We start from the raw sequence: 54,312 nt of genomic DNA, 5'->3' as shown, positions 1-54,312 counted from the left end.
AGTCGCCGCCTACCTCGACCGGCTGCGGAGCATCGGGGCGTCCCCGAGGATGGTGGAGGCCGAACGGGACGGATGGATCCTGGTCGCGGCGCGCTGGCCCGGTCGCGTCGTCGAGTGGATGCCCGGCAAGATCGCCTCTATTGGGTGCTCTCGGAGATCTTCGACGGGGACGAGGAGGACGATCCGCGGCTGGCGGAGGCCGCCGACGTCATGGCCTGCCTGGCAGAGCAGGCACACGCCGCCGGCGAGGTAGTTCCCGGCGAGGAGGTCGACGACGATCCGCCGCACGACCTGATCGACGCGCTCGCCGTCGAGTCCGACCGGCGGGTACGGCGGCTTCGGGAGTTGCTGCGCGACCACGGAGCGCCGGTCGAAGTCACCGTGCCCATCGCCGCGACCAACAAGTGGCTGTGACCGACTTCGCCGCAGACGCTAGCGGGCCAGGCGGTCCAGCAGCTCGCCGAGCAGCGCGTGTTCGCCAGGGGTGAGGTCGCCCGGGTCGTCGCCGACCAGCGCGCGCAGCGTCAGTGCGGCGCTCGCGCGGGTCGCGGGAGCGTCGGTGGGGGGCAAGCGCAGGACTCCGGCCAGCGCGGCCTCGCGGACGCGTCCGGACAGTCCGAAATCCGGCTCCGGCTGGCTGATCAAGGTGAGCGTGATGCCGACGTTGGCGGCCAATACCTGTTCGGCGGCATCGGCCGCCGGCACCTTGAGCCGGCCCCGGGCGGCGGTCAACCGATCGCGCAACGCGGCGTGCGCGGGAGCGGTGACGGCGCAGGGCTTTCCCGGCTCGGCGCGGCCGTACAGCAGCCCGTAGAACGACGGGTGCTCCAGCCCGAACTGCACATGCCTGTCCCAGCCCTCGCGCAGGTCGTCCAGCGGGTCGTCAGAGCTCTCGACCGCCGTGTACTGGGTGAAGCCGTGGCTCGCCACGGCGTCGATCAGGCCCTGCTTGCTGCCGAAGTGGTGGTACAGCGTCGGGGCCTGCACCCCGGCGCGATCGCACACCGCCCTCGTGGACACCGCGCCGCCGCTCTGCAGCAACTCCGCCGCGGCGAGCAGGAGTCGATCCCGTGCGTTCTGCATGCTTGCTACATTACCTCATGTAGCGCTACATTGCTTTCTATAGCGAGGGGAGAAGTTCATGAAGACCTGGTTCATCACCGGTGGGACTCCCGGAGGGTTCGGTCTGGTCTACGCCGAGGCTGCCCTGGAGCAGGGCGATCAGGTGGTGGTGACCGCGCGTCGGCCGTCTGAACTGCGAGAGTGGGCTGAACCGCACGGCGACCGCGTGCTGGTTCTCCAGCTCGACGTCACCGATGTCGACCAGGTGCGTGCGGCGGTCACAGCGGCCGAGGCGCGGTTCGGCGGAATCGACGTGCTCGTCAACAGCGCGGGCCGTGGCTGGTACGGCTCCATCGAGGGTGCCCCTGAGGAGACGATCCGCCGCACGTTCGACCTCAACCTGTTCGCCGTGGTCGAGGTGATGCGAGCGGTCCTGCCCGGTATGCGGGCACGCGGCGGCGGCTGGATCGTGAACATGTCGTCGGTGGCAGGCCTCGTCGGCGCACAGGGATTCGGCTACTACGCGGCGGCGAAGTTCGCGATCGAAGGACTGTCGGAGACACTGCGCCAGGAAGTTGAGCCGTTCGGTGTGCGCGTGCTCGTCGTAGAGCCGGGGGCGTTCCGCACCAAGGCCTTCACCTACTTCCAGGACGAGGACGTCAACGAGATCGTGGACGCCTACGTGCCGATGGTCGAGGGCGTCAAGGCGGCGTTCGTGGACCACAACGGCAAGCAGGCAGGAGACCCTGTTCGTGGAGTGCAGGCCGTGATCAGCGCGATGAACGCGCTCGCTCCGCCGAAACGAATCGTGCTGGGCAACTCCGGCTACGACGTCGCTGTCGCGATGCACGAGAACGCACTCGCCGAGTTGCGCGCGAACGAGAAGCTCTCCCGCGGAGCGGACTTCTGAGCCTGTTTCCAGAAGTTGTGTCTGCATCTCGCGGAAGTCGACAGTGCCGCGAAGCCCTCATCAGGATGTGCCCGGCGCATGACGCGCCCGCGTCCCGGCGCCCGAGAGAACTGGAGAGCAGAAATGAACGACATCACTCTGCCGAAGGCCGTCGATAACTTCATCACGGCCGTGAACACGCACGACGCGTTCGCGCTGGCCGCTGTCTTCGGCGACGGAGCCACAGTGCGCGATGACGGGAAAACCTGGGCCGGCGAGGTCGAGATCCGCGAGTGGATCCAGGGGCACCTGATCGACCCCAAGGTCGTGCTCACGCCGACCTCGTTCGCGGACGACCGGCTGGTGGCCGCCGGGGACGGTGATTTCCCTGGCGGGCCTCTGTCATTCGCATTTGTGTTCGACATCAAGAACGACCAGGTCGCCGACCTCGCGATCGAGCCCGTCTGATTCGTCACCGGCCGGGGCTGGCTGCTGGCCGCTCCGGCCGGTGAGCAGTTGACGGAACAGCCGGGGGAACCATCAACGACCACCTGGCCGACGCAGCGTGACGGGGCCCGAACACTGGTCTACTACTGTTGCCGGCCCTTGCCGACGGCGTCGCGCGCGGTCCTGGGTGCAGGCAAGATACATCGGTGGCGACGATAAGACGGTTCGACAGCGTCGATGCCCCCGCCGTGGCGGGCCTCATCCAACGATGCCTGCGTGAGATCAACAGTCGCGACTATCCGAGCGAGGTCATCGAGCGGATGTGCGACCACTTCACCGAAAACCGCATCCGGGAACTCGCCGTGCAACGACAGATGTTCGTCGCAGAGGTAGACGGCGTCGTCGGCACGGTCTCCCGCGACGGCAACAAGGTCTACACCATGTTCGTGCACCCACGGGCCGCCGGTCGCGGCATCGGACGGCTCCTCATGCGCCACATCGAGACGCTGGCGGTGATCGACGGCTACGACCACATGGAAACCGGGGCGAGCATCACCGCTCATGACTTCTACCGTCGGCTCGGCTACGTCGACGTCCGCTCCACGGAGACAGATTTCGGATTCAACTACATCCTGCGCCGCGATCTGCCCTGAGTAAGCAGCCACCGACGCTAGACGCACGGTGCGCCCTCATGCGGCTGACATGACGGGGGGCTCACTCAACCTGGAATGCCCGGCGGCCAGCGGCGGGTACGGTCAACGGTTGTCGTCTGGTCCCAGCGCGCCGCGGTGCCAGGCGTACCAGCCACGGCAGAGCACATAGCCGACGATGGTGGTCGGCGACACGAGTCCGTCAGGGTGAGTACCGCCTGGTGAGGCCGCTCGGCGCTACCGGAGCGGCTGGACGTCTGTCGGCGCGGTGATCGCAACCGCGTTCGTAGCTGAGGGTCGCACGATGCGCGTTCGGCTAGTCGAGCAGCGTCGCCGCCGCGGCCAGGGTGGCCAGGGACAGGGTCGTGGTCACCACCACCGCCCGGTTGGCGACCGTTTCGCCGACGCCGTACTCCTGGCTGTAGATGAATGTGTTCTGCGCTGTCGGCAGGCCCGCGCACACCACCACGGCGAGCAACTGCGGCGCGGACAGGTGCAGGGCCAGCCCGGCCGCGTACGCGATGACCGGCTGTGCGACGAGCTTCAGCGCGGTGATCACGGCCAGCTCGGCTGGCGGGGTCGGCTCGGCCCGCGACGGCGCGGTGCGGTGCAGTGACGCCCCGAGCGCGACGAGGGCGGCTGGTGCCGCGGCGTCCGACAGCAGGGTGAGCGGCGCGCCGGCCGCCGACGGCAGGTGCAGGCCAGCAATGGAGCATGCGACGCCGAGCAGCGACGCCAGGATCACCGGGTTGCGTGCCGGCAGGGAGGCGATACGGCGGACCCGTACCCGCCCGGTCGGGTCGCTGTGCCGGTCCAGGGCGACCAGGATCACGGGCGTCACCACCAGCACCTGCAGCAGCACCACCTCCGCCAGGAACGACACGTTGCCGAGGACCTGCGTGGCGATCGGGATGCCGAGGTTCGCCGAGTTGACGTACCCGGCGGCCATGCCCCAGATCGGCCGTTCGCCGGGCGTGCGGGCGAACAGCCAGCTCGCGCCGACCCACCCGAACCCGACGACCGCGGCGGTGCTCAGTCCGAAGGCGAGCAGCGGGCGGCCGGCGAACCCGGACAGCGGCATTCGGGACAGGGCGAGGAACAGCGCGGACGGCATCGCGAGGTGGAACACGAACCGGCCGAGCACCGCCGCCGCCGCCTCGCCCAGCAGGCCCCAGCGACAGGCCGCGTAGCCGAGCGCGGTGAGGATCCAGATCGGTACGAACGCCGCCACCAAGCTCATCCGAGCATCACATGTTCGTCGATCGGAAAGCCACGCGTTCAGCCTCGCATCCCGTTCGGACCGCACAAACATCCCGCCATCGCACCGTGACGGGTTCAGCCATCAGGCGCGGCGGATCGGCACCCGCTGCCACCAGGTGAGGCATCGCCAGAGCCATTCGAGCGGGCGACCCGGGAGTGATCATCGATGACGGTGTGCACGAACGCGGTGCCTATCTGAGGTTCGTAGACGCTGTTGCGTGCCCGGTGCGCCCAGCGGTGGCCTGGCGGTTGCGCTTGCCTTGCTGGCGGCCGACGAAACGCCAGCCGCCGCCGTCGGGGATGTTGCCGTACTTGGTGACATCCACGTGCAGCATCGCGCCCGGATGCGGGTGCTCATAGCGGTCGACCGGTTCCCCGGTGATCCGGTCGATGTGTGACAGCCGATGCAGCCGGCAGCGGGTCAGCACCGCGTGCACGGTTGAGGCCGGCATGCCCAGGAGCCCGCCAATCTGCACGGGTCCGAGACGTTGTTTCCACCGCAGTGCACAATCTTGCGCACATCACGCGAGAGAGCACCGATTCGCCCCTCTCGAGTGATACAGGCATTGGGCCTTGAAGCGGTGGGTGGCTAGGTCGAGGAACGACTCACCGTGGGATCGTTCGTGCATGCTGGTGCCGCCGTAGCCATCGACGGCACCAAGGCGGTCGATCTCGGTGGCGACGTTGTAGAACGATTCTGGGGCCGCGACCCTCGCGGGACGCTGGAGAGGCGCCGTCCTCACCGTCATGGCTGGATGAACGCCAAGTCCTTCGGGCATTCCCCGGCTAGCGATCCAGGATGGGAGGAAGGTCTCTAGAGGACCCGGCGTTCTGCCCATATGCCAATCTGGCCCCCTGACGATCGTCACCTTGCGACGACCGCTCGAAAACGCCCCGGAACCCGCTCGGACCACCGGGTCAGTCTTCACGCGGCGTCGACAGGCGGCGAATGCCTCAGCGAGTGCGGTCGGCACGGGCAGGTTTGATGGGTCAGGGATCGCTTGAGCAAGCCAAGCGCGTCGAGCCGGGGTCGCCGTCCCGCAGCAGGTGCACCAGCTCGACAGCTTCGGCGGCCCGTCACGGGTGGTCTTCTGTCTGGTCACCGCGACTGGTGCCGCTGCACACGGATGGTCGCGGAGGTGCGGCCGCCGTCGGTCGAGTGCCGCCTCGTCGGGCAGGGTGCGTAATGATCTTCGGTAACCGCGACAACGGCGCGTGGAGGCTCCGGCTCGGCCAGGCGAAGATCGTTCGGCACAGTCTGTGGTTGTTCGAGCCGCGCACTGGACGTGAGGTCTCATGCTGCCGCTATACCGGCCACGAGCATCTTCAGGCCGCGGGTGAAATCGGCTTCCGGGCTGGATCTCCGGCTGACGTGCGAGAGCGCCTCGATGTGGGGGAAGTCTTGTCCGGCGAGTGTGCCGATGCGAGCGGCGGTGTCTTTCGCTGTTGCCTCGGCTGGGGTGAGAGGGCCTGCGAGTTCGGCCTGGGCGCTGCCCATGATGAGGCCGAGGACGGCGCGGAAGGCGGCGAGCAGGTCCCGGTCGCCGAGCGCCGAGCGGCGCAGCGCGGCGATGAGAGCCTCGGCCGGGGCGAAGCCGGCCGCGGAGGTGGACCGGCGGGTGAGTACGAGTGGGATGGCGGCCGGGTGTGCGCGTACCGCCCGCCAGGTCGCGGTGGCGATCTGGATGGTGTCGCGCCGCCAGTCGGACGTGGGTTGCGGTAGGTCGACGGCGGAGATCACGGCGTCCACGACCAGTTCCTCCAAGCCTTCACGGTCTCGGACGTAGTTGTAGAGCGTCATCGGTCCGGTGCCCAGCGCCGTCGCCAATGACCGCATGTTGAGGGCTGCCAGACCTTCGCGATCGACGAGGCGTAACGCCTCCGACCGGATGTCGTCGAGTGTGTAGCGCGCGCGGACCATCACACCTCCTTGACACGTACGTTGTACGTATGTAAGCCTACCCTACACGTACAACGTACGTGTAAAGGAGGAGTCAATGACCGCCACCCCTAAGACCTCGCTGACTGGGTTCACCGTCGACGGGACCCGCTGCGCCGCCTGGATCACGCTGCCCGACCGGCCCGGACCGCATTCGGCTGTCGTGCTCGTGCACGGCCTCGGCGCCACCCACGACATGATGCTCAACCAGTACGAACACCACTTCGCCGCCGCGGGAATCGCCACCCTCGCCTTCGACTACCGGCACACCGGTGCCTCTGGCGGATCACCCCGGCAGCGCATCAGCATGCGCCGCCACCGCGCCGACGTGCACGCCGCGCTCGACTATCTGCGTGCACGCGACGACATCGACGCCAACCGAATCGGCCTGTGGGGGACCAGCCTCGGGGCGATGCACGCGCTACGCGTCGCCGCCGCCTGCCACGACCTGGCCGCGGTGGTCGTGCAGTGCCCCATCGTGTACGGGCCGGCCGCCGCCCGATCCGGACCGCGCGCCGTGGCCCGGCTCAGCCCAGCCGTCATCGCCGACGCGGCGCGGATCCTGCTCCGCCGGAAACGCAGATACGTGCCGATCGTCGCCGCACCCGGAGCCACTGCGGTTGTCACCGTGCCTGGCGCACTCGACGGCTGGAACTCGACCACCCCGCCAGGTGCCGTCTTCGACAACCGTATCGCCGCCGCGAACGCGATCGGCCTGGCCACGGTGACCGCGACCCGTCATGCCCGACGCATCACCGCGCCGTTACTCGTCTGCGTCTCGGACAACGAAACTCTGATGGACCCGCGCCACGCCGCCCTCGTCGCCGCACGGGCACCCCGCGGCACCGCCCGCCACTACGCCGCCGACCACTTCGAGGTCTACCACCCGCCGATGCTCGCCACCGTGCTGGCCGACCAGACCCACTTCCTGACGGAGCACCTACATGTCAACCAGTGACCTACGCCGCCACAACGACGAACGCTTCACCGACCTCGCCGCCGGCCTCACCGACCGCGAATGGGCCCAGCCCAGCCGCTGCGACGGATGGACGAACCAGGACGTCCTCGCCCACCTCGTGATCGGCCTGACCATCCCTCTACACCAAGTGTTCAGGGCACTGGTCCGCCACGGCGGGTCCTTCGACCAGGCCAACGCCACGCTCGCCCGCGACCTGGCCGCACGCACCACACCGGCCGACCTGCTGGCCGAGTTCACCCGAGCCAGCCGCAAGCCCCGTGGCATCGGTCGCCTCTTCCCGCCCCGGCTCCTGCTCGGCGACCACGTCATCCACGAACTCGACATCACCACCGCGCTGCACCGCGAACCGGCCATCCCGCCCGACGTCCTCGCCGCCGTACTCAACACCGAGGTACACATCCCAAACCCATTCATCCCGGCCCGCGCCCGCGCCGCCGGCCTGCACCTACACGCCGACGACATGCCCTGGGAACACACCCGAGGGCCAGGCCGGCTACCCACCGTTACCGCCTCCGCCGCTGACCTCGCCTCAGCCCTGGCAGGACGGCAGGAGGCACTCCTGCGCTGCCACGGCGACGGACTCGCCGTCCTACGCCAGCGAATGCCACACCGCCGCCCGGCCCCACCAAAGTCCCGTCACTGACCAAGTGGCCAGCCCTTGACCGGTGCGCCGCGCTACCAGCCGTATCGCCGGTCGCCCAAACGGCAGTGGTGGTCACCAAGGCGAAAGACAGCACTCCCACGTGTCCCCCCGAAGGTCAACTCGCCACGGAGTGACCATCGTTGCGGTGTACAGGTACGGCGGACAACCCGAGTACGCCGCCCGCGCCGCTTCGACGCCTTCCACCGGTTGCCCGGGAAGAGCAGGTTCGTCTGCCGCTGATCGCCGGGAGGTGCCGGCGGCGGTCCTCGATGGCGTCGGTCAGCGGGTCTTCTTCGACGCGCGTTTGCGGGGTGGGGTCAGTAGGTCGGCGATCGTGGCGATGGCGGACGGTACGAGACGGTAGTAGGCCCAGACGCCGCGCTTGTCGCGCTCCAGCTGTCGCCGCCGCCGACCACGGCGATGTCCTGGTCTCGGAAGAAGAACCCGTCGCAGGTGGCGCAGGCGGAGACGCCGTGGCCGAGCAGCTCGGTCTCGCGAACTGGGCGCCGAACCGGTCGGCCTGCTTGCGGAGGTTGTCCATCAGCTCCGGGCCGGTGATGCCGTCGGGGAAGCCGGGGAAGTTCTCCACCTCGGTGGTGGTCATCAGGGCGCCGCCGGACTGGCTGCCCTCGATGACCAGCGGTGTGAGGTTGGCGCCGGCGGCGTAGACGGCGGCGGTGTAACCGGCGGGTCCGGAACCGATGATGATCAGCGGGTGGGGTTAGGACATGAGGAAGGCTCCTGCTCAGGGGTGAGCCGCCCGCCGGGCGGGGTGGTCCGGCGGGCGGCGTCCCGGGGGTGGCGTCAGGCGGTGGGGCGCAGCTCGGCGAGGAGCTTTTCCACGCGGGTGCGGATGTCGTCGCGGATCGGGCGGACCGACTCGACGCCCTTACCGGCCGGGTCTTCGAGCTTCCAGTCCTCGTAGCGCTTGCCGGGGAAGACGGGGCAGGCGTCGCCGCAGCCCATCGTGACGATCACGTCCGAGGACTCGGCGGTGGCGTACTCCAGGAGCTTGGGAGTCTGGTCGGTGATGTCGATGCCGACCTCGCGCATCGCCTCGACGGCGGCCGGGTTGACGGTCTCGGCGGGTGCGCTGCCGGCGGAGCGGACCTCGACGGTGTCGCCGGCGAGGTGGCGCAGCCAGCCGGCGGCCATCTGGGAGCGGCCGGCGTTGTGGACGCAGACGAACAGGACGCTGGGCTTGTCGCTCATGAAGTGCCTTCCATGCAGTACGAGTCGCGGGGCCGGTTGACCGGCACGTCGTTGAGGTGGATGAACAGGTGAGGGTCGGGATTGTCGTTGTAGTCGAGCGTCGGGTAGCGGCCCGGGTCGTGGCGGCGGTTGAACAAGCTGGGCGAGAGGTCAGCCGCGCTGGTGTCGTACGGGTGTTCTGTCATGAGCGGTGGTTGACGGTGGCGCCCTTGTCGGTGGGGACGACGACCTGGTCGGCGGCGGCGCCGGCGTCGGGATAGAGGGCGGCGAGCAGACCGACACCGACCGCGAGGCCGACGAGCTGTGCCACGACGAAGCCGGGCACAGAGGTGGGTGCGATGCCGGCGAAGGTGTCGGTGAACGCCCGACCGACGGTGACCGCGGGGTTGGCGAACGAGGTCGACGAGGTGAACCAGTACGCGGCGCCGATGTAGGCGCCGACGGCGGCGGGTGCGACGGGGACGCGGCCGGAGCGGGCGAGGGCGAAGATCAGCAGGATCAGGCCGGCGGTGGCGACGACCTCGCCGAGCCACAGGTGGGCGGCGGCGCGGTCCTTGCCGGAGAAGTCGACGGCGGCGAGGTCGAACATCAGGTTGGCCAGCACTGAGCCGGCGATCGCGCCGAGCACCTGCGCCACCACGTAGCCGCCCAGGTCGCGGGCGGTGAGGCCGGTGCCGGTGCGGCGGCCGAGGAACCAGTCGGCGGCGGAGACGACCGGGTTGAAGTGCGCGCCGGAGACCGGCCCGAAGGCCAGGATCAGCGCGCCGAGAGCGAAGGCGGTGGCGATCGAGTTCTGCAGCAGCTGCAGGCCGACGTCGGTCGGGGAGAGGGTGGCGGCCATGATGCCGGAGCCGACCACGGCGGTGACCAGTCCGGCGGTGCCGGTGAACTCGGCCAGCAGGCGCCGCCACAGGGTGGGGGTCATCGGTCTGTTCTCTCCCATGGTGTTGCTGTCCCGACGGGGTCGGGCAGGGTGGTTATTGGGTGGTGGGGACGTGCAGATCGTCGAGGAGGCGACGGACCCGGCGTTCGATCTCGTCGCGGATGGGCCGCACGCCGACGGTGTCGAGGCCGGCAGGGTCGTCGAGGTCCCAGTTCTCGTAGCGGGTGCCGGGGAAGACCGGGCAGGCGTCGCCGCAGCCAATGGTGACCACGACGTCCGCGGCGCGGACCACTTCGTCGGTCCAGGGCTTGGGGAACTCCTGCGAGATGTCGATGCCGCGTTCGGCCATGGCGGCGATGGCGGCGGGGTTGACCTCGATGCCGGGTTCGCTGCCGCCGGATCAGGCGACGGCCCGGTCGCTGGCGAGGTGGGTGAAGAACCCGAGCGCCATCTGGGAGCGGCCGGCGTTGTGGGTGCACAGGAACAGCGCCACGGGGCGGCCGTCGCGGTGGTGGCCCTCGACGCGGGCCAGGGCCTGCAGGCGCTGACGGGCGAAGCGTTCGGCGAGCAGCGGCAGGTAGTGGGGGATGGTGCTGGCGGTGGCGAACTGGTCGTAGCTGGAGAGCAGGAACTTCTCGATGGTCTCGGCGCCGTAGACGCCGGTGAACCCCTCGGCGAGCCGGGTCGCCGTGGTGCGCAGGGCGACCTGCTGGTCGATGGAGACCTCGTCGTAGGCGTGGGGGCTGGTGTCAGTCATGACGGTCTCCCGGGGCGGTGGTGACGGCGGGGGCGACCCGCTCCACGCGGGCGGCGAGGTCGGCGAACGTGGCCTCGAACGCCTCGTCGGTGTCGACGCGGACCGGGTCGGGCACCGACCAGTGCAGGCGCGGGCGGACGGGTCCGGTGAGGCCTTCGTGGGCGTTGTCGCACACGGCGATGAGCAGGTCGTCGTCGCGGACGACGTCGGTGACGTGGGCGGTGGCGGTGGGGTCCAGGCGCAGCCCGTGCCGGCCCGCGACGGCCACCGCGCGCGGGTGCACCCGGGAGGCCGGATGCGTGCCGGCCGACGCTGCCGGGGTGTGGGTGCGGTCCTCCCAGAGCGCGGCGGCGAGTTGGGAGCGGGCGGAGTTGCGGGTGCAGACGAACACCACCCGGCCGACGCCGGCCAGCGGCGGCGGGGCCAGGGCGGGGAGGGCTTCCGGCCGCAGCCGCAGGTAGGTGCGCCGCTTGTCGCCCTGGGAGCGGCCCTTGACCACCAGGCCGGCCTCGGTGAGGACCTTGACGTGGTGGGCGACGAGGTTGGTGGGCAGGTCCAAGCCGTGGGCGATCTCGCCCGGGGACGCGTCGCCGAGGGTGAGCGCGTCGACGATCGCCAGCCGCGCGGGATCCCCGAGCGCGGCGTGGATCCGCGCCCGCCCAGCCAGAGAATCAAGCTCAACTTTCATTGACTCAATCATAGCTGAGCTAATTGAGGTTGCAGGAGTGGGCCCGAGATGCGGTCGCCCGGGGTCGCGAATGCTCGGCGCCGGCCGAGTGGAGCGTTTCCGACCTTGCCCGCCGTCAAGGCGGGCGCGTTACTACGAGCCGGCGGGCTCGACGGCGAGCAGGGACGCCAACTGGCGAAGGACGCCCGGCCGGGCCCGGTAGTAGACCCAGGTGCCGCGCCGCTCGGCGTCGACCAGGCCGGCCTCACGCAGCGTCCGGAGGTGGTGGGAGATCGTCGGACCGGTCAGGTCGAACGCCGGAGTGAGGTCGCAGACGCACGCCTCTCCGCCCTCGGCGGAGGCGATCATCGACATCAGCTGCAGTCGCACCGGGTCGCCGAGCGCCTTGAACGCCGACGCGAGAGCCACGGCCGCCTCCGCGGGCACCCGTCGCTGGGTCAAGGACGCGCAGCAGGAGGTCGCCGCGTTCAGGTCGATGGCGACGAGCGGCGCCGACTGCTTAGACATGCCTCTAGGTTGACATCCTTCTAATCAGCGTGCAACTCTCTGATTTGACAGGCGTCGAGACAGGCTGCGGTGAGGTGGAGGATCACGATGACTGCCGGGACTGACCGCCCGCCGACCCCGGTGGGCAGGGCGGGTGTCGCGATTCGACCCATGGCCGCAACCGACGCCGACGACGTCCTGGCGATCTATCAGACGGACCTGGACGCAGGCAACGCCACGTTCGAGACGACCGCGTCGGCCTGGGCGCACTTCGACACCGCGCGACTTCCCGCGCACCGCTTCGTGGCCATGGCCGACGGTGTCGTCTTCGGCTGGGCCGCAGCGTCGCCGACCTCCGCCCGGGCGGTCTGCGCCGGGGTCATCGAACATTCGTCTACGCGCAACCCGCCGCCCAAGGGCGCGGCGCCGGCAGGCTGCTGCTCGACGCGCTCGTCGCCTCCACCGAGGCCGCCGGGATCTGGACCATCCAGTCCGGCGTCTTCCCCGAGATCCGTGCCAGTCTCGCTCTGCACGAGCGGGCCGGCTTCCGCGTCGTCAGCGTCCGCGAACGCATCGGCCGCCACCACGGCCGGTGGCGTGACGTCGTCCTGATCGAGCGCCGCAGCCCCAGCATCGCCTAACCCGTTCCTTGCCGCGGACACCCGGGGCTCTGCCCGCCCATCTGATTCGACAGTTATCAATGCAAAGGAGGTGCCTGATGAGGGCACTGGACACCCTTCCGGTCGTGGTGATCGGCGCCGGCCCCGTCGGCCTGGCCGCCGCCGCCCACCTGCACGAGCGCGGCCTGCCCTTCCTCGTCCTGGAAGCCGGCGACACCGCCGGCGCGGCGGTGCGCCAGTGGGGCCACGTGCGGATCTTCTCCCCGTGGCGGTACGACATCGACCCCGCCGCCCGGCGGCTGCTCGACGACGCCGGCTGGGTCGCCCCCGACCTCGACGCCCTGCCCACTGGCGCCGAACTGGCCGCCGACTACCTCCAGCCCCTCGCCGAGCTGCCGCAGCTCAAGCCGCACCTGCGCTACGGCGCCCGAGTCGAGGCGATCAGCCGCCTCGGCCTGGACCGGCTGCGCACCGCAGCCCGCGACACCACCCCGTTCCTCATCCGCCTCACCGACGGTCAGGAGGTGCTCGCCCGCGCGGTCATCGACGCCTCCGGCACCTGGGGCATCCCCAACGTTCTCGGGGCGTCCGGTCTGCCCGCCCGCGGCGAGGCCGACGCGACGGCGTACCTGGAGCATGCCCTGCCCGACGTGCTCGGCGCCGACCGCGACCGGTTCGCCGGCCACCACACCCTCGTCGTCGGCGCGGGCCACTCGGCCGCCAACACCCTGCTCGCCCTGGCCGACCTCGCCGCCGAGCACCCGGGCACCGAGGTGACCTGGGCGATCCGCACCGCCTCCCCGGCGCGCACCTACGGCGGCGGCGACGCCGACGCCCTCCCCGCCCGCGGCGCGCTCGGCTCCCGGCTGCGCGCCCACGTCGACGCCGGCCGGATCCGACTGCTCACCGGCTTCACCGTGCACGCCCTCAGCCCGGCCGACGGCCGCGTCACCGTCGTGGTGCGCCAGGGTGACGGCAGCGAGGAATCGGTCACCGTGGACCGGATCGTCGCCGCCACCGGCTTCCGCCCCGACCACACCATCGCCGCCGAGCTGCGCCTGGACCTCGATCCAGTCATGGGCGCCACTCGCGCACTGGCCGCGCTCATCGACCCCAACGAGCACTCCTGCGGCACCGTGCCCCCGCATGGCGTCGACGAACTCGCGCACCCGGAGGTCGGCTACTACGCCGTTGGCATGAAGAGCTACGGCCGGGCGCCGACGTTCCTCATGGCCACCGGCTACGAGCAGGTCCGTTCCGTCGTCGCCGCCCTCGCCGGCGACTGGACCGCCGCCCGCGACGTTCAGCTCGACCTGCCCGAGACCGGGGTGTGCAACAGCAACCCTGACGACTCCGCCACCGGCGAGAGCTGCTGCGGCCCCGCGCCGGCCGCTGAGCCGGTGGGACGCGGGCTGGCCACCGGCATCACCGGCGGACTGCTCGCCGCGCCGCTGAACCTCGTCACCCTCGACGCCGCCCCCGCCGACACGCAGGCCGGCGGCTGCTGCGGCAGCTGATGCCCACCGCCACGACGGTGCCCGCCGACGGTGGGTCGGGGGGCACCACGGTTGGCGGATCGTCGCCGCTCTCGCCGTCACCTCCACCATCGGCTACGGCACCCCTCTACTACGCCTACCCGGTGCTGTTGACGCCGATGGCCGCCGGCATCGGCGCGTCCACCACTGCCGTCACTGGCGCGCTCACCGCCTCCGTCCTCACCGGCGCACTCATGGCCATCCCCGTCGGCTGGTGGCTCGACCACCACGGCGGGCGCGCAGGTCCTGACGAGCCCGCCGCTGCGGCTCTGACCCGCGTAACCGGGGCCGATCCGCGCTTGCAGCCGGTCCAACCCCCATGCCACCGTCAAATCGACGTGCATCGCAAACACGACGACGAACGCGAGCCGAACCCGAATTGCCTAATGCCGTTGCGGTACTAGGGCGTGCGCTGAGGGTTGCCGAATGCCGGCAACGGCATTAGCGGGATGTCGGCCGAATGCTGACCTGGATGCCGGGCGGCGGTGCCGCGACGATGTGGACATGACAAGCGACATTGCCGTGGTCGCCGAGAACCTCACCAAGTTCTACGGCCAGCGTCTCGGCATCGAGGGCCTCGACCTGGAGGTTCACGTCGGCGAGGTGATGGGCTTTCTGGGACCGAACGGCGCCGGAAAGACCACCACTATCCGGCTGCTGTTGGACTTTCTGCGCCCGACCCGTGGACACGCGAGCGTTCTCGGGCTCGACCCGCGGCGGGACAAGGCCGCGCTGCATCGTCAGATCGGCTACCTGCCAGGCGAACTCGCGTTCCCCGGACGCGACAGGGCCGACGTGCTGCTGCGCTTCTTCGCCGCCGCACGGGGCGGCGTGGCCTGGTCCCAGGTGACCGGCCTGGCTGAGCGGCTCGACCTGGACCTGTCCCGTTCCGTACGCACGATGAGCAAGGGCAACAAGCAGAAACTCGGCCTGGTGCAGGCTTTCATGCACCGGCCGGCGCTGCTGGTCCTGGACGAGCCGACCAGCGGTCTGGATCCACTCATGCAGCAGGAATTCCTGGCCATGGTCCGTGAAGCCAGCGCCGCTGGCCAGACCGTCTTCATGTCCTCGCACGTCCTGTCCGAGGTGCAGCAGGTCGCTGGCCGGGTTGCCGTCGTGCGTGGCGGCCGATTGGCCGCGGTCGAACGGGTCGAGTCACTCGGAAAGCGGGCAGTTCGTGCCGTCGAGATCCACTTTGATGACCCGGTGGACCCAGCGGAGTTCAGCGCCCTGCCCGGGGTGAGTGGCGTGGTCGTGTCCGGGCCCGTGCTGAAATGTACGATCGACGGCCGCATCGACCCGCTGATCAAAGCTGTGGCGCGTCATCAGGTGGTGGACATGCTGTCGACCGAGCCCGACCTGGAAGAGACGTTCCTGTCGTTCTACTACCATGCGGAAGGGGCCGGCGATGCTTCCCGCGCTGGTGCGTAAGACCTGGCGTGACGATCGCCTGGCGTTGATCGGTTGGGCCGGCGGTGTCGCCGCCTTCACGGCCATTTACACCTTGTTCTACAGCCAGTTCCAGGGTGCTGCGGAGCTGAAGCAAGACGCTCTGCCCCAGGGCATGCTGGATTTCCTCGGCATCGCCGACATGCTGTCACCCGCTGGCTATCTGCAGGCGACCATCTTCAGCCTGGTCGGCCCACTGCTGGTCCTGATGTGCGCCATCACGTTGGCCGCCCGGACGATCGCCCGTCCGGAGGAGGACGGTGCGATGGAGTTGATGCTCGCCAACCCGATCTCGCGAGCCGCGTTTGCCTGGCAACGAGTGGCCGCCGCCGGTGGCGCGTTGACCGGGATCGCTGCCGTCCCGTGGATCCTATTGATGATCATTGTTCCCGGGGTCGGCATGGACATCCCCCTGTCCCACGTCGCTGCCGCGTCCGCCGGCCTGGTAGCCCTGGTGTGGTGCTTCGCCGGCATCGCCTTCCTCATCGGTGCCGCCACCGGGAAGCGCGCTGTGGTCCTCGCGGTCACGGGCGCCCTCGCCGTGGCCACCTACGTGGCCCACGCCATCGGCGGGATGGTCGACGGATGGCAATGGCTGCGCTGGTTGTCACCATTTCACTACTTCATCGGCACGGACCCGCTGCACACCGGCTGGCACCCCGTCGAGCTTCTCACGCTCGTGCTCCTCGGTGCCGTAACCACGACCGCCGGAATCATCGTCTTCGACCGCCGCGACATCGGTGTGTAAACCTGAGCTTGGTGGCCGCTGTCTACCGGCGGCCACCAACACGCCGACAGGGAACAGTTCATGAGCGAGGACACCTGGCTGACTGCCAACTGCCAGGATCTGCTGTACGTCCCGGCGAGTGCCCGGCTTCAGGCAGCGGTCAACCTCGGTGCCCGCTCTGCGGATGAGGGCCTGAACCTGCGGGAGCTCGTTGCTGGCCTGCTCGATGCCAGCAAGGCCTACTGGGGCGCCACCCCGGTGGAGCCGACCGACACCGCCACCGCCGTGCACTCCCGGGCCGAGTCACTGCTGGAAACTGCCCGGGAGCTGCTCACCGCCGCCGTGGACGGGTACACCCGGCAGAACCGTGCCGAACTGGATCGCCACGACAGCGAACGTGCCGCGTTCGTCAACGACCTGCTCACCGGCCGGGCCGACCTCGGTGCTCTGGCCGAGCGAGCGCATCGGTACGGCATTCGCCTCTCGGCCACCCACACCGTCCTGATCGCTCGTGCAGTCGGCCTGACTTCCGGCATCACACACCGCATCGACGCAGCACTGGCCGCCAGGTTCGGCGAAGGGAACACCCTTACCACGTTGCGCGAGGGGGACGTGGTCTGCATCAGCGCCGGCGGTCTGCGCGGTATCGCGGCGGAGTTCGCTCACCTGCTTCTCGCCGAACTCGGCGCCGGCAACTGGCAGATCGCCGTCGGCCGCACTCACCCTGGCGTGCACGGCCTGGCCACGTCCCTGGATGAGGCTCGCCGCACCCTCGACCACGCCGCCAAACTCGGATTCACCACGCCCGTGCTCAACGCGGCCGATCTACTCGTGTTCCCCGTGCTGCTGCGTGACCGCGACGCCATCACCGACCTGGTGACCACGGTCCTCGGCCCACTGACCGCGGCTCGCGGCGGTGCCGATCCGTACCTGGAGACCCTGTCCGTGCTCTTCGACAACCAGGGCAACCACACCGCGACCGCCCGCCAGATGCACCTGTCCGTCCGCGCGATCACCTATCGACTCGACCGAATCCGCGACCTGACCGGCTACCACCCCGGCGAAGCCACCCAACGGTTCACACTGCAAGCAGCAGTCCTCGGAGCTCGACTACTCGGCTGGCCACCGTAGCGAGATCACAACGGCTTCGTCTTGGTCGCCTGCGCCTCATAGACGTCAGGCACACGTCGGGGGTCGCCGGTCGATGCGAAACCACCCAGCGCCGACGGCGCAGACGGCATTCGGCGGCGCCGTGTTGGGCCCGCCGCAGCGTGACGCTCACGCCGCCCGACGACAGCCTCACAGCGGCCAGCAGTGGTGGCTGCCGCAATCCCTGATCCTGGCAAGGATCGGGTCCGGCCCAATCGACCAGCCCGGCAGAGGTACCCACACTCGGCTGCGGTTCCCCGGCTTCCAGGATGGGTGCAGCCCTCTGATTCCCGCCGAGTGCTCCGCGGCTCAGCACAGCGGCCGACACCTCCCTATCTCGCCTCGCCTGGCAGGAAAGTGCTCGCAGGTCAGGGCGGTAGGGGCAAGCGCCCCTACGGGCCAGTCGGTCAGCTGGCATCGGCACATGGCGGTGGGCAGATATTCTCGACCTCCTGGGAGAGCAAGGGGTGCGATGGGAACGACCGCGAGCCCTGCCAAACGCCCGCTGGTCTGGGCCGCGTGACTGGATGCTTGTCGCCGCCATGAGCTCCCTCGCGTATCCGGCCATAGCCCTGGTCGCCGTGGTGGTCCTTGTAGCTGTGGTGGTCTTGCGCACCTGGGTGCCGTTGGTGTGGATCGCGCTGCCCATGCTCGCGTTCACGGTGATTCCCCTGCTGACGCACCGGCCACGATTCACCGGTCACGCCGTGCGTCCGGCCGAGGAGCCCGAACTGACCAGCCTGGTGCGGCAGGTTGCCGAGCGACTCGGCTTCCACTTCCCACTGCTCGTGCGGATCGTGGCCGAACCGGAGGTCGCCGTCCTGCCCACCCGGACGTCGGGATTCCGCACGTTCACCCTCTTTCTGGGTCTGCCACTGGTGCGCCGGCTCACCGCTGCGCAACTCGCCGCTGTGGTGGCGCGCGAGTTCGCACACAAACAGCGGGCCGGGGACCGACGAACCCAACTGCTGCTCCGCGCGCACGCAGCCCTGGCCGCCAGCATCGAGAACCGGCTCCGGGCCCCGGCTGTCCTGGTGGAGCGGCTGCTGCGCGTCAGTCAGGCCCACATTTGGCCGTCGGCCCTGGCCGCGGAAGCTGATGCCGCCGCAGTTGCCGGCACGGCGGCGATGCGCGGCGCTCTCGTCGAGGTCGACGCGATCCACGACCTGGTCATCCTCCCGGCCGGGGCGTCCCTGCCCCGGGCCCGAGCCTGGTGGTGGCGCGCGGCGATCTTCGCCCTGGCCGGAGCAGCCCTCGGCGGTCTGTGCGGAGTGCTGTTCCTCCGGGGCGGCACGGCGATCCCGCTGGCCGCCGTCGCGGGCGCGGCACTGCTGGTCAACGTCTGGGCGTTCACCGGCGCCGAGCCCTGAGACCCGGGCGTCAATCGGTGGTGGCGAACCGTTCGACGTTGTCGATGGTGCCGACGACCAAAATGAGATCGCCGTAGGCGAGGACGGTGTCGGGTGCGGCGTGGGTGAAGGCGCGGGGCTTGCCGCCGGGTACCGCCGCCTGGGGTTTGACGGCCACAACGGTGACGCCCCACTTGCTACGGAGGCGGGATTCACGCAGTGGAACACCGACGACGTCTCGGGGTGGGGTGGTCTTGATGACGGCGAAGTCGGCGTCGACTTCGACGTAGTCGAGGATTCTCCCGGAGAGCAGGTGAGCGACGCGCTCGCCCATGTCGTGCTCGGGCGCGACGACGTGGTGGGCGCCGACGCGAGTGAGGATGTTGCTGTGCTGGCCGCTGATGGCCTTTGCCCAGATATCGGGGATGCCGAGTTCGGCCAGCAGGCTGGTGGTGAGGATGCTGGCTTGGATGTCCGTGCCGATGGCCACCACGGCGCGGTGGAACTCGGCCAGACCGAGTTGCCGCAGGGCTTCGATGTCGGTGGAGTCGGCGGTGACGACGTGTGGCAATTGTCCGGAGAGGGCCTGGACGACCTTCGGGCGGTGGTCGATGCCGAGAACCTCGGTTCCCCGGCTGACCAGTTCCAGAGCCAGGGCGGAGCCGAACCGGCCCAGCCCGATCACGACGACGGGTTCGGTGCGTGCCTCAGCCAACGATCGTCCTTTCCTCGGGTAACTCGAAGCGGCGGTTGCGCTCGCGCAGCGCCAGCGCCGAAGCCAGGGTCAGCGGACCGACCCGGCCGGCGAACATCAGCACCATCAGAAGCAGGTCGGCCTGCGGCGGCACGTTTCCGGTGATGCCGGTGGACAGGCCCACGGTGGCGAATGCGGACACCGCCTCGAACAGCACCACGTCGAGCCGATACGGGGTGATAGCCAACAGCGCGAAGGTGGCGGTGACCACCGCGCCGACCCCGAGCAGGGCGACCGCGAGCGCTTGGCGCTGGTTGCTCGCGGGGATGCTCCGCGGGCCGACGTTGACGTGGAGCTCGCCGCGCATCTCCGACCAGAGCACGAATGCCAGCAGCCCGAAGGTGCTGACCTTGATCCCGCCGGCGGTGCCGGCACTGCCACCGCCGATGAACATCAGCACGTCGCTGGCGAGCAGGCTCTCTGGCCGCATCCCGCCGACGTCGACGCTGTTGAACCCGGCCGTGCGGGTCATGGCCGAGGCGAAGAACCCGGCCAACAGTTTCTCCCCGCCGCCGAGCGGGCCGAGGGTACGCGGGTTGGAGAACTCGGCGACAGTGAGCACAAGGGTGCCGAGCACGAGCAGCGCACCCGTGAGGGCGAGGGTGATGCGGGTCAGCACCGACCACAGCGCCGGGCGGCGCCAGCACCTGAGCAGTTCGAACACGACCGGAAAGCCCAACCCGCCGAGGATGACCGCGGCGGCGATCGGCAGGCAGATCCAAGGGTCGCTGACGTAGCCCACGAGGCTGTCGGCGTTGGTGGAGAAGCCCGCGTTGTTGAACGCCGACACCGCGTGGAACACCCCGTCGTACACCGCCTCGCCGAACGGCTCGTCATAGGCGGTGATGAACCGGACCGTCAACACCGCCGCGACGACGGCTTCGCTGGCGAGGCTGAACAGCACGATCCGGCGGACCACCGCGCGCACGTCGGTGAGGTCCAGGCTCTTCGTCTCCGCCTGCGCCAGGAACCGGGCCCGAAGGCCAAGTCGCCGCGACAGCAGCACGGTGAACAACGTCGCCAGTGTCATGATGCCCAGGCCGCCGGCCTGAATCAGCAGCAGGATTACGACTTGGCCGAAGCCGGACCAGTAGCCGCCGGTGTCGACGGTCACCAGGCCGGTCACGCACACCGCCGAGGTCGCGGTGAAAACCACATCCATCAGCTCGGCGCGCTGGCCGGAACGGGTGGCCACGGGCAGCGACAACAGACCGGTACCGACCGCCACCGCCGTGCCGAAACCGACAGCGATGACACGCGCGGGATGCCACAGTCGCCTACTTCGCCGCTGCCACGTCGGCACCGGGCCTAGCATCCGTCGGCCACGCCGGTGCGCCGACTGCCCACGCAGACGACCCTGGCGTGCACGCCCACCGTGGTCATCTGGCTGGCCCGGATCATGAACCGCATGCTCTCACGGCCGATCGGGCGCATGTCGGGACGGTCGCTACCGCTACCACGGGCCGGCGACCTATAGCCGCAGGTCGCGTCTCCGATATGTCGCCAGGCCGACCACAAGGGCGATGGCCACCACCGCGGCCATGGCGGCTATCGCGGGCCAGTCCGGCGTCGTCGAGGGAACGGCCGCGAGATGGGTGTACGGCGAAAGCCCGCGTACCCAGCCCGGCGCGTCGACGCTGTCGGCGATGGCCGTGAGCAGGAACCCACCAGCGGTCGGCACCACGCCCCACGCCACCACACCCTGCGGTGTGTGACCGAGTGTGACGACCGCCGCGGCGAGGCTGAGCAGCACGACCGGGAGGACGTTCCAGGCGCCGGCGAGCGCCGCAGGCAGTGGCAGATCCGCGCCGACCAGGATCGAGCCCAGCCATGCCGCCACTGCGGCGACGGTGACGAGGACCGCCGCGCCCGCCGTGGTGGTGAGGATCTCGGCGCCGAGCAGCCGGACGCGGGTGGTCGGCCCGGCGTGCAGCAGGGTCAGGCGGCCGCTGGTCTCCGCTGCGGCGAACGCGCCGAGACGGACGGCGGTGAACGCGCCAACCGGTATGGCGAGCAGGGCGAAGAGCGTCGCCGCGTACCCGCGGACGGTGTGCAGACCGGCGAAGCTGGCCTGCGCCGCCAGGTCCGCGAAGCGCGGGTTGTCGGCGAGGAACGTCGTCAGCGTCTCGGCGAGCAGACCGATCAGCAGGAAGTACCCGCCGACCCCGGTCGACCAACCCACCAACGACCGCAGCAGCCGTCGAACGCTGAAGGCCGCCACCGAGCCGAGCAGCCGCAGCCGTGCCGGCCGCCCGGAAGCGGGGGATAGGAGCCCTTCTCGGACGTCCCGCCGCCGCACCAGGGCGAGCGCGCCGACGGCGAGCGCGACCACGGTGAATCCGAGGACGACCAGGGGCGCCAACCGGTCGTCCCGGTACGGACCGACCAATGCCAGTGGACCGTATGGTGGCAGCCAGCGCAGCCAACCGAGGACGGTGACACCGTCGCCGACCATCCGTGCCAGTAGTCCCACCCCGAGGAACGCCAGCGTGGCTCCGGTCGCCGCGGACCTGGCCGGGAAGATCTGCGCGGCGAGGGCCGCCGCCGTGACCGCCACCGCACCGGCCAACGCCAGACCTGTGGCGTGTACGACCGCCCCCCGCACCGGCGTGCCGACCGTGGCGAGCGCCGTGGCGAGCGCCGCCCCCACAAGGATCATCGCGGCCGTGAGCACCGCGAGGTGCCGGGCGAGTAGTGCGCTGCGGTCCAACCGTCCGGCGAGCAGCAGATCCCAGCGACCGGCTTCCTCCTCGCCCCGAGTGATGCGGGTGGTGACGAGCGCTCCCCACACCGACAACAGCACCGCGAGGACGGTGCCGGTGCGCCAGACCGTGAAACCGCCGACGGTGTCGAGGCCGAGGGGCTCGCCGAACAGGGTACGGATCGCCGAATTACCGGCCAGAGCGGCGAGGGCCTCGGCGCCGCCACCGTCGCTGATCGTCGCGGTGTAGGTGACGGCGACGAGCACCGACATGCCGACCACCACGGTGAGCACGATGGCCGTCCCACGACGTACCTGCCGGACGACGAGGCGGGTAGCGGTCCCACCAGCGCTCAAGCGGACCGTGCGAGCGCGCTTCGGTGCGACGACGACGGTCATCGGGACGTCTCACCGTAGTAGGTAAGGAAAATCTCTTCCAAGCTCGGCTCCCGGACGGTGAGCGCGGTGACGTCGGCGGCGGCGAGGGCGCGCAGTGCCGGTGCCGGCGGCCCGGTCATCGTGAAGCGGAGCATCCCGCTGTCCTGAGCGACGAGTTCCACCCCGGCCACGTCCCGCAGGTCGGGTACGGAGCCGCTGAACCGGGCGGTCACCTCGGTGCGACGCAGCCGGCGTAGTGCACTGACGCCCGCGACGTCGACGAGCCGACCGCTGCGCAGAATGGCCACCCGGTCGCAGACCGCTTCGACCTCGGCGAGCTGATGCGAGCAGAGGAAGACGGTTTGCCCATTGTCCCGGGCGACCGCGACAGCACGGCGGAACTGAAGCTCCATCAGCGGGTCCAGGCCGCTGGTCGGCTCGTCGAGGACCAGCAGTGGGGCGCGGGTGGCGAACGCCGCGATCAAGGCGACCTTCTGCCGGTTACCGGTGGAATAGGCGCGAGCCGGGGTGGACACATCGAGCGCGAAGCGTTCGACCAACTCGTCCCGGTAGGCGCGATCGACCGCCGGCCCGGTAGCGGCGAGCAACTCCAGGGTCTCCGCGCCGGTGAGCTGCGGCCACAGCGCCACGTCGGCCGGCACGTACGCCAGCAGCCGGTGAGCCGCGGCAACGTCGCCGGCGTCGGCGTCGAAGATCCAGGCCTGACCGGCGGTGGGCCGGGCCAGTCCGAGCAGGAGCCGGATCGTGGTGGACTTTCCGGCACCGTTTGGGCCGAGGAACCCGAACACTTCGCCTGCCGGCACGTCGAGGTTCAGCTCGTTTAGGGCCAGCAGTTTGCCGTAGCGTTTGGTCAGGCGATGGGTGCGGATAGCGGACGCAGTCATACGATCCCTCCGGTCGACGACGTTGCACGACTGCCGACCAGGCTTCCCGGCGCACCGGCCATCACGGTACTCCGGTACGTCACGTCCGCGATAGGGCAGCGAATCCGGCTGTCCGGCCGCCGCTGGCCGCCGTCGCACCTCGTGTCGGCGGCCGTTACGATCATCGGGATCCGTGGAGCGCCGGGAAGTCTGGTCGGCACCGTGATGGTTCGCGCTCTCGGAGGGGTTTCCTTGCTACTGCTGTGCTTTGCCGCCGTCCTGCTGGCCGCTGTGCTCGTGTCGGCACTGGCACACCGCACCATCCTGTCCACCGCAGCGCTGTTCCTGGTCGCCGGTTTCCTGCTTGGCGAGGACACCACCGGTGTGCTGCACCTGCGCGCCGATTCCCCGATCGTGGCGCAACTGGCCGAGCTGGCGCTGTTCGCGGTGCTGTTCACCGACGGGATGCGGGTCGGCTGGGCCGACCTGAGGTCCGCGTGGCGGCTGCCCGGACGCGCACTGGGCTGGGGACTGCCGCTCACCCTGCTCGTCACCGCGCTACTCGCCCACTACGTCGCCGACCTGGACTGGCCAGAAGCGCTGCTGATCGGGGCGATCCTCGCACCCACCGACCCGGTGTTCGCCGCCGCGCTGGTCGGCAACGACAAGGTCCCCGCCCGGCTGCGGCACCTGCTCAACGTCGAGTCCGGCGTCAACGACGGCTTGGCGCTTCCCTTCGTGGTGGTGTTGCTGGCGGTCGCAGCTGGCTCCGACGACCTGCACCTGGGGGAGTTGGCCACCGAGTTGGCGGTGGGACTGGCGATCGGTGTGCTGGTGCCGCTGGCGGCGATCGCGCTGGAACGGACCCGCTGGTTCGCCGCTTCCGCGGCGTACGCGCCGCTCAACGGGGTGGCGATCGGGCTGCTGGTGCTGGCGTTGGGCAAGGTCACCCACGGCAACCTGTTCCTCGCCGCGTTCGCCGCCGGCATCACCGTGGCCACCTTCGGGCCGCGTGAGCGTGCGGCGTTCGAACACTTCGGGGAGAACGTCGCTGAACTGCTGAAACTCGCCGCGCTGCTGGTGTTCGGGGCGCTCATCTCGGTGGCATTCCTCGGCGAGATCTCCTGGACCGGCTGGGTCTTCGCCGTCCTCGCCATCGTTGTGGCCCGACCGGTGGCGCTGTGGATCTCCTTCCTGCGCTCTGGTTTGGGCCTGCGAGAGCAGGCCGCTGCGATGTGGTTCGGGCCGAAAGGCTTCGCCTCGGTGGTCTACGGCCTGCTGGTGCTCGAGTCCGGCATCGCCGCCGGTGACGAAGTGTTTCACCTGGTGGCGCTGACCATCGTCATCTCGATCCTGGCGCACTCCTCGAGCGACGTGGTCGTCGCGCGGGCCTTTGACGAGGCCCGCGAGACACCCGCCTGGCATGGATTGCTGCGCCGGATTCGGCAGACGCGACGGTCGGCGGTGACGCCGCCGCAGCGAGCCGACCCGGCGGCAGGTGACGGCCCGGCCACCGCCCTCCCCAGCGAGGGTGCCGACCCTCACGGTGATCCCGCAGACGGCCCGGCCAGCACGAAGTAGCGCAGCCGACGGTGACCATGATGATCACGAGCCCTGACGAGGAACCAGCTTGTTCGCCCGCCGCTCGTGGGGTGAGACCAACCGCATTTCGGCCATCCTGGCGGTCCACCTCTCCGGCGGGGTAACCGTCGGTGGGCTGGCCGGCCTGGTCACCGCGCTCACTGACCGGGTGGCGCTCGGCATCGTGATCGGTCTGATCATCGGCAAACCGCTCGGGATCATGGCCGCCACCGGGCTGGTGTTCCGGTTCACCCGCGCAAATGTGGACGAGGGCCTGAACTGGCTCGACGTGCCTGTCTGGCACTGCTGGCGGGATACGGGCACGGCTCAGGTCAGCCTCAACCGCACCGTGATCGACGAACCTTCGCCGGTCAGCGCCGCCGTTCCGTCGCCCACCCCCACCGCGGCCGATCGCCCCGGTGAGCGGCTTTCCGCTCCGGTCAGCGGCGCTGGCGCCGCTGACCGGTCAGCCGCAGCATGTTGCAGACGTCGACGACACCGGGCACGTCCCAGGCCAGGTCCGCGGCGACCTGTCGGACGTCCGTACCGCTCACCAGCCCGGAGAGGATGACCACGCCGTTCTGCACGCGGACGCTGATCTGCTGCCGCCGCGTGGCACAGTCGATACTCACGCGCTGCGCGACCAATGCTTCGAGGCGGAGATCTCCGCTGTCCGGTACGGGCTGCTCACTCGTGCCGGCGAGCCAGTTCTCGTCCGGTAGGGGCCAGGGCATGTACACGGTGGTCTCCTCGTCTCTCTCCAGGAGGTCAGGCGGCGTCAAGGAGGCCGTCCACTCCTTCCGTGTGATCCGTCAGCTTCGGGTTCCGTTGACCGACGGCGCGGACAGCGGCCGGGGCATTCGGGCGAGGGCGTCGTCGCGGCTGTCGTAGGTCGGGAAGACCCCGTCCAGGCGCATCGTGTGCAGGACGGTGCGGATGAACCGCGACGGCGCGGCGAGGCAGAGCGTGGCGCCCCGCTCGCGGGCGTCGAGGTGGGCCCGCACCAGCAGGCCGAGGCCGGTGGAGTCGATGACGTGCACGCGGCTGAGGTCGACCACCACGGGACCACTCGCGTCGGCCGCTTCCCGTAGTGCGGCGCGCAGCGCGTCGCCCGTGTCGAGGTCGATGTCACCGGTGGCGGTGACGACGGTCGCGTCGTCGAGGTGGTCGATGCCGAGGACGCCGCCGGGACCATGGCCGCCGCCCGAGGAGTGCCCGGAACGGGCGGGGGGAAGCAGGCTGCAGTGGGGGCAGCGGTGTGGGCCGGTGGCGAACGGGGAGCCGCTCCAGCCGTGCTCCGACACGAGCGTCCAGACCACCTCGGCGTCGGGAAGCACGCACGCGGTAGCGGTGAGGCTCGCACCACAGGTGTCACAGATGAGTGTCATCAGCTGGTCGTCCGGGACGACGGTCATGCTGTCGGTCCTTCCCTGTTTTTGGGGTGTCTCCGGCCGGCTGTGGTGGGAACGATCCTCAGGGCCGGCACTGGCCCGCGTGTTCGACGCGGGCTCGGCCGAGAGCGACCAGCGCCGGCTCAACCGGCCGCAGCTCGCCTTCCGGCACCTGCGCGCCCCGTGATGCCGGCGAGGCTCCCACAGCGATCGACAGGACCTGGTCCAGGCGAGCATGGTGCAGGATGCGCTGGATGCGGTGGTTCGGGTTACGCACGACGAGGACCCCGTCGGCGCAGGCCAGCCGCCGGTGAACATCGAGCAGCAGGCCGATGGCCGCAGCGTCGATGTACCGGCAATCGGCCAGGTCGACCACGACCTGCGCCGGCCGCAGGGCCAGTAGCCGGTCGAACACGACTCCGGTCTCCGGCAGGCAGGCCAGATCGAACCTGGTGATGCACACCTCCACCAGCGGTAACGCATACGACGTGGTTGTCAGTGGCCCCGTCACGGTCGTACCCCTCTCGTCGTGGCGCCGGTCGCCTGTCACCGTGCCGGGCGGTCTTCGCGATCGCCGCGCGGATCTATGACAGTTGCGTGACAAATCCGCAGGCCGACGGACGTGATTGGCCATGCCGTCGTGGCCTGGGGATGATGCGGTTATGACGGCCGTACTGGTGATCGAGGACGACGACCGGATCCGCCGGGCGCTGCTGCTCGCACTCGAGGACGAGGGCTACGACGCGGTGGGCGCGGCCACCGCCGAGGAGGGCCTGCGCGTGCAGCGCACGGACGCGGCCGACTACGTACTGGTCGACCTGATGCTGCCCGGCCTCGACGGTTTCGAGTGCATCCGGCAGCTCCGCCGCCACGACGACGTGCCGATCGTGGTGGTCAGTGCCCGGGACGACACCCACGACATCGTCGCCGCACTCGAAGCCGGCGCCGACGACTACCTCGTCAAGCCGGTCGCGATCAAGGAACTGACCGCGCGCCTACGCGCCCTGCGCCGCCGCGCCCGTGCCGGCGTCGGGGGACCAGCGCCGGATTCAGTGCCCGTGCTGTCCTTCGGTGAGCTGGAGATCAGCCCCGACGCGGGTGAGGTGCGTCGTGGCGGCCAGCCCGTCGCGGTGACCCGCACCGAGTTCCGGCTGCTGTGCGAGCTGGCCGAACACGCCGGCCGGGTGCTGTCGCGCCAGCAGCTGCTGCAACGGGTCTGGGGCTACGACCTGGGAGATGAGCGCCTGGTCGACGTGCACGTCGGCCGGTTGCGGCAGAAGATCGAACCGGACCCGGCAACGCCCCGGCACCTGGTCACCCTCCGGGGCCTGGGCTACAAGCTGCAGCGATGAGACGCCTCGGACTGCGCACCCGGGTCACCGCCGCCTTCGCCGTCGGCGCGCTCCTGCTCGCCGCGTCGATGGCCCTGGTCTCCTACGAGCTGACCCGCCGATCCCTGATCGGAGAGCGGGAACGCACCGCCCTGCGCGCCGCGTACTTTGACGCGACCGTCGTTCGTGCCGGGATCGACACCGACACTCCCGAAGTCGTGGAGGTGCTGCGATCGCTGGACACCGGTGGCGGTCGGCGCCCGGTGCTGCACCTCAACGGCGAGTGGTACGCCCGCACCGCCGACCCCGGACCCACCACCGCCATTCCCCACGACCTGCGACGCCTCGTGGCCTCCGGGAAGCCAGCGGTGCAGCGGGTCCGGGTCGACGGCCGGCCCGTCCTGGTCGTCGGCGTGCCCCTGTCCGCCACAGCGACGTACTTTGAGGTCAACTCGCTGCGAGAGCTGGAGCAGACCTTCCAGGTCCTGGCGCTCGCGCTGACCACCGTGGCCATCATGATCGCCGGATCCGGCGCCGCGCTCGGCTGGTACGCCACCCGGCACGGGCTACGCCCGCTGACCGCCGTTGCCAACGCGGCGGAGAAGATCGCCGCCGGTGACTTCACCGCCCGCCTCGACCCGGCCACCGATCCCGATCTGACCCGGCTGTCCTCCTCGTTCAACCAGATGGTCGACCGGCTCGCCCATCGCATCGAGCGCGACCGTCGCTTCGCCGCGGACGTCAGCCATGAGCTGCGCTCACCGCTGCAGACCCTAGCGGCGGCAGCAAGCGTCCTGGCCCGCCGGCGGGAACACCAGGACGAGCGAACGGCGATGGCGGCCGGGCTCGTAGCCGACGAGATCAACCGCTTTCAACGGCTCGTCAACGACTTGATCGACCTGGCCCGCAGCGACCAAGCCGCCCACCGTGCCCCCGTGGACGTGGTGGCGCTTGCCGGGGAAGCTTGCGACGCGCTCGACCTGCCCGCGTCGATCGTTCATCTTGCACCGGAGGTGTCCGAGACATGGCTGGTCGAGCGGCGGCGCGTCGCGCAGATCATGGCCAACCTGCTGGACAACGCCGTGACCTACGGGGGCGGACCGACCTTCGTCCTGCTCGACCGCGACGGCCGCGTCGGTGTCATTGAGGTCCAGGACGACGGCCCGGGCGTACCCGTCGAGGACCGCGAGGTGATCTTCGACCGTTTCGTTCGGGGACGGGCAGCCCACACCCGTGGTGCCGGCGACGGCACCGGGCTCGGTCTGGCACTGGTCGCCCAGCACGCCGCCGCACACGGCGGAGAGGTCACCGTCGCGGACCGCCCCGGCGGCGGCGCCCGCTTCCGCGTCACCCTGCCGGAAAGCCTGACATGAACCATCGCCACCTCATCGCGGTGGGGCTCGTCGCCGTGCTCACCGGATGCGGCATCCCCACCGACGACGCACCCCGCACGGTGCAAGCGCCGCGTGGGCCGTTCCCGACCACCGCCTCCGCCGGCACCGCACCGGCGGGCCCCGCCGCCGAGACCCTCTGCCTGGTTCGCGACAACCGGATCATCCCGGTGCTCCGGCGCGTCGACCGCCCACCCACCATCGAGGACCAGCTGCGGGACCTGCTCGCCGGACCCACCACGGCCGAACGCGACACCGACCTCACCAGTGCGCTGCCCGGAGCGGTCAACGCCGCCGGTGTGACAGTGGCCGGCACCCAGGCCCGGGTCGCGGTCGACGAACCCGGCGACGACGCCGGCCGCAGCGACGAGGTCCTCGCCTTCGGTCAGATCGTCTGTACCCTGACGAGCCGCAGCGACGTCACCACCGTGACGTTTTTCCGCGACGGCAAGCCACTGGGTGTGCCCCGCGCCGACGGATCGCTGTCGGAGCAACCGCTCAGCCGGACCGACTACGCCCCACTGATCACCCCCGGGTGAGCCGGCCGGGACATCGCCAGCTGCCAACGCTCGGCGGTCTCGTCATCGCGGCCCCCGTCGCGCGGGCCCGCACAAGCGTTGCCAGCTGCCCAGGCTGATAGGTTGATCTCAGGTGTGCCGGGAAGCCTGGTCGGCGTTGTGATGACGGCTGACCAGAACAGGAGAAGCGCCGAATGAGCACCCTGGCCTGGATCGCGGTGGCCGTCTTCGCCGCCGCCTACGTCCTGATCGCCACCGAGAAGATCAACCGGGTGACGGTGGCCCTGGGTGGTGCATCGATCATGCTGGCGATCGGGGCCACCGACGCCGAGCATGCGTTCTTCTCCGAAGAGGCGGGCATCGACTGGAACGTCATCTTCCTGCTGCTGGGGATGATGCTGATCGTCGGCGTGCTGAAACGCACCGGCCTGTTCGAGTACCTGGCGATCTGGAGCGCCAAGAAGGCCCGAGGTCGCCCGTTCCCGATCATGGTGATCCTGGTGGTGGTGACCGCCGTGGTGTCGGCGGCGCTGGACAACGTCACCACAGTGCTGCTGGTAGCGCCGGTGACGCTGCTGGTCTGCGAGCGGCTCGACGTGCCGCCGATCCCCTTTCTGATCGCCGAGGTCATGGCGTCCAACATCGGTGGTGCCGCCACCCTGGTCGGCGACCCACCGAACATCATCATCGCCAGCCGGTCGGGGTTGAGCTTCACCGACTTCCTGAACGTCATGGCCCCGTTGGTGCTGATCGTGATCGTCGTGTTCGTCGGCCTGTGCCGGATCATGTTCCGCAAGGCGTTCCGCTACGACGCCGAGCGCGCCGCGCGGGTGATGGCGCTGCGGGAGGCGGACGCGATCCGCGACCGTCGCCTCGTCGTGATCAGCCTGGTGGTCCTCGGCGCGGTGCTGCTCGCGTTCGGCCTGCACACCGTCCTGCACCTGGAGCCGTCGGTGGTGGCCATACTCGGCGGCCTGCTCCTGCTGGCGTTGTCCCGACTGGACGCGCAAGACGTGGCCAAGGACGTCGAGTGGCCGACGCTGGTCTTCTTCGCCGGCCTGTTCATCATGGTCGGAGCACTGGTCGCCACCGGAGTGATCGACAGCATCGCCCGATCGGCGACCGAGGCCGTCGAGGGCAAGCTGTGGCCGGCCACCATGCTGCTGCTGTGGGCGTCGGCGGGGCTGTCGGCGATCGTGGACAACATCCCCTACGTGGCGACGATGAGCCCGATCGTGAGCGAGCTGGTGAACGCCGAGGGTGGGCTCGACAAGGCGCAGGTGCTCTGGTGGGCACTCGCCATCGGGGCTGACTTCGGCGGCAACGCCACTGCCGTCGGCGCCTCGGCGAACGTGGTGGTGCTCGGCATCGCCGAGCGCGCCGGGCACAAGATCACGTTCTGGGGGTTCACCAAGTACGGCCTGATCGTGACCGTGATCTCGGTGGCGATCGCGGTTCCGTACCTGTGGCTGCGGTTCTTCTGACGCTCAGGTGCCGAGGATTCGGTCGAGCAGCCCGTCGAGGGTGATGGCCCCGGTCATCACCTGGTCGCGGTCCACGACCGCGACCAGCGGCACGTTGGTCCGGGCCATCACCGAGGCGACCTCGAGCAGGGTGGCGTCGGCGCTGACCACAGGCAAACCCGGCCGGTTGCGGGGGAGCAGGTCCGCGACGGTCCGGTTACCGATGCCCTCCAGGATCACGTCGGCGGCAGCCTCGTCGATCACCCGGGCCAGCGTCGGATCGTCCTGGCAGTAGGACGGCAGCGCCATCCGCAGCACCTGGGTGCCGGCCAGCACCGTCGACGGGCGGCCCTTGGTGTCCACCACGATCAGGCCGGGCAGGTCCTGCGCGGCCAGGATCCGGGCGGCCTCTCGGGCCGGCATGTCCTCGGTGACGGTGTCCATGGAGATCGCCACATCGCTAGCGCGCATGGACCGACGATACGCCCGGGGCAGCGCGTTGATCGCGCTGATGTCGCATGGCGGCTCCACTCGCGGTGGGCCTATTGCTGGTAGACGTCGGGAACGTCATCATGGTCACGGTCGACCCGCTCAGCCTCGTAGATCTGCCGGTACCCGCGATTCCGCACCCGCAAGATGATCATGGCGAGGGTGGCGGCGATCAGGGAGCCTGCCAGCACGGCGATCTTGACCCGGTCGTCAGCGTCGCTGCCGATACCGAAGGCGAGTTCGCCGATCAGCAGCGAGACGGTGAAACCGATGCCGGCCAGCACGGCCAGCCCGGTCACGTCGATCCAGGCCAACCCCGAGTCCAACCGAGCCCGGGTGAACCGGGCGACGAGCCAGGTTGCCAGCAGGATGCCGATCGGCTTGCCGACGACCAAGCCGAGCACGATGCCCACCGCGATCGGGTCGGTGAGCGCCTGCGCCAGGCCGTCGAGCCCGCCGACGGCCACTCCGGCGGACATCAGCGCGAACACCGGCACCGCGACGCCGGCGGAGATTGGCCGGAATCGGTGCTCGAAGTGCTCGGCCAAGCCCACCCCTGGACCAATGCCCTTGGAGCGCAGCACCGGGACGGCGAAGGCGAGCAACACCCCGGCGACGGTGGCGTGCACGCCGGAGGCGTGCACCAGCGTCCAGGTCGCGAACGCCAGCGGCAGGAGCAGCCACCATGAACGCACCCGACGCTGCACCAGCAGCGCAAACAAGCCCAGCGGCAGTGCCGCGGCCAGCAGCGGCAGCAGCGACAGGTGGGCGGTGTAGAAGACCGCGATGATGACGATCGCCAGCAGGTCGTCCACCACTGCCAGGGTCAGCAGGAAGGTACGCAGCGCGCTCGGTAGATGCCGGCCGATCACCGCCAATACGGCGAGGGCGAACGCGATGTCGGTCGCGGTCGGCACCGCCCAACCCTCCAGCGCGCCACCGGAGTTCACCACCACGTACAGCAGAGCCGGCACGAGTACGCCGCCGATCGCGGCGGCGACCGGGACCGCGGCTCGGCGCGGATCACGCAGGTCCCCGGCGACGAACTCGCGCTTGAGTTCGAGACCGGCGACGAAGAAGAAGATCGCCAACAGCCCGTCGGCCGCCCAGGTGGCCAGCGAGAGGTCAAGATGCAGCGCGTGAGGCCCGACAGTAAGCGCCGTCATCGCCTCATAGCGGTGGGCCCAGGGTGAATTCGCCCAGACCAGCGCCACAGCGGCGCCGATCAGCAGCAGCGCCCCGCCGATCGTCTCCTTGCGCAGCACCTCGGCGATGCGACTCGCCTCGGCCCAGGAACCGCGGCCGAGGACACGAGGGGGCGACTGCGGGTTGGACATCACAAGCGAGCACCTTTCGGAAGACGGGTCGGAGCCAATTGCCGACCAGACTTCCCGGCGCACCGGAACCCATCGTACCGGCAGCCACGCCTGGAACGTTCGCTGCCAGCTACGACCGGCGGGGCCCCTCGTCCCTGCGCCTCAGCGCGCGCAGGCACCGGTTTCCTGCACCCAACACCACGGCCACCACGAAGATTGGTGTGAAGCCCCACGGAGACGGAGCCGGTGGCGCGCTGTCGGCGAGGACACCGACGAACACGCCGACGGCCACGACCGCGACGGCAAGTGACGCACGCCAGTCGCTCAGCGCCGTTGCCAACAGGCCGCAGGCGACCGCCATCACCAGCACGCGTCCCACCGGGTCTGCGGGAGGAAAGACCACCGCCGCGGCGAACGAAGCGACCACGACACCGAGCGCACCAGCCGCCAGATCTCGGATCAGGACGACCCGGTGAATCTCCGCTTCGTCAGCAACGCCCACAGCCTCAGTCTCTCTTCGTGCCCAGCCGGTCCCAACGCTGCGACGGCCAGGAAGCCGGCTCCAACGATACGGTCTTCCCGCCCCAGAAGTCCGCACAGGTACCGGAGCCCTCGCCGCTGCGACCGGTAAGGCGAATCCCAATGCCGGCATGTGGTTGGGCCGACCACCTGCCGTGCGTCGTACAGGGAGTCACCCGGGCATCCGGCACACCGACGGCAGCTTTCGGAACCGGGGGGCCGACCTGGGTAGGTGGCGTGTCAACGAGGTGTGCGCGACCTGGCGACCTCCGCGAGGCGATACAACACCGAGACTCCTTCCGTCGCGGCTCCTGCAACTCCCGGCACACCGGCGAACATCACCGGTGCTACCCGAGCCGTGACGGCGTCCGCGCCCGAGCGGAGCAGCTGCCAGGATCGGCTGGAAGGGATGTCGGAGCAACTGGCGCAAGTGCGGCTCGAGTGTTCTTGGCGAAGGCTGGAAGGCCGGCTTCACCGCTACCATTGGCGGCGACTGGGACAATCTCAAGATGGCAGGCCGATCCTGGCGTGACCGCACCCACGACTGGGGAGCGAGAGGTTGCAACTGCATGCGCGCCAAGCTCAACCAGTGGACCCGCGGGCTGTCGCGGTCCTCGTGTCGCGGCGTCTCCTACCGACGGAACTGGGCATGGTGAAGGAGTCCAACCCGTGGGTGCGGCTGCTCATCACCGGCCTGATGCTCCTTCTCGCCGGTATCCGCACGCCCGACGTTCTCGCCGAGAGAAGCTGGCGGTCGTGGGCCGTTCTGCCGGTGCTCCTGATCGCACTCTGGTTGTTTGTCAGGGCGCTGCGCGATGTGGTGACGAGGCGTAACCGCGTTTCCGCTGACCGGGACGCTGCCGCCTGACATTCCTGGGCACGTCGGCTGGGATGGGCAGACACTGCCCACCCCAGCCGAACATGGGGGTCCCGGGCAAAGCGCGTGAGATCGCGCAGGGGCGCCGGGTCGCAGAGGTCGGTGTTGCGGTGTTCGTGAACTCGCTCACGGAACACCGACGAGGTGCCCCGGCGACCTGTTCGATTCACTGTGCCAGACCATCGAAGCCTATTGGTGTCTCTGGTGCAGCTGAGCGCCAAGCGGTCGCGTCTCAACAAGAGGCTGAGGCGGGCCTTGACCGAGCTGAAAGCTGCATCGAGTCGATGGCCGGGGTTCGGAAGCTGGTTCCCTACCGCAACTGCTTGGCGACCGGCACCAAGCCCAATGCACCCGAAGCCATCCTCCTAGGATGCTGTACGGGTTGTGGCCTTCTCGTGGCGGAGATCGCTGGAGTGGTGTCGCCCCTCGGCGTGACCGAAGTGCACCTGCGCGTTGAGCGTGGAAAGCCATGCGCCCAACGTGGTCGGCCTCTGGTCCGCGCTCGGGAAGTGCTCAGGGGCGTACACGAATGATGGTCTTGCCCTTGCGCCGCTTGGCCGGGTGGAGCGCGGTGGTGGCATCGTCGAGAGTCGCGACTGTGCCGACGTGGGTGCGAACGCGTCTCTCCCGCACCCGGTTGACGATCTACACGAGTTGACTCGGGACGAACTCGACGACGAGATCGACCGCCGAGCCGTTGACCGGGCGCGCCTCGACCGGTCCGACCACCGACACCAGCATCCCGCCCGGCCGGATGACGCGCGCCGAGCGCCGCTGGAGGCGGCTTCGATGGTGTCGCCGGTGCCGAAGAGCCACGTTGCGGTGTGGGGACATGTGTCCTAGCGTGTGCAGCATAGATAAACACAAGTCAATGGCCGGGGGACGTGGATGCGCGTGATGGCCGCTGTCGTTGTCGCTTGCCTTACCATGGCCGTCGCCCCAGCCTCGACGCCCAGCCGGGCGACCCTCGCGTGGCGGGCCTGCCCAGGTGTCGGCGACACCCGTCTGCGCTGCGCCACCGTCCAGGTGCCGCTCGACCATGCGCGGCCATCCGGCCCAACGATCGACATCATGGTCTCCCGGCTCCCCGCGACCGACCCGGCGCTTCGCCGCGGTGTGCTGTTCACCACGGGTGGCGGGCCGGGTGGTGCCGGCGTCCCCGAGCCGCTGAACCTCGCCGCCATCGTCGATCCCGCGGTGCTCGCCCGGTACGACATCGTCGGGTTCGACATGCGCTTCGTCGAACGCAGTACTCCGATCACCTGTGGCCAGCCGGAGGAGGAGCCGGGTGGCTACTGGGTGCGCACCGCGACCTATCAGTCCCTGAAGGACACCGCTGCCGAGGCGCGCGAATACGCCCGCGCCTGCGCCCGGCACGCCGGCTGGGCGCTGCCGTTCGCCACGACCGCACAGGCCGCCCATGACATGGACGTCATCCGGGCACGCCTGGGCGAACGGAAGCTTTCCTTCCTCGGGGGCTCGTACGCGGCGATGCTCGGCGTCGCGTACGGCACACTCTTCCCGCACCGGGTGGACCGGTTCGTGCTGGACAGCCCGGTCAACTACGACTTCGCCTGGCGCCCCTACGAGCTGAAGCGGCTCCCGGCCTTCGAGGAGAACTACGCCGCCTTCACCGGGTACCTTGCCGACAACAGCGCGGCGTTCGGGCTCGGTGCCACGCCGGCCGAGGTCGCGGAAACCCTGAGCCAGGCTTTCGCTGAGGCGGCGATCGAGCCGATCGTGGCCGGGGATCACGCCTGGACCACCGGCGAGTTGGGCTCCCTGACGGTCATCGCGACGTACTTCGAGCATCTGTGGCCGGTGGTCGCGACCAACCTGGCGGCCATCCTCGCGCGCACCCCGCCGCCGATCCCACTCGACCCGCGACCGGCTCCCCTGCCCGGGACCCCGGGCGTGCCGGCGGACAACCACACCGCGGTCAACATGGCCTTCCGCTGCGGTGACAACGCGTGGCCGCGCGACCTGGCGACCTACCGCCACGACTTGGCTCGCCTGGGCACCCGCTATCCCGTCTTCGGCCCGTCGATCGCCAACCTCAACCCCTGCGCCTTCTGGTCGGTCAGCCAGGACAACACCCCGCCGCTTGCCAGCAACCGGGCACCGGCGGCGCTCGTCGTCGCCGCACTGCGCGACGCCTCGGTACCGCTGGCCAACTCGATCGCGACCGCCCGGTCCATCACCGGCTCACGGCTGGTAACCGTGGACAAGCAGACACACGTGCCTCTGCTCAGCGGCCAGACCAACGCCTGCCTGACTGGCATGGTCACCGCGTACCTGGTGCACGGGCGCCTGCCGAAGCACAACACGGCCTGCTAGGCCGCGTTTCAGAGGGGGACGCTGACTCGCCGTGGCGTCATTCATGATCAACCTGCTGGCGCCGGGCTGATCGACCAGGTGAGCACAGAGACGGACGCCTGACCTGAGCCCCGGCGAGAACCGGGTGGACAGCGACTTCTGTCTGGCGTTGCAACCTCAGGTTCCACCGTTGCAGACGCCATCGTTCGATGTTGGACAACAGATCTTAGGTCGAGGCCATCTCGGGCGCGTCCGTCAAGCAGCACCGCGAGCCGAGCGGATCACCGTCCGGCAGCCATCCCGGTGACGAAGCGCGCCATGCGGCGTACGACAAGCGCGTCGCCGCGGAACAGGCCCAGGCCGAACGCGAGGCAGCCCGACGAGACGCCATCGCCCAGGATGTCCTCGCAGGGCGCCGTTGACACCACCGCTCCACCCCACCGGCACCCCGGCGTCGAAGGCTCGGGCCAGCATTTGGCGGGCCATCTACACCTTCGTGGCGAACTGCACCTCGTCCGACATCCCCGCGGCCCGACACCGGTCCCGGTCATCGGTCCACGACGCCGGGAGGTAGAGCTGCCGGTCGATCAGCGCGTGACCCTGCACCGAGCGGTAGGCCAGGAACACCCGATCTGGCAGTTCTCCGTCCGCCCGGCAGTGCCGGAACACTGGCGCTGCACCCCCGCTGACCGGGTGCCTCACGGCTACGGCCCGGCCATCGCACCGGCGTCCGATCAGGACCGGGTCACGGGTAGGGCCACGGTGACCGTCAGACCGCCAGCGGGCTCCGGTGTGGCCACGACGGTACCGCGGTGTGCGTGCACGATCGACCGCACGATGGCAAGGCCCAGGCCGCTGGATCCGGCGCTGGTGACGCGGTTCGGGTCGAGTCGCTGGAACGGCTCGAACAGCCGGTCGACCTCGTCCGGCGGGATCGGGTCGCCGCTATTGCGCACGATGACGAGCGCACCGTCGGGCCGTTGGCGGATGGTCACCTCGATCCAGCCACCCGGGTGGTTGTGCCGGATCGCGTTGTCCACGAGGTTTCGCAGCAGCCGGTCCAGCAGGACTGGATCGCCGTGGACCACTGTCGAGCGCAGGTCGGTGGTGATCTTCACGTCGGCTGCCTCAGCCGCGTGGTCCGCCTCGCCGAGCGCGATGGCCGCCGTTGCGGCCAGGTCGTGTGCCTCGTGGACGAGCGCGCCGCGGTCGCTACGGGCCAGCGCGAGCAGACCGTCGAGCAGCCGTTCGGCTCGGCCGGTCGCGGTCAGCGTGTCGTCTGCCATCGCCTCCCACTGCTCGATGGTGCTGTGCCGCTTGGCGCGTAACACCTCGATGCCGGTACGGACGATCGCGAGCGGGGTGCGCAGCTCGTGTGCGGCGTCGGCGGTGAAGCGGCGCTGGCTGGCGAAGGAGTTCTCCAACCGCGCCACCATGTCGTCGAACGTGTCGGCCAGCTCCTTGAGCTCGTCGTGCGGTCCGGAGAGTGCGATGCGCTCGTGCAGGCGGTCCTGAGAGATCCGACGCGTGGTGGCGGTGAGCGTCTGCAGCGGCCGCAGCATGCGGCCGGCCACCAACCAGGACGCGCCAAGGCCGAGCACGGCGATGACCGCCAGCGCGACGGCGGACCTGGTCGCGGTGTCCAGTAGCGTGCTGGCGCGCAACTCGGCCAGGGCCTGCGACTTGACCTCCTCGACGCGTTCCTGCGTCTGCTTGTCGGTGGGCAGTCCCGGCGCGGTCCGGGACTCCACCTGGGGAGCGGCCGAATTGCTCGCGGGCGGTCCGAGCTCGGTGTACAGGCTGCGGTACAGCATGGCGTAGTTGAGTGCGAGCAGCGCCGCACACGCGACGACCAGCATCACCGCGTAGGTGAGCGTGAGCCGCAGCCGGATCGACGGGTGCCACCCGCGGGTCAGGGTGCTCACAGCCGGTACCCCGCGCCCACGACCGTCTCGATCAGCGTCGGCCGCCCCAGCTTGCGGCGCAGCCGGCCGATGGTGACCCGGACGGCCGTGGTGAACGGATCCGCGTGCTCGTCCCAGGCCCGCTCGAGAAGGTCCTCGGAGCTGACCACGGCGCCGTCGGCCGCCATCAGGATCTCCAGCACCGCCAGCTCCTTGGTGGTCAGCGGGATGAACCGGCCGTCGCGCGTGACCACACGGCGGGCGGTGTCGAAGGCCAGGCCAGCGCCCTGGAGGACCCGCGGTGCGTTGTTGGCGCGGCGCCCGAGCGCCCGGACCCGCAGCACCAGCTCGTCGAAGACGAACGGCTTGGGCAGGTAGTCGTCGGCCCCGAGCGTCAGGCCGGCGACCCGGTCGGCCGCCTCGCCGGCGGCGGTGAGCATGAGGATCCGCGCGCTGCCGTCACCCGCCGTCAGCGCGGTGCACACCTGGTCGCCGTGCAGAAGCGGCAGGTCGCGGTCGAGCACCACGACGTCGTACCGGTTGGCGGTGGCCTTGTGCAGGCCGTCGACGCCATCCGGCGCGACGTCGACCGCGAAGCCCCGGTCGCGCAGGCCCTCGGCGACCCACTGGGCCAGCAGCGCCTCGTCCTCGATCAGCAGCACCCGCATCGTCCCAGTCTCCCCGAGACCGGGTGACACCGGCGTGACAACTCGGGTCACCGCAGCGCCACGGCGCCCCTGGTCTCCTGTGTCCGCCGGAACAGGTTGCCCACGAACCAGTTACCAACGAGGAGAAGACCACCGATGACGAGACCACCGATGAGGAAATGGTTGCCGATGGCGGCCACCGTGCCGCTGGTGCTGACACTCGCGGTCGGCTGCGGCAAGACCCAGGACAAGAACGTGGCGTCGGCGGGCGGCTCCAGCCAGCCGAACGCCGCTGCGAGCACCACGCCCAGCCTGAGCGCCCGGGACCGGCAGTTCAAGTACGCGCAGTGCATGCGCGAGCACGGCGTACCCATGTCGGACCCGATCTTCAGCGGCGACGACGTCACCTTCACCGTCCCCAGCCCGCGGCCCGACCAGGCCACCCAGGACAGGGCGCAGGCGGCCTGCGGCCAGTACCAGGGCAGCGGCAACGGCGGTGCCCGGCCGAGGGAGAAGACCGACGCGCTGCGCCAGTACTCCCAATGCATGCGTCAGCACGATGTGGAGCACTTCCCCGACCCCGGAGCCAACGGTGACGTCCAGCTCCACAAATCGGTCGGCGACGACCCGCAGTTTCCGGCGGCAAAAGCGGCCTGTGACGCCATGATGGCGAGCAACCACCCCAACCCGGGGTCGACCAGATGAGCGAGACGACCGATCCGGCGCCCGGCCGGCGTAGGGTGCGGCGACGGGCGCGGGGCCGGGGCGCCGCGGTCGTCGGCGCGGTCGTGCTCGTGGGCGCGGTGGTCGTGGCCGCCCGGGGCCTCGGCGGCCGCGGGCCGGCGACCCCGTCGGTGGCGGACCTGCCACCCGGCACGGCGCAGGTGACGCGGGAGACGATGCAGGACACCACCGAGGTGGCCGGCGATCTCGGGTACGGCGCGCCGATCGTGCTGGCCGGGAGGATCCCGGGGACCGTCACCGGGGTACCGCTGACCGGCGACGTCATCACCCGGGGACAGCCGCTGTACCGGGTGGACAACCGCCCGATCGTGGTGATGTACGGCGACGTGGTGGCCTACCGGTCGCTCCGTGCCGGTACCCGCGGCCCGGACGTGCGCCAGTTGGAGGCCAACCTGCGGGCGCTCGGCTACGGCGGGTTCACGGTCGACGACCTGTTCACGGCATTGACCGGGACGGCGGTACGGCGCTGGCAGAAGGACCTGGGCCTGGCGCAGACCGGCACTGTCGATCACGGGCGGATATTGTTCGCCGCAGGCCCGGTGCGGGTGGCCAGCGTGACGGTGAGCGTGAACGCGGCCACCGGCGACGGGCAGGAGGTGCTGACGTACACCGGCACCACCCGGCAGGTGACCGTCCGGCTCGACGTCGCCGACCAGCGGCTGGCCCGCGCGGGTGCCGACGTGCAGATCCGGCTGCCGGACGGGAAGCAGGTGCCGGGCCGGATCGACCGCGTCTACACGGTGATCCAGCTGGCGAACACCCCCGACAGCCCACCCGCGACGAAGGTCGAGACGCTCGTCGCGCTGAACGACCCGAACGCCGCCGGAGGCATCCAGGCCGCGGTGGTCAACGTGGTGTTCACCGGCGCCGAGCGCAAGGACGTCTTGACGGTGCCGATCGCGGCGCTGGTGGCGCTGGCCGAGGGCGGCTACGGCGTCGAGGTGATCGAGGACGGCACCCCCCGGTACCTGCGGGTGGAGACCGGGCTGTTCGCCGGCGGCCGGGTCGAGATCAGCGGCGAGGGGCTGACCGCCGGCATGACGGTGGGAGTGCCGGCATGATCGAGCTGACCGACGTCACGAAGATCTACCCCGGCGGCGTCCACGCTCTCGCCGGCGTGACCCTCAGCATCGGCACCGGCGAGCTGACCGCGGTGGTCGGCCCCTCCGGCTCCGGCAAGTCCACCATGCTGCACATCCTCGGCGCCTTGGACCGGCCCACAGCGGGCCGCGTGGTCGTCGACGGCCACGACCTCTCGCTGCTGTCCGACCGGCAGCTCTCGGCGCTGCGGGCGAGGCGGATCGGCTTCGTGTTCCAGCAGTTCCACCTGGCCGGCGGCGCGCCGGCGCTCGACAACGTGGCCGACGGGCTGCTCTACTCCGGCGTACGGTGGGCCGTGCGCCGTCGCCGGGCGCGGTCGGTGCTGGAGCGGGTCGGACTCGGCCACCGGCTCGACCACGAGCCGCACGAGTTGTCCGGCGGGGAGCGGCAGCGGGTGGCCATCGCCCGTGCGGTGGTCGGCGATCCGGCACTGCTCCTCGCGGACGAACCGACCGGCAACCTCGACTCCGCCGCCGGCGAGGGCGTCATCGACGTGCTGCGTGCGCTGCGCTCCACCGGTACCACGGTCGTTGTCATCACCCACGACCGCGACCTCGCCGCGAGTCTGGACCGGCAGGTGCGGATGCGCGATGGCCGTGTGGTCGCCGACCACGTGTCCGTCCGCCACGACCGGGAGGTGAACCGGTGAGCGCGGCGACAACGACCGACGCCGGGCTGTCCTCGGCCCGGCTGGCGGCGCGCGACGTGTTCCGGATCGGCGCCGCGGGCCTGCGGACCCGGCCGACCCGCGCGCTGCTGTCCGCGCTCGGCATCGCGATCGGCATCGCCGCGATGATCGCCGTGGTGGGCATCTCGTCCTCCTCGCACGAGGAACTCGATCGCCGGCTCGCCGCGCTCGGCACGAACCTGCTGACCGTCTCGCCCGGACACACCTTTGACGGCCAGACCGCGGCGCTGCCCCTGGAGGCGGAGGCGATGATCGGGCGGATCGGCCCGGTCACCGCCACCTCGGCGATCGGCGCGATCCCCCACGTGAAGGTGTACCGGTCCGACCGGATCCCGGTGGAGGTGACCAACGGACTCTCCGCCTTCGCCGCCCGGGTGACGCTGCCCTCGACCGTCGGCGCGACCATCCGCAGTGGCGTCTGGCTGAACGGCGTGACCGGCCGGTACCCCGCGGTGGTGCTCGGCGCGTCCGCGGCCCAGCGGCTCGGCATCGGCCGAGCCAACACGGCGACCGGGATTCTGGTCGGCGGCGGTCGGTTCACCGTGGTCGGCATCCTGAATCCGGTGGACTTCGCACCCGAACTCGACTCCGCCGTGCTGATGGGTTGGGACATCGCGGCCGAGCGGTTCCGCTTCGACGCACGCCCGACCACCGTCTACACCCGGTCGTTGGAGAGCCAGGTGGTCGCCGTGAGCGGGGTTCTGGCCGCTACCGCCAATCCGCGGGCGCCCAGCGAGGTCACCGTCTCTCGACCGTCCGACGCGCTCAGCGCCAAACAGGCCGCCGACGCCGCCCTCAACGGATTGCTACTCGGGTTGGGCGCGGTGGCACTGCTGGTCGGCGGCGTCGGGGTGGCCAACACGATGATCATTTCGGTGCTGGAGCGCCGTGCCGAGATCGGGCTACGCCGCGCACTCGGCGCGACGCGGGGGCAGATCCGACTCCAGTTCCTGGCCGAGTCGCTGCTGCTGTCCGCGCTCGGCGGGGCGGGCGGGGTGCTGCTGGGCATCGTGGTGACCACCGGGTACGCCGCGTACCAGGACTGGCCGGCGGTCGTGCCGGCCTGGGCCACCGCGGGCGGCCTGATCGCTACCGTGGCCATCGGCGGCCTGGCCGGGCTGTACCCGGCGATCCGAGCCGCCCGGCTAGCACCGACGCAGGCACTCGCCACACCGTAACCACCACCCTGGCCACCCGGGCGGCGACACGAATCCGCCCGGGTGGCCGGGGTCGAGCTCTGGCGTTCTCCCCGGGTGACCGATCGCGTCGTCTCAGCCGGACGGTCGACTCACATGCCCCGCTCCGCCAACCAGGAGGCCTTCGTGTCCCACGCTAACGCTGCCGGTGATCGACGATCACTCACCCGTCGCCGACGCCGAAATCCGCGACGACGAGCAGGCCGTCCACGGCGATAGACGTGCTCCGCAACGCGGTCACCTGGTTCACCGCCCGCGGTGTCACCATCGAGCGGGTGTTGTCCGACAACGGCTCGGCCTGCAAGTCCTACGCCTGGCGCGACGCCTGCGCCGAACTCGGCATCACCCCGAAGAAGACCCGCCCTTATCGGCCGCGGACCAACGGCAAGGTCGAACGCTTCCACCGCACCATGACCGACGGCTGGGCACTCGCCCGGTTCTACGGATCGGAGAACGCACGCAGGAAAGCCTTACCAGCCTTCCTACATCACTACAATCACCACCGACCCCACACCGCCATCGGCGGCCGGGCACCCGCCACCAGGTTGACCAACCTCCCTGGGCAGTACAGCGCGGCAAGGGCGGCAAGGTTGTCCTCGTCCCGCTGCCACCCGCGATCGTCCCGCCCTTGATCTCAAGTTAGGTTGAGATTTTAGAGTCTCCGGTGACGAAAGGAGTCGCCTGTGACGACATTGGTGACCGGGGCCACCGGAAACACCGGCTGGCACGTAGTGGCGGAGCTGGTCCGCCGGGGCGAGCACGTTCGGGCGCTGACCCGCGACCCGGCTGCGGCCGCGGGACGGTTCCCGGCCGAGGTGGAGCTGGTGGCCGGTACGCACACGGCGCCGGGGACTTTGGACGCCGCGTTCGACGGCGTCCATCGGCTGCACGTGACGGTGACGGCAGGGCTCGCCGAGGCCGGACCCGAGCTGGTACGGCGGGCGGTCGACGCGGGTGTACGGCGCATCACCGTGGTGTGGGGCGGCTGGGTGGGGCCTGCCGAACAGGCGGTGGCGGACTCGGGCGTCCAGTGGACCCGTCTGGAACCGCAGGAGTTCATGTCCAACACGCTTACCTGGATCGACTCGGTCCGGAGCGAAGGGGTCGTGCGGGAACCGTACGACTTCCCCAGCGCGCTGGTGCACGAGGCCGACATCGGCGCAGTCGCGGCGACGGCGTTGCTCGAGGACGGCCACGCGGGGCGTGCGTACAACCTGACCGGGCCGGAATCGCTGACCCCGCGCGAGCGGATCGCCGTCCTGTCCCGGGCCATCGGCCGTGCTGTCACCTTCGTCCCGATCACCCACGAACAGGCCGTCGACCGGCTGACGGCCACCGGGGTTTCCCAAGCGGACGCCGAGTATGTCGTGGGCTGGTACGCCGCTCCCAGTAAGGAGTCCACCAGCGTGGTGGATACCGTTGAGCAGGTGACCGGCCGCCCGGCGCGTACCTTCGAACAGTGGGTGGCCGAACATGCGGAGCGCTTCCGCACCCCCGACGCGGCGGCCCGCTACAAACCGTGAAACATGACGAACCCGCTGGTGTTCGTCGCAGGCGCCCTGGGAGGTGCGGTCTCCGGTATCCCGGGCGGAGCCCTCGGCGCGGTGGTCGGGGCGGCAGGCGGCGCCTTGGGCCTACCTGCGGATACTGGTCATTCGCAGACAAGCCAACATGCCGCTTCTCGCCACCGGCTGTGGGTCCACACATGCCGCGGGGCGCTCGTCGCCGGACTCGTGCGAGAGCCCGGCCTTTCACTCAGTGAAAGCTCCGGTTCCCCAGCGGGGACACCGCACGGGACGATCCGGCTCCATCGACGTCCATCGGCATGGAGGTCCGGTCGCATGGCATTCGCGCGTAACCAGTGGTATGTGGCCGCCTACGGCGGTGAGGTGGGGCGAAACCTGCTCGCCCGGACGGTGCTCGGTGAGGCGCTGGTGCTGTACCGCACCGGTGCCGGGCAGGCGGTGGCGCTCGCCGACCGGTGCGTACACCGGCGCTTCCCGCTGTCGGAGAGCCGGCTCGACGGCGACACGATCGTCTGCGGCTACCACGGCTTCACCTACGATCCGACCGGCGCCTGCGTCTTCGTACCCGGTCAACAGCGCATCCCGCGCACCGCGCGGGTGGTCTCCTTCCCGGTGGTCGAACAGGACTCCTTCATCTGGGTCTGGATCGGCGACCTGGACCGGGCCGACCCGGCTGCGATTCCCCGCGCACCGTGGCTGGCCGACCCGCGCTACGCGGTGGTGCGGGGCATGGTGCCACTGAACGCACGGTACGGCCTGCTGGTCGACAACCTTCTGGATCTGTCCCACGAGACCTATCTGCACGGCGGTTACATCGGCACGCCGGAGGTGGCGAACACCCCGATCACCACCGAGGTGGACGAGGACCGGGGGATCGTCTACGTCAGTCGGCACATGGACGACGCCGAGTGCCCTCCGTTCTACGCGCGCTCCACCGGCATCCAGGGCCGGATCACCCGGTGGCAGGACATCGAGTACCACCCGCCCTGCCTCTACCTGCTGCACAGCCGGATCGCGCCGCAGGGTGTCTACCCGCCCGCCGAGGGCGAGGACCGCGAAGCGTTCCACGCCGAGATCGTGTACGCCATCACCCCGTCGACGGAGCACACCACCTACGACTTCTGGGCGGTGGCACGGGACTTCGCGATCGACGACGAGTCGGTCAGCGAGTACCTCCACCACAGTAATCACACAGTTGTCATGCAGGACGTGACCGCCCTCAACATCCTGGAACAGGTGATCGCGACCGAGCCGGACAGGTATCAGGAGTTGAGCATCAACATCGACACCGGTGGCCTGGCCGCCCGGCGGCTGCTGGCGCGGATGGTCGGGTCGGGGACGGTGGGAGCGGCGCGATGAGGTCCGGGGCAGGCTCCCTCACCGGGGACCGGGTCTACCGGATCCACTGGGTGCCGGGCACCGACACCCTGCGCGGGATCTGCCACTGCGGGGCCGAGCGCCGTACCGAGGAGCCGGTCGAGTTGTGGGATTGGCTGCTCGGCCACCCGCAGGACCACCAGGGTGCGGCCGGGCCGGTGCCCGGACCGGCGAGGCGGCTGGCGATGCGCGAGTGACGGTGGACGTGCTGACCGGTGTCGAGCTGATGGTCGCCGGTCGCGATCAGGTGGCGGCGGAGGTGGTGGCGATCCGCCTCTGTCGCGCGGACGGCGGTGACCTGCCCGAGTGGACCCCGGGCGCGCACATCGACCTGGAGTTGGACGCCGGGCTGGTTCGTCAGTACTCCCTCTGCGGTGACCCGGCGGAGCGGTCGGTCCTTCGGATCGCGGTGCAGCGCGAACCGAACGGGCGCGGCGGCTCCCGGCTGGCGCACGAGCGGCTCACCGTCGGCGCGACCGTCCGGGTGAGCGGACCACGCAACACCTTCCCGCTGGTCGCGGCACGCCGCTACCTCTTCATTGCCGGCGGCATCGGTATCACCCCCATCGCACCGATGGTCGCCGCGGCCGACGCCGCGGGCGCTGACTGGCGGCTGGTGTACGGCGGACGCAGCCACGCCACCATGGCCTTCGCCACCGCCCTGCGAAAGAGGTACGGCGACCGGGTGAGCCTGCACCCGCAGGACGAGACCGGCCTGCTCGACCTGGCCGGGTTGCTGGGCCGGCCCGGCACCGGGCTCGTCTACTGCTGCGGCCCGGAACCACTGATCACGGCGGTCGAGGAGCACTGCCGCGACTGGCCAACGGGCTGCCTGCACGTCGAGCGTTTCACCGCCCGGGGCGACACCGGCGCGCCGGAGACGACGATCGAGGTCGAACTCGCGCTCTCCGGGCGGACGGTGACCGTGCCGCCGGGCACGCCGATCCTGCGAGCGGTGGAGGAGGCCGGGGTCCAGGTCCTCTCGTCCTGCCGGGAGGGCACCTGCGGCACCTGCGAGACGCCGGTGCTCGCCGGTGTGCCGGAGCATCGCGACAGCCTGCTCACCGCCGAGGAGCGGGCCGCCGGGGACACCATGATGATCTGCGTCTCCCGGGCCCGTACGCCCCGACTCGTGCTGGAGCTGTGAGCGCCCGGTGTGGGCGGGGATGATGACGGGGTGCGCGCAGAAGCGGGACGGTCGGTGACGAGCAAGGTGCTGGCGTTGCTCGACGCGTTCAGCCCGGCCACCCCGGCGTTGACCCTGAGCGAGCTGGCGCGTCGCACCGGGATGCCACTGCCCACCGTGTACCGGCGGGTCGCGGAGTTGGTCGCGTGGGGGGCACTGGAGCGCGGCGACGACGGGCGGTACCGGATCGGTCTGCGGCTGTGGGAGGTGGGCTCGCTGGCACCCAGGGGCCTGGGGCTGCGGGAGCTGGCCCTGCCGGTGATGGAGGACCTGTACGAGGTGACCCACGAGAACGTCCAGCTCGCCGTCCGGCAGGATCTCGAACTCGTCTTCATCGAACGGATCGCCGGGCGACACGCGGTGCCCGTGCTCACCCGGGTGGGGGGTCGCTTCGCGCTGCACGCCACCGGCGTCGGGCTGGTCCTGCTCGCCCACGCACCCGCCGAGGTCCAGGAGCAGGTGCTGGCCGCGCCGCTGGAGCGGTACACCGAACTGACCATCACCGACCCGAAACGGCTGCGTCGCTGCCTCGCCGAGGTACGACGGGTCGGCTACGCGGTCAGCGACCGTCAGGTCACGATGGACGCCCTCTCGGTGGCCGCGCCGATCCGCGTACCGGAGGGTGTGGTGGCGGCGATCTCGCTGGTGGTTGCCCACGACCGGGCGGACCCGGTGGCGTTGGCGCCGCTGGTCCAGGCCGCGGGCCGGGTGGTCTCCCGGGCGCTGAACAACTCCACCCGCCCTGCCGTCTGATGTAGACAGACTACAAATCGTTGACGCCCGATCAAATTCTGCATTACGTTGCTGGTGCGCGTGTTACTCCCCACCCTCGTGCGCAGATCGGCATCGACGAAAGGGAGCACTCATGTCACTGGACGGCAAAGTCGCCATCGTCACCGGCGCCGGGCGAGGTCTCGGCCTCGCCTACGCGCAGGAGTTGGCGCGGCGGGGCGCCTCGGTCGTGCTCAACGACGTCGACGCCGAGGCCACCGCCGACGCCGTGGCGACGATCGAGACGTCCGGCGGTCGGGCCGTCGCGGTGGTCGCACCGGTCGGCCCGACCGAGACCGCGAAGGCACTCGTCAGCACGGCGGTCGAGCACTTCGGACGGCTGGACATCCTCGTCACCAACGCCGGCGTGCTGCGCGACACGGTGCTGTGGAAGATGAGCGACGACGACTTCGACACCGTCATCAACGTGCACCTGCGTGGCACGTTCACCACCGTGCGCGAGGCGGTGCAGCACATGCGGCAGGCCGGCGAGGGCGGGCGGATCATCTGCGTCGGATCGCCCACCGGGCAGCGGGGCAACTTCGGCCAGACCAACTACGCGGCCGCCAAGGCGGGCATCGTCGGCATGGTCCGGACCTGGGCGTTGGAGCTGAAGCGGGCCGGCATCACCGCCAACACCGTCGTCCCGGTCGCCGCGACCGCGATGACCGCCACCGTTCCCTACTTCGCTGCGGCGGTGCGGGCCGAGGCGAACGGCGAGCCGATGCCCGCGTTCTTCCGACACGAGCTGGGATTCGGCACGGCGGACGACGTGGCCGGGCTGGTCGCGTTCCTCGGTTCCGACGCGGCGGCCTCGGTGACCGGTCAGGTGATCGGTGTCGGCGGGGACCGCCTGCAGATCTGGACCCACCCGGAGGCGGCGCTGACCGCGCACCGCGAAGGCGGCTGGACGTACGACGCACTGGTGGAGGCTTGGCCGACGACATTCGCCGGTGCCGCGCAGAGTGTCGGTGAACGATTCCCGAAACTCCCCGAGGAGTTCGAGACCGCGCCGTCCTGACCGGCCCGAGCAGACCTGCCCGCCCCGACCCGCCCGACGGAGGTTGGCCCCATGTACCAGCCCGCGATCGACCTCGACGACGTCACGGCGATCGACATGCACGTGCACATCGAGGTCGACGACCACGGTCACACCTCACTGCCCGAACCGCTCGTGGCAGCGGCGTCGGCGTACTTCAAGACCGACGGCCCACGGCCCGCGGTCGACGCGGTGGCGCGGTACTACCGCGAGCGGCACATGGCGGCGGTCGTCTTCACAGTGGACGCGCGTACCCAACTGAAGCATCAGCCACTGTCCAGCGTCGAGATCGCACGCGCTGCGGGCGAGCACGCCGACGTGCTCATCCCGTTCGGGTCGGTCGATCCGCGCACCGGGGGAGCGGCAGTCGAACTCGCCGACCGGTTGATCCGGGAGGAGGGCGTTCGAGGCTTCAAGTTCCACCCCACAGTGCAGGGCTTCGACCCCAGCCACGACGAGTACGCGCCGCTGTGGGGCCTGCTGGAGCGCGCCGGCGTCCCGGCGCTCTTCCACACCGGGCAGACCGGCATCGGCGCGGGTACGCCGGGCGGCTACGGTCTGCGCCTCGGCCGGTCGAACCCGATCCTGCTCGACCCGATCGCGGCCGACTTCCCCGACCTCCAGATCATCATGGCCCACCCGTCGGTGCCCTGGCAGGACGAGGCGTTGTCGGTGGCCACGCACAAGCACAACACCTGGATCGACCTGTCCGGCTGGAGCCCGAAGTACTTCCCGGCCGAGCTGGTGCGTTACGCGAACTCGCTGCTGAAGCGTCGGGTGCTCTTCGGCACCGACTTCCCGATGCTCACCCCGGACCGGTGGCTTCGCGACGTGCAGGCTACCGACCTCAAGCCGGACGTGCTCCCGGGCATCCTGAAGGACAACGCGGCCCGACTGCTGGGCCTGGCCCGGTGACGACGAGAGGAAACGCCATGACGACGACCATCACCTACGACCGGCTCGGCGACCTCGCCGGCACCGATCTCGGCCACACCGGGTACCGCACTGTCACCCAGGACCAGGTGGACCTGTTCGCGAACGCCACGGACGACCACCAGTGGATCCACGTCGACCCGGAACGGGCGAAGACCGGCCCGTTCGGCGCACCGATCGCGCACGGCTTCCTCACTCTCTCCCTGGCGGTTCCCTTCTGGACCGAGCTGCTCGAGGTCAAGGGCGTGACCACGAAGGTGAACTACGGCCTCGACAAGGTGCGCTTCCCCGCGCCGGTCGTGGTCGGGGCGCGGGTGCGGATGCGGGCCACAGTCGTCGAGGTCGTCGAGGTCCGCGGCGGCTACCAGCTCGTTGTCGACCAGACGATCGAGATCGAGGGAGGGACCAAGCCGGCGGTCGTCGCGCGCGGGCTGTACCGCTTCTACGCCTGATCCCGGGGGCATCCGTCGAGCCGGGCGAGCACACCACCTCCACCCCCCAGGAGATTGATGATGCACCAGCACGGAATTGGCGCCTGGCTGGCCAAGCGCCGGCTCAAGTCCCCGGACCAGATCGCGATCATCCATGGCGACCGGTCGCCCATGACGTACCGCCAGTTCGCCGACGCCGCCGACCGGATCTCGGCGGTGCTGCGGGAGCGGGGTGTCGGCAACGGCGACTCCGTTGCCTACCTGGGGGAGAACAGCCCCGAACTCCTCCAGGTGATGTTCGGGGCGGCGCAGGTCGGGGCGGTCTTCGTGCCGGTCAACACCCGGCTCGCCGCACCCGAGATCGGCTACGTTCTCGCCGACTGTGCCGCGCGGGTGCTGATCCACGATCCGGACTTCGCGGTGCCGGTGGCCTCCGCCGCGGCGACCGCCCGGACCCCGTACGTCATCGTCAACGGTGCGGGCAGCGCGGACCGGCCCGGGCTGGCGCACCTGGCCCGGGCCGCCGTCACCCCGTTCACCGACCACGCCGACACCGCCCACGAGGATCCGGCGGCGATCGTCTACACCTCGGGCACGACCGGCCGGGCCAAGGGCGCGGTGCTGACCCACGGCAACCTCACCTGGGTGGCGCTCAACTGTGTGGTCGACTATGACGTCGTCTCCACCGACGTCGCCCTCATGATCTCGCCGCTGTTCCACGTCGCCTCGCTCGGGATGGGCGCCCTGCCCGTCATCCTCAAGGGCGCCACGATGGTCATCGAGAGGGGCTTCGAGCCGGGCCGCGCGCTCGCGCAGATCGAGCGGCACGGGGTCACCATGCTCAGCGGCGTGCCGACCACCTACCAGCTGCTGGCCGACCATCCCGCCTGGGCGTCGACCGACCTGTCGACGTTGACGAAGCTCACCTGCGGAGGTTCGGCGGTGCCGGCCCGCATCCTCAACGCGTACGAGGCCCGGGGCCTGTCGTTCTCCCAGGGTTACGGAATGACCGAGGCCGCGCCGGGCGCCACCGCGCTGCCGCCCACGATGACCCGCGTCAAGCAGGGCAGTGTCGGCCTGCCGCACTTCTTCACCGACGTGCGGATCACCGATGCGGCCGGTGCGGTGCTGCCTGCCGGCGCTGTCGGTGAGATCGAGGTGGCCGGTCCCAACGTCTTCCCCGGCTACCACGGGTTGCCGGAGGCGACCGCCGAGGCGTTCACGGCCGACGGGTGGTTCCGCTCCGGCGACCTCGGCCACCTGGACGCCGACGGGTACCTCTACATCTCCGGCCGCCTCAAGGACATGATCATTTCGGGGGGCGAGAACATCTACCCGCTCGAACTCGAGCAGCTGCTCACCGAGGTCGACGGGGTGACCTCGGCGGCGGTCATCGGCGTGCCGGACGAGCGTTGGGGGGAGGTGCCGTGGGCGATCGTGACCGTCCGGGAGGGAGCGTCCGTGGACACCGCCACCGTCCGGGCCCGCCTGGACGGCAGGATCGCGCGCTACAAGCTTCCGAAGAACGTCGTCATCGTGGACGAGCTGCCGCGGACGGCGTCGGGGAAGGTGCGGAAGGCCGATCTGCGGACCCGGTTCGGCGCCTAGTCGCGGGCCGGGTCGCGACGAGTTCGGCGAATTCCGCCGCGGACGCCTCGGCCAGCTCGTCGTGCATCCGGCGGTAGGTCCGCACCGATCTCGCGGCGGGCCATTCCGCGTCCATGAACTCGGCCGGCAGCCTCGGGTCGGCGCGCAGCAGCGCGAGCCAGTCCGCCACGAGCATGGTTCGTACGGTGAGGGCGCTCGACGCCATCGCCAGCGCGGACGGGTCGTCCCACACCTCGATGAAGGCGAGGTGCGCACGTCGGATCGCCTCGATGTCCCAGGCCGCGCGCACGCTCTCGCCGATCGGGAAGCCGGCGAGTTCGCGGGCGTGGAAGGCGATCACGGTGTTGGGCGCGAGGTCCTGGCGCAGCGGCTCCAACGACCCGGCGAGGTCGACCTCGCCGGGCGCGAGCCAGAGCCCGTCCCGGAGCGGCGCGAAGCCCTCCCAGGTGAGGGTGGAGCGCAGCCGGTGCCGCAGCATCCGCTGACCCTCCGGGATCGAGAAGGTGACAAGGGTCCAGCCGCTGCCCTGCGGGTCGAACGGCCGCGGCCCGCGAACGCGGTCCTTCGCCTCGCGCAACACCGCCGCCCCGTGCTCGGTCAGTGAGAAGAGCGTCTCCCGGCCGCTCCTGCTGCGGGCGAGGATGCCGCTGTGCACGAGACGGTCGAGGGTCGCGCGGGTGGCCGGCGCGGCGACGTCCGCGCCTTCCAGCACGTTGATCAGGGCGCTCGCCCGGATGGGTCCCGTGGCGGCGTCGACGACGTGCTCGCCGAAGAAGGCGAGCAACAACTGCTTCGGCTGACGACTACCCACAGCGCTTCCCTTCGGCGAACTCGCTGGCCTGGCCGCCGATCACCGCGCGGATCGCGGGGCCACAGCCTGCCCGCGCTTGGCCCGCTGGATCTGGTCGTAGACGTGCGTCCGCAGTTCCGTGAAACGGGGCAGAGCGCGGGTCGTGATCTGATCGCGCTCCGGCGGCAGGTCGATCGTGAGGTCCTCCTGGACCCAGGTCGGCGACGTGGACAATACTAGAACCCGCTGACCGAGATACACCGACTCGTCGATGTCGTGGGTGACGAAGACAACCGAGATGGTGCGGCTGGCGTGCAGCTCGCGGACCAGGTCCTCCAGGTCGGCCCGGGTCTGCGCGTCCACGGCGGCGAACGGTTCGTCCATGATCAGGACGTCGGGCTGGTAGGCGATCGCCCGCGCGATCGCCACCCGCTGTTGCATCCCCCCGGACAGCTGCCACGGGTGGCTTCGCGCGGCGTGCGCGAGGCCCACCGCCTCAAGAGCCTCGACGACCAGCTTGTTCCGGGCCGCGCGGGTGAGCTTCTTGTGCCGCAGTGGCAGCTCGACGTTCCCGCGCACCGTCAGCCAGGGGTAGAGGCTGCGACCGTACTCCTGGAACACGACGGCCATGGCCGGGCTGGGCCCGGTCACCGGCGAGCCGTCCATCTCGACCACGCCGCTGGTGGGCCGCAGCAGGCCGGCGAGGCACTTCAGCAGGGTGGTCTTGCCGCAACCGGACGGCCCGACGATGCAGACGAGCTCACCGGCGTCCATCGTGAAGCTGATGTCGCCGATCGCCTCGACGGTGCCCGTCGCCGACTCGTAAACCTTCCGCAGGTGCTCCACCCGCAGCAGGGTGCTCCGATCAGGCACGGTTGACCTCCCTGATTCCGTGGTACCAGCGCAGAACACGCCGTTCGACGAGACCGAAAGCTACGGCGAGGAAGACGCCGACGAGACCGAGGAGGAAGATGCCACTCCACATCTCGGCGATCAGGTAGTTGCGCTGGAAGTAGGCGATCCGGTAGCCGAGGCCGGAGGAGGAGGCGAACATCTCGGAGATGACCATCAGGATCAGCGCTACCGAGAGGGCCTGCCGGACCCCGGCCATGATCCGTGGGCTGGCGTCCGGGAGCACGAGGAACCAGAGCCGCTCCCACCAGGTGACCTGGAACGATTCCGCGGTCTCCGTCATGACGCTGTCCGTCCCCCGGACACCCTCGATCGTGTTCAGCAGGATCGGCCAGACCGCGCCGGAGGCGATCACGACGACCTTCATGGTGTCGGTGATCCCGAGCAGGAGCATCACCACCGGGATCAGCACCGGCGGCGGGATGGCCCGGAGGAACTCCAGCAGCGGTTCGAGGAGTTCGCGCAACCAGCGGGTCAGGCCGATGACGGTGCCGGCGGCGATGCCGAGCACGATCGACCCGGCGACACCGAGGCCGAGGCGGGCGAGGCTGGGCAGCACGTCCTCGACGAACGCCGGGCCGACCCAGGTCTCCCGGAAGGCTTCGGCGATCGTCAACGGGTCGGGGAAGAACCGACTCGTCGTCCTCGTCGCCACCAGCCCCCAGAGCACCAGCAGCAGCGTCGGCAGCCCCAGCGGGTAGAGCAGGCTCGCCGCGATCCGGGATCCGACGGTCCGGCTGCGTGCCGTGGTGGCGATCCGCCCGGTGTACGCGGTCACAACGGCTCCTCTCCTCGTACCGACTGGTGCCACGACAGCACCCGACGC

Annotated in this window: 61 protein-coding genes and 7 pseudogenes (2 of these 68 running past the window's edge); 35 read left to right on the top strand and 33 right to left on the bottom strand. The window is 70.2% G+C overall.

Going from position 1 to position 54,312, the window contains the following annotated elements:
- Both ACQPWW_RS23140 and ACQPWW_RS23135 read left to right on the top strand, forming a co-directional pair.
- Positions 1-253, top strand: partial view of an alpha/beta fold hydrolase gene (locus tag ACQPWW_RS23140; protein ID WP_433125486.1) — the 3' end only. 554 nt of this gene lie to the left of the window's left edge; only the last 253 of its 807 coding nucleotides appear in the window; its start codon lies off the left edge, out of view; it ends in the stop codon at positions 251-253.
- The gene (locus ACQPWW_RS23135) at positions 145-414 is read left to right on the top strand and encodes a hypothetical protein (RefSeq protein WP_433134774.1); all 270 of its coding nucleotides are present in this window, start codon (positions 145-147) and stop codon (positions 412-414) included. The genes ACQPWW_RS23140 and ACQPWW_RS23135 overlap by 109 nt, the downstream gene beginning before the upstream one ends.
- Positions 415-432: 18 nt before the next feature.
- Here the strand turns inward: ACQPWW_RS23135 and ACQPWW_RS23130 are convergent, their stop codons facing one another.
- Positions 433-1,083 carry a TetR/AcrR family transcriptional regulator gene (locus tag ACQPWW_RS23130; RefSeq protein WP_433125485.1) on the bottom strand — a complete coding sequence of 217 codons (651 nt, stop codon included), beginning with the start codon at positions 1,081-1,083 and terminating at the stop codon, positions 433-435.
- 58 nt (positions 1,084-1,141) lie between these two features.
- Between ACQPWW_RS23130 and ACQPWW_RS23125 the strand changes: the two genes are divergently transcribed.
- From ACQPWW_RS23125 to ACQPWW_RS23115, 3 genes are all read left to right on the top strand, one after another.
- Positions 1,142-1,972: an SDR family NAD(P)-dependent oxidoreductase gene (locus tag ACQPWW_RS23125; protein WP_433125483.1), complete on the top strand. Its 831-nt coding sequence runs from the start codon at positions 1,142-1,144 to the stop codon at positions 1,970-1,972.
- A gap of 123 nt (positions 1,973-2,095) precedes the next feature.
- Positions 2,096-2,419, top strand: coding sequence for a nuclear transport factor 2 family protein (locus ACQPWW_RS23120; protein ID WP_433125482.1), 324 nt, complete (start codon positions 2,096-2,098; stop codon positions 2,417-2,419).
- Between the two features lie 227 nt (positions 2,420-2,646).
- Positions 2,647-3,051 carry a GNAT family N-acetyltransferase gene (locus tag ACQPWW_RS23115; RefSeq protein ID WP_433125481.1) on the top strand — a complete coding sequence of 135 codons (405 nt, stop codon included), beginning with the start codon at positions 2,647-2,649 and terminating at the stop codon, positions 3,049-3,051.
- Between the two features lie 313 nt (positions 3,052-3,364).
- Here the strand turns inward: ACQPWW_RS23115 and ACQPWW_RS23110 are convergent, their stop codons facing one another.
- From ACQPWW_RS23110 to ACQPWW_RS23100, 3 genes and pseudogenes are all read right to left on the bottom strand, one after another.
- Entirely contained in the window at positions 3,365-4,288 is a 924-nt protein-coding gene (locus ACQPWW_RS23110; RefSeq protein ID WP_433125480.1) for an AEC family transporter, read from the bottom strand.
- 164 nt (positions 4,289-4,452) lie between these two features.
- Positions 4,453-4,814 (bottom strand): annotated as a pseudogene (locus tag ACQPWW_RS23105) (IS481 family transposase); the annotation flags it as partial.
- Between the two features lie 788 nt (positions 4,815-5,602).
- The gene (locus tag ACQPWW_RS23100) at positions 5,603-6,229 is read right to left on the bottom strand and encodes a TetR/AcrR family transcriptional regulator C-terminal domain-containing protein (protein ID WP_433125478.1); all 627 of its coding nucleotides are present in this window, start codon (positions 6,227-6,229) and stop codon (positions 5,603-5,605) included.
- 76 nt (positions 6,230-6,305) lie between these two features.
- Here ACQPWW_RS23100 and ACQPWW_RS23095 point away from each other — a divergent pair, with 76 nt between their 5' ends.
- Entirely contained in the window at positions 6,306-7,205 is a 900-nt protein-coding gene (locus tag ACQPWW_RS23095) for an alpha/beta hydrolase (protein WP_433125476.1), read from the top strand.
- Entirely contained in the window at positions 7,192-7,869 is a 678-nt protein-coding gene (locus ACQPWW_RS23090; protein WP_433125474.1) for a maleylpyruvate isomerase family mycothiol-dependent enzyme, read from the top strand. Before ACQPWW_RS23095 ends, ACQPWW_RS23090 begins: the two co-directional genes overlap by 14 nt.
- Positions 7,870-8,148: 279 nt before the next feature.
- Here the strand turns inward: ACQPWW_RS23090 and ACQPWW_RS23085 are convergent.
- From ACQPWW_RS23085 to ACQPWW_RS23045, 9 genes and pseudogenes are all read right to left on the bottom strand, one after another.
- Positions 8,149-8,265 (bottom strand): annotated as a pseudogene (locus tag ACQPWW_RS23085) (transcriptional regulator); the annotation flags it as partial.
- Positions 8,265-8,581, bottom strand: a pseudogene (locus tag ACQPWW_RS23080) (NAD(P)/FAD-dependent oxidoreductase); the annotation flags it as partial. The pseudogenes ACQPWW_RS23080 and ACQPWW_RS23085, both read right to left, overlap by 1 nt.
- 92 nt (positions 8,582-8,673) lie before the next feature.
- Positions 8,674-9,081, bottom strand: a complete 408-nt coding sequence (locus ACQPWW_RS23075) for an arsenate reductase ArsC (protein WP_357037220.1) — start codon at positions 9,079-9,081, stop codon at positions 8,674-8,676.
- A complete protein-coding gene (locus tag ACQPWW_RS23070; RefSeq protein ID WP_433125473.1) occupies positions 9,078-9,266 on the bottom strand; it encodes a hypothetical protein in 189 nt (62 codons plus the stop codon). Before ACQPWW_RS23070 ends, ACQPWW_RS23075 begins: the two co-directional genes overlap by 4 nt.
- A complete protein-coding gene (locus tag ACQPWW_RS23065) occupies positions 9,263-10,006 on the bottom strand; it encodes an MIP/aquaporin family protein (RefSeq protein WP_433125471.1) in 744 nt (247 codons plus the stop codon). The genes ACQPWW_RS23070 and ACQPWW_RS23065 overlap by 4 nt, the downstream gene beginning before the upstream one ends.
- Before the next feature lie 52 nt (positions 10,007-10,058).
- Positions 10,059-10,313, bottom strand: a complete 255-nt coding sequence (locus tag ACQPWW_RS23060) for a hypothetical protein (protein WP_433125469.1) — start codon at positions 10,311-10,313, stop codon at positions 10,059-10,061.
- 51 nt (positions 10,314-10,364) lie between these two features.
- Positions 10,365-10,721 (bottom strand): three-helix bundle dimerization domain-containing protein, encoded by a 357-nt coding sequence (locus tag ACQPWW_RS23055; protein ID WP_433125468.1) that lies wholly within the window; start codon positions 10,719-10,721, stop codon positions 10,365-10,367.
- Entirely contained in the window at positions 10,714-11,409 is a 696-nt protein-coding gene (locus ACQPWW_RS23050; RefSeq protein ID WP_433125467.1) for a helix-turn-helix domain-containing protein, read from the bottom strand. Before ACQPWW_RS23050 ends, ACQPWW_RS23055 begins: the two co-directional genes overlap by 8 nt.
- Positions 11,410-11,541: 132 nt before the next feature.
- On the bottom strand, positions 11,542-11,916 hold the full coding sequence (locus tag ACQPWW_RS23045; RefSeq protein ID WP_433125465.1) for an ArsR/SmtB family transcription factor: 375 nt from the start codon (positions 11,914-11,916) through the stop codon (positions 11,542-11,544).
- A gap of 150 nt (positions 11,917-12,066) precedes the next feature.
- Between ACQPWW_RS23045 and ACQPWW_RS23040 the strand changes: the two are divergent.
- The 6 genes and pseudogenes from ACQPWW_RS23040 to ACQPWW_RS23015 all read left to right on the top strand — a co-directional run bounded on the left by ACQPWW_RS23040 (position 12,067) and on the right by ACQPWW_RS23015 (position 18,745).
- Positions 12,067-12,536, top strand: a pseudogene (locus ACQPWW_RS23040) (N-acetyltransferase family protein).
- Between the two features lie 77 nt (positions 12,537-12,613).
- Complete coding sequence (locus ACQPWW_RS23035) at positions 12,614-14,032, top strand: FAD-dependent oxidoreductase (protein ID WP_433125464.1); 1,419 nt, start codon at positions 12,614-12,616, stop codon at positions 14,030-14,032.
- 444 nt (positions 14,033-14,476) lie between these two features.
- A complete protein-coding gene (locus tag ACQPWW_RS23030; protein ID WP_433125461.1) occupies positions 14,477-15,481 on the top strand; it encodes an ABC transporter ATP-binding protein in 1,005 nt (334 codons plus the stop codon).
- A complete protein-coding gene (locus ACQPWW_RS23025) occupies positions 15,459-16,247 on the top strand; it encodes an ABC transporter permease subunit (protein ID WP_433125459.1) in 789 nt (262 codons plus the stop codon). The genes ACQPWW_RS23030 and ACQPWW_RS23025 overlap by 23 nt, the downstream gene beginning before the upstream one ends.
- A gap of 60 nt (positions 16,248-16,307) precedes the next feature.
- Positions 16,308-17,357, top strand: coding sequence for a PucR family transcriptional regulator (locus tag ACQPWW_RS23020; protein ID WP_433125457.1), 1,050 nt, complete (start codon positions 16,308-16,310; stop codon positions 17,355-17,357).
- Positions 17,358-17,917: 560 nt separating this feature from the next.
- A complete protein-coding gene (locus tag ACQPWW_RS23015) occupies positions 17,918-18,745 on the top strand; it encodes a hypothetical protein (RefSeq protein WP_433125456.1) in 828 nt (275 codons plus the stop codon).
- A gap of 10 nt (positions 18,746-18,755) precedes the next feature.
- On the opposite strand, the gene ACQPWW_RS23010 is transcribed toward ACQPWW_RS23015, so the two are convergent.
- Genes ACQPWW_RS23010 through ACQPWW_RS22990 form a run of 5 tightly spaced genes read right to left on the bottom strand, consistent with a single transcriptional unit; the run spans position 18,756 to position 23,462 of the window.
- On the bottom strand, positions 18,756-19,409 hold the full coding sequence (locus tag ACQPWW_RS23010; RefSeq protein ID WP_433125455.1) for a potassium channel family protein: 654 nt from the start codon (positions 19,407-19,409) through the stop codon (positions 18,756-18,758).
- Between the two features lie 22 nt (positions 19,410-19,431).
- Positions 19,432-20,781 (bottom strand): TrkH family potassium uptake protein, encoded by a 1,350-nt coding sequence (locus ACQPWW_RS23005; protein WP_433125453.1) that lies wholly within the window; start codon positions 20,779-20,781, stop codon positions 19,432-19,434.
- A 5-nt stretch (positions 20,782-20,786) separates the two neighbouring features.
- A complete protein-coding gene (locus ACQPWW_RS23000; RefSeq protein WP_433125452.1) occupies positions 20,787-20,912 on the bottom strand; it encodes a hypothetical protein in 126 nt (41 codons plus the stop codon).
- 37 nt (positions 20,913-20,949) lie between these two features.
- On the bottom strand, positions 20,950-22,536 hold the full coding sequence (locus ACQPWW_RS22995; RefSeq protein ID WP_433125450.1) for a hypothetical protein: 1,587 nt from the start codon (positions 22,534-22,536) through the stop codon (positions 20,950-20,952).
- 38 nt (positions 22,537-22,574) lie between these two features.
- Complete coding sequence (locus ACQPWW_RS22990) at positions 22,575-23,462, bottom strand: ATP-binding cassette domain-containing protein (protein WP_433125448.1); 888 nt, start codon at positions 23,460-23,462, stop codon at positions 22,575-22,577.
- 204 nt (positions 23,463-23,666) lie between these two features.
- On the opposite strand from ACQPWW_RS22990, the gene ACQPWW_RS22985 reads away from it, so the two are divergent.
- The gene (locus tag ACQPWW_RS22985) at positions 23,667-25,022 is read left to right on the top strand and encodes a cation:proton antiporter (protein WP_433134496.1); all 1,356 of its coding nucleotides are present in this window, start codon (positions 23,667-23,669) and stop codon (positions 25,020-25,022) included.
- Positions 25,023-25,191: 169 nt separating this feature from the next.
- Positions 25,192-25,254 (top strand): annotated as a pseudogene (locus ACQPWW_RS22980) (hypothetical protein); the annotation flags it as partial.
- Positions 25,255-25,462: 208 nt separating this feature from the next.
- Here the strand turns inward: ACQPWW_RS22980 and ACQPWW_RS22975 are convergent.
- The 3 genes from ACQPWW_RS22975 to ACQPWW_RS22965 all read right to left on the bottom strand — a co-directional run bounded on the left by ACQPWW_RS22975 (position 25,463) and on the right by ACQPWW_RS22965 (position 26,924).
- A complete protein-coding gene (locus ACQPWW_RS22975; RefSeq protein WP_433134494.1) occupies positions 25,463-25,756 on the bottom strand; it encodes a BON domain-containing protein in 294 nt (97 codons plus the stop codon).
- 78 nt (positions 25,757-25,834) lie between these two features.
- On the bottom strand, positions 25,835-26,437 hold the full coding sequence (locus tag ACQPWW_RS22970; RefSeq protein ID WP_433125447.1) for an STAS domain-containing protein: 603 nt from the start codon (positions 26,435-26,437) through the stop codon (positions 25,835-25,837).
- A 58-nt stretch (positions 26,438-26,495) separates the two neighbouring features.
- Positions 26,496-26,924, bottom strand: a complete 429-nt coding sequence (locus ACQPWW_RS22965) for an STAS domain-containing protein (protein ID WP_433125445.1) — start codon at positions 26,922-26,924, stop codon at positions 26,496-26,498.
- 151 nt (positions 26,925-27,075) lie between these two features.
- Here ACQPWW_RS22965 and ACQPWW_RS22960 point away from each other — a divergent pair, with 151 nt between their 5' ends.
- The 4 genes from ACQPWW_RS22960 (at position 27,076) to ACQPWW_RS22945 (ending at position 31,137) form a co-directional block, all read left to right on the top strand.
- Positions 27,076-27,765 carry a response regulator transcription factor gene (locus ACQPWW_RS22960; protein ID WP_433125444.1) on the top strand — a complete coding sequence of 230 codons (690 nt, stop codon included), beginning with the start codon at positions 27,076-27,078 and terminating at the stop codon, positions 27,763-27,765.
- Positions 27,762-29,117, top strand: coding sequence for a sensor histidine kinase (locus tag ACQPWW_RS22955; RefSeq protein WP_433125442.1), 1,356 nt, complete (start codon positions 27,762-27,764; stop codon positions 29,115-29,117). The genes ACQPWW_RS22960 and ACQPWW_RS22955 overlap by 4 nt, the downstream gene beginning before the upstream one ends.
- Positions 29,114-29,674 (top strand): GerMN domain-containing protein, encoded by a 561-nt coding sequence (locus ACQPWW_RS22950; protein ID WP_433125440.1) that lies wholly within the window; start codon positions 29,114-29,116, stop codon positions 29,672-29,674. The genes ACQPWW_RS22955 and ACQPWW_RS22950 overlap by 4 nt, the downstream gene beginning before the upstream one ends.
- A 173-nt stretch (positions 29,675-29,847) precedes the next feature.
- Entirely contained in the window at positions 29,848-31,137 is a 1,290-nt protein-coding gene (locus ACQPWW_RS22945; RefSeq protein ID WP_433125439.1) for an SLC13 family permease, read from the top strand.
- A 3-nt stretch (positions 31,138-31,140) separates the two neighbouring features.
- Here the strand turns inward: ACQPWW_RS22945 and ACQPWW_RS22940 are convergent, their stop codons facing one another.
- From ACQPWW_RS22940 to ACQPWW_RS22930, 3 genes are all read right to left on the bottom strand, one after another.
- Positions 31,141-31,587: a CBS domain-containing protein gene (locus ACQPWW_RS22940; RefSeq protein WP_433125438.1), complete on the bottom strand. Its 447-nt coding sequence runs from the start codon at positions 31,585-31,587 to the stop codon at positions 31,141-31,143.
- 71 nt (positions 31,588-31,658) lie between these two features.
- Positions 31,659-32,942 carry a Na+/H+ antiporter NhaA gene (gene nhaA / locus ACQPWW_RS22935; RefSeq protein ID WP_433125437.1) on the bottom strand — a complete coding sequence of 428 codons (1,284 nt, stop codon included), beginning with the start codon at positions 32,940-32,942 and terminating at the stop codon, positions 31,659-31,661.
- A gap of 109 nt (positions 32,943-33,051) precedes the next feature.
- Complete coding sequence (locus tag ACQPWW_RS22930) at positions 33,052-33,423, bottom strand: hypothetical protein (protein ID WP_433125436.1); 372 nt, start codon at positions 33,421-33,423, stop codon at positions 33,052-33,054.
- A gap of 666 nt (positions 33,424-34,089) precedes the next feature.
- Between ACQPWW_RS22930 and ACQPWW_RS22925 the strand changes: the two genes are divergently transcribed.
- Positions 34,090-34,308: a hypothetical protein gene (locus ACQPWW_RS22925; protein WP_433125434.1), complete on the top strand. Its 219-nt coding sequence runs from the start codon at positions 34,090-34,092 to the stop codon at positions 34,306-34,308.
- 654 nt (positions 34,309-34,962) lie between these two features.
- Here the strand turns inward: ACQPWW_RS22925 and ACQPWW_RS22920 are convergent.
- Complete coding sequence (locus ACQPWW_RS22920; protein WP_433125433.1) at positions 34,963-35,151, bottom strand: hypothetical protein; 189 nt, start codon at positions 35,149-35,151, stop codon at positions 34,963-34,965.
- Between the two features lie 93 nt (positions 35,152-35,244).
- Between ACQPWW_RS22920 and ACQPWW_RS22915 the strand changes: the two genes are divergently transcribed.
- Positions 35,245-36,654 carry an alpha/beta fold hydrolase gene (locus ACQPWW_RS22915; protein WP_433125432.1) on the top strand — a complete coding sequence of 470 codons (1,410 nt, stop codon included), beginning with the start codon at positions 35,245-35,247 and terminating at the stop codon, positions 36,652-36,654.
- 260 nt (positions 36,655-36,914) lie between these two features.
- On the opposite strand, the gene ACQPWW_RS22910 is transcribed toward ACQPWW_RS22915, so the two are convergent.
- The 4 genes and pseudogenes from ACQPWW_RS22910 to ACQPWW_RS22895 all read right to left on the bottom strand — a co-directional run bounded on the left by ACQPWW_RS22910 (position 36,915) and on the right by ACQPWW_RS22895 (position 39,205).
- The gene (locus ACQPWW_RS22910) at positions 36,915-37,058 is read right to left on the bottom strand and encodes a hypothetical protein (RefSeq protein ID WP_433125431.1); all 144 of its coding nucleotides are present in this window, start codon (positions 37,056-37,058) and stop codon (positions 36,915-36,917) included.
- Between the two features lie 64 nt (positions 37,059-37,122).
- Positions 37,123-37,331, bottom strand: a pseudogene (locus ACQPWW_RS22905) (transposase); the annotation flags it as partial.
- Between the two features lie 36 nt (positions 37,332-37,367).
- The gene (locus ACQPWW_RS22900) at positions 37,368-38,558 is read right to left on the bottom strand and encodes a sensor histidine kinase (RefSeq protein WP_433125429.1); all 1,191 of its coding nucleotides are present in this window, start codon (positions 38,556-38,558) and stop codon (positions 37,368-37,370) included.
- A complete protein-coding gene (locus ACQPWW_RS22895; protein ID WP_433125427.1) occupies positions 38,555-39,205 on the bottom strand; it encodes a response regulator transcription factor in 651 nt (216 codons plus the stop codon). Before ACQPWW_RS22895 ends, ACQPWW_RS22900 begins: the two co-directional genes overlap by 4 nt.
- A gap of 135 nt (positions 39,206-39,340) precedes the next feature.
- Between ACQPWW_RS22895 and ACQPWW_RS22890 the strand changes: the two genes are divergently transcribed.
- The 14 genes and pseudogenes from ACQPWW_RS22890 (at position 39,341) to ACQPWW_RS22825 (ending at position 51,784) form a co-directional block, all read left to right on the top strand.
- A complete protein-coding gene (locus ACQPWW_RS22890) occupies positions 39,341-39,889 on the top strand; it encodes a hypothetical protein (RefSeq protein WP_433125426.1) in 549 nt (182 codons plus the stop codon).
- Complete coding sequence (locus ACQPWW_RS22885; RefSeq protein ID WP_433125425.1) at positions 39,886-40,989, top strand: peptidoglycan-binding protein; 1,104 nt, start codon at positions 39,886-39,888, stop codon at positions 40,987-40,989. Before ACQPWW_RS22890 ends, ACQPWW_RS22885 begins: the two co-directional genes overlap by 4 nt.
- A complete protein-coding gene (locus ACQPWW_RS22880) occupies positions 40,986-41,678 on the top strand; it encodes an ABC transporter ATP-binding protein (RefSeq protein ID WP_433125423.1) in 693 nt (230 codons plus the stop codon). Before ACQPWW_RS22885 ends, ACQPWW_RS22880 begins: the two co-directional genes overlap by 4 nt.
- Positions 41,675-42,895, top strand: coding sequence for an ABC transporter permease (locus ACQPWW_RS22875; RefSeq protein ID WP_433125421.1), 1,221 nt, complete (start codon positions 41,675-41,677; stop codon positions 42,893-42,895). The genes ACQPWW_RS22880 and ACQPWW_RS22875 overlap by 4 nt, the downstream gene beginning before the upstream one ends.
- Positions 42,896-43,061: 166 nt before the next feature.
- Positions 43,062-43,545: pseudogene (locus ACQPWW_RS22870) on the top strand (integrase core domain-containing protein); the annotation flags it as partial.
- A gap of 51 nt (positions 43,546-43,596) precedes the next feature.
- Positions 43,597-44,436 (top strand): NmrA family NAD(P)-binding protein, encoded by an 840-nt coding sequence (locus ACQPWW_RS22865; RefSeq protein ID WP_433125420.1) that lies wholly within the window; start codon positions 43,597-43,599, stop codon positions 44,434-44,436.
- A gap of 318 nt (positions 44,437-44,754) precedes the next feature.
- The gene (locus ACQPWW_RS22860; RefSeq protein ID WP_433125419.1) at positions 44,755-45,798 is read left to right on the top strand and encodes a Rieske 2Fe-2S domain-containing protein; all 1,044 of its coding nucleotides are present in this window, start codon (positions 44,755-44,757) and stop codon (positions 45,796-45,798) included.
- Positions 45,795-46,013 carry a hypothetical protein gene (locus ACQPWW_RS22855; protein ID WP_433125418.1) on the top strand — a complete coding sequence of 73 codons (219 nt, stop codon included), beginning with the start codon at positions 45,795-45,797 and terminating at the stop codon, positions 46,011-46,013. The genes ACQPWW_RS22860 and ACQPWW_RS22855 overlap by 4 nt, the downstream gene beginning before the upstream one ends.
- A complete protein-coding gene (locus tag ACQPWW_RS22850) occupies positions 46,010-46,963 on the top strand; it encodes a PDR/VanB family oxidoreductase (protein WP_433125417.1) in 954 nt (317 codons plus the stop codon). The genes ACQPWW_RS22855 and ACQPWW_RS22850 overlap by 4 nt, the downstream gene beginning before the upstream one ends.
- A 30-nt stretch (positions 46,964-46,993) precedes the next feature.
- Positions 46,994-47,755: an IclR family transcriptional regulator gene (locus ACQPWW_RS22845; protein WP_433125416.1), complete on the top strand. Its 762-nt coding sequence runs from the start codon at positions 46,994-46,996 to the stop codon at positions 47,753-47,755.
- 112 nt (positions 47,756-47,867) lie between these two features.
- The gene (locus ACQPWW_RS22840) at positions 47,868-48,794 is read left to right on the top strand and encodes an SDR family oxidoreductase (RefSeq protein ID WP_433125414.1); all 927 of its coding nucleotides are present in this window, start codon (positions 47,868-47,870) and stop codon (positions 48,792-48,794) included.
- A 51-nt stretch (positions 48,795-48,845) separates the two neighbouring features.
- Positions 48,846-49,727: an amidohydrolase family protein gene (locus tag ACQPWW_RS22835; protein ID WP_433125412.1), complete on the top strand. Its 882-nt coding sequence runs from the start codon at positions 48,846-48,848 to the stop codon at positions 49,725-49,727.
- Positions 49,728-49,744: 17 nt separating this feature from the next.
- Positions 49,745-50,197, top strand: a complete 453-nt coding sequence (locus ACQPWW_RS22830) for a MaoC family dehydratase (protein WP_433125410.1) — start codon at positions 49,745-49,747, stop codon at positions 50,195-50,197.
- 57 nt (positions 50,198-50,254) lie between these two features.
- Positions 50,255-51,784, top strand: coding sequence for an acyl-CoA synthetase (locus tag ACQPWW_RS22825; protein WP_433125409.1), 1,530 nt, complete (start codon positions 50,255-50,257; stop codon positions 51,782-51,784).
- On the opposite strand, the gene ACQPWW_RS22820 is transcribed toward ACQPWW_RS22825, so the two are convergent.
- The 4 genes in view from ACQPWW_RS22820 to ACQPWW_RS22805 are tightly spaced (at most 39 nt apart) and all read right to left on the bottom strand, a layout consistent with a single transcriptional unit that may run on beyond the window.
- Complete coding sequence (locus tag ACQPWW_RS22820) at positions 51,708-52,595, bottom strand: PaaX family transcriptional regulator (RefSeq protein WP_433125407.1); 888 nt, start codon at positions 52,593-52,595, stop codon at positions 51,708-51,710. The genes ACQPWW_RS22825 and ACQPWW_RS22820 overlap by 77 nt on opposite strands.
- 39 nt (positions 52,596-52,634) lie before the next feature.
- Positions 52,635-53,447: an ABC transporter ATP-binding protein gene (locus ACQPWW_RS22815; protein ID WP_433125406.1), complete on the bottom strand. Its 813-nt coding sequence runs from the start codon at positions 53,445-53,447 to the stop codon at positions 52,635-52,637.
- Positions 53,440-54,264 carry an ABC transporter permease gene (locus ACQPWW_RS22810; protein WP_433125405.1) on the bottom strand — a complete coding sequence of 275 codons (825 nt, stop codon included), beginning with the start codon at positions 54,262-54,264 and terminating at the stop codon, positions 53,440-53,442. Before ACQPWW_RS22810 ends, ACQPWW_RS22815 begins: the two co-directional genes overlap by 8 nt.
- Positions 54,261-54,312, bottom strand: partial view of an ABC transporter permease gene (locus ACQPWW_RS22805; RefSeq protein WP_433125404.1) — the final stretch only. 749 nt of this gene lie beyond the right edge of the window; the window shows 52 of its 801 coding nt (coding positions 750-801); the start codon falls outside the window, past its right edge; the stop codon is at positions 54,261-54,263. Before ACQPWW_RS22805 ends, ACQPWW_RS22810 begins: the two co-directional genes overlap by 4 nt.

Source organism: Micromonospora sp. CA-240977, assembly GCF_050942285.1.
In the GTDB taxonomy this organism is placed as follows: Bacteria; Actinomycetota; Actinomycetes; order Mycobacteriales; family Micromonosporaceae; genus Micromonospora.
Note: the sequence above shows the minus strand (reverse complement) of the source record. Positions and strands in the feature narration are given on the sequence as shown.

Coding starts and splice junctions, on each gene's coding strand:
- ACQPWW_RS23020 (WP_433125457.1), top strand. CDS start 16,308: ATGAGCGAGGACACCTGGCTGACTGCCAACTGCCAGGATCTGCTGTAC.
- ACQPWW_RS22940 (WP_433125438.1), bottom strand. CDS start 31,587: ATGCGCGCTAGCGATGTGGCGATCTCCATGGACACCGTCACCGAGGAC.
- ACQPWW_RS22945 (WP_433125439.1), top strand. CDS start 29,848: ATGAGCACCCTGGCCTGGATCGCGGTGGCCGTCTTCGCCGCCGCCTAC.
- ACQPWW_RS22915 (WP_433125432.1), top strand. CDS start 35,245: ATGGCCGTCGCCCCAGCCTCGACGCCCAGCCGGGCGACCCTCGCGTGG.
- ACQPWW_RS22860 (WP_433125419.1), top strand. CDS start 44,755: ATGGCATTCGCGCGTAACCAGTGGTATGTGGCCGCCTACGGCGGTGAG.
- ACQPWW_RS23025 (WP_433125459.1), top strand. CDS start 15,459: ATGCTTCCCGCGCTGGTGCGTAAGACCTGGCGTGACGATCGCCTGGCG.
- ACQPWW_RS22950 (WP_433125440.1), top strand. CDS start 29,114: ATGAACCATCGCCACCTCATCGCGGTGGGGCTCGTCGCCGTGCTCACC.
- ACQPWW_RS23015 (WP_433125456.1), top strand. CDS start 17,918: ATGAGCTCCCTCGCGTATCCGGCCATAGCCCTGGTCGCCGTGGTGGTC.
- ACQPWW_RS23045 (WP_433125465.1), bottom strand. CDS start 11,916: ATGTCTAAGCAGTCGGCGCCGCTCGTCGCCATCGACCTGAACGCGGCG.
- ACQPWW_RS22960 (WP_433125444.1), top strand. CDS start 27,076: ATGACGGCCGTACTGGTGATCGAGGACGACGACCGGATCCGCCGGGCG.
- ACQPWW_RS22925 (WP_433125434.1), top strand. CDS start 34,090: ATGGTGAAGGAGTCCAACCCGTGGGTGCGGCTGCTCATCACCGGCCTG.
- ACQPWW_RS22830 (WP_433125410.1), top strand. CDS start 49,745: ATGACGACGACCATCACCTACGACCGGCTCGGCGACCTCGCCGGCACC.
- nhaA (WP_433125437.1), bottom strand. CDS start 32,942: ATGTCCAACCCGCAGTCGCCCCCTCGTGTCCTCGGCCGCGGTTCCTGG.
- ACQPWW_RS23035 (WP_433125464.1), top strand. CDS start 12,614: ATGAGGGCACTGGACACCCTTCCGGTCGTGGTGATCGGCGCCGGCCCC.
- ACQPWW_RS22985 (WP_433134496.1), top strand. CDS start 23,667: ATGGTTCGCGCTCTCGGAGGGGTTTCCTTGCTACTGCTGTGCTTTGCC.
- ACQPWW_RS22835 (WP_433125412.1), top strand. CDS start 48,846: ATGTACCAGCCCGCGATCGACCTCGACGACGTCACGGCGATCGACATG.
- ACQPWW_RS23120 (WP_433125482.1), top strand. CDS start 2,096: ATGAACGACATCACTCTGCCGAAGGCCGTCGATAACTTCATCACGGCC.
- ACQPWW_RS22955 (WP_433125442.1), top strand. CDS start 27,762: ATGAGACGCCTCGGACTGCGCACCCGGGTCACCGCCGCCTTCGCCGTC.
- ACQPWW_RS22975 (WP_433134494.1), bottom strand. CDS start 25,756: ATGCCCTGGCCCCTACCGGACGAGAACTGGCTCGCCGGCACGAGTGAG.
- ACQPWW_RS22895 (WP_433125427.1), bottom strand. CDS start 39,205: ATGCGGGTGCTGCTGATCGAGGACGAGGCGCTGCTGGCCCAGTGGGTC.
- ACQPWW_RS23050 (WP_433125467.1), bottom strand. CDS start 11,409: ATGAAAGTTGAGCTTGATTCTCTGGCTGGGCGGGCGCGGATCCACGCC.
- ACQPWW_RS23000 (WP_433125452.1), bottom strand. CDS start 20,912: ATGCGCCCGATCGGCCGTGAGAGCATGCGGTTCATGATCCGGGCCAGC.
- ACQPWW_RS23075 (WP_357037220.1), bottom strand. CDS start 9,081: ATGAGCGACAAGCCCAGCGTCCTGTTCGTCTGCGTCCACAACGCCGGC.
- ACQPWW_RS23110 (WP_433125480.1), bottom strand. CDS start 4,288: ATGAGCTTGGTGGCGGCGTTCGTACCGATCTGGATCCTCACCGCGCTC.
- ACQPWW_RS22880 (WP_433125423.1), top strand. CDS start 40,986: ATGATCGAGCTGACCGACGTCACGAAGATCTACCCCGGCGGCGTCCAC.
- ACQPWW_RS23095 (WP_433125476.1), top strand. CDS start 6,306: ATGACCGCCACCCCTAAGACCTCGCTGACTGGGTTCACCGTCGACGGG.
- ACQPWW_RS23070 (WP_433125473.1), bottom strand. CDS start 9,266: ATGACAGAACACCCGTACGACACCAGCGCGGCTGACCTCTCGCCCAGC.
- ACQPWW_RS23125 (WP_433125483.1), top strand. CDS start 1,142: ATGAAGACCTGGTTCATCACCGGTGGGACTCCCGGAGGGTTCGGTCTG.
- ACQPWW_RS22840 (WP_433125414.1), top strand. CDS start 47,868: ATGTCACTGGACGGCAAAGTCGCCATCGTCACCGGCGCCGGGCGAGGT.
- ACQPWW_RS22920 (WP_433125433.1), bottom strand. CDS start 35,151: ATGTCCCCACACCGCAACGTGGCTCTTCGGCACCGGCGACACCATCGA.
- ACQPWW_RS23100 (WP_433125478.1), bottom strand. CDS start 6,229: ATGGTCCGCGCGCGCTACACACTCGACGACATCCGGTCGGAGGCGTTA.
- ACQPWW_RS22825 (WP_433125409.1), top strand. CDS start 50,255: ATGATGCACCAGCACGGAATTGGCGCCTGGCTGGCCAAGCGCCGGCTC.
- ACQPWW_RS22855 (WP_433125418.1), top strand. CDS start 45,795: ATGAGGTCCGGGGCAGGCTCCCTCACCGGGGACCGGGTCTACCGGATC.
- ACQPWW_RS23055 (WP_433125468.1), bottom strand. CDS start 10,721: ATGACTGACACCAGCCCCCACGCCTACGACGAGGTCTCCATCGACCAG.
- ACQPWW_RS23090 (WP_433125474.1), top strand. CDS start 7,192: ATGTCAACCAGTGACCTACGCCGCCACAACGACGAACGCTTCACCGAC.
- ACQPWW_RS22885 (WP_433125425.1), top strand. CDS start 39,886: ATGAGCGAGACGACCGATCCGGCGCCCGGCCGGCGTAGGGTGCGGCGA.
- ACQPWW_RS23030 (WP_433125461.1), top strand. CDS start 14,477: ATGCCGGCAACGGCATTAGCGGGATGTCGGCCGAATGCTGACCTGGAT.
- ACQPWW_RS22890 (WP_433125426.1), top strand. CDS start 39,341: ATGACGAGACCACCGATGAGGAAATGGTTGCCGATGGCGGCCACCGTG.
- ACQPWW_RS23130 (WP_433125485.1), bottom strand. CDS start 1,083: ATGCAGAACGCACGGGATCGACTCCTGCTCGCCGCGGCGGAGTTGCTG.
- ACQPWW_RS22990 (WP_433125448.1), bottom strand. CDS start 23,462: ATGACTGCGTCCGCTATCCGCACCCATCGCCTGACCAAACGCTACGGC.
- ACQPWW_RS22970 (WP_433125447.1), bottom strand. CDS start 26,437: ATGACCGTCGTCCCGGACGACCAGCTGATGACACTCATCTGTGACACC.
- ACQPWW_RS23060 (WP_433125469.1), bottom strand. CDS start 10,313: ATGGCCGAACGCGGCATCGACATCTCGCAGGAGTTCCCCAAGCCCTGG.
- ACQPWW_RS23065 (WP_433125471.1), bottom strand. CDS start 10,006: ATGACCCCCACCCTGTGGCGGCGCCTGCTGGCCGAGTTCACCGGCACC.